The sequence below is a fragment of the Ruegeria sp. AD6 genome (genome assembly GCF_056542325.1).
Window position 1 is genome coordinate 230,686 of the sequence record NZ_JBQFZQ010000004.1, and the last position, 57,671, is coordinate 288,356.

General features: G+C 58.4%; 45 protein-coding genes and 1 tRNA gene (2 of these 46 only partly in view). 19 read left to right on the plus strand and 27 right to left on the minus strand.

Annotated features, from left to right (window positions below; genetic code table 11):
* The 6 genes from ACR0KJ_RS11305 to ACR0KJ_RS11330 all read left to right on the plus strand — a co-directional run.
* Positions 1 to 288: the 3' portion of a DegT/DnrJ/EryC1/StrS family aminotransferase gene (locus ACR0KJ_RS11305; protein ID WP_170453766.1), read on the plus strand. 921 nt of this gene lie to the left of the window's left edge; only the last 288 of its 1,209 coding nucleotides appear in the window; its start codon lies off the left edge, out of view; the stop codon is at positions 286 to 288.
* Entirely contained in the window at positions 285 to 1,403 is a 1,119-nt protein-coding gene (locus tag ACR0KJ_RS11310; RefSeq protein WP_480626713.1) for an acyltransferase family protein, read from the plus strand. Before ACR0KJ_RS11305 ends, ACR0KJ_RS11310 begins: the two co-directional genes overlap by 4 nt.
* A gap of 239 nt (positions 1,404 to 1,642) precedes the next feature.
* Positions 1,643 to 2,881, plus strand: coding sequence for a class I SAM-dependent methyltransferase (locus tag ACR0KJ_RS11315; protein ID WP_480626714.1), 1,239 nt, complete (start codon positions 1,643 to 1,645; stop codon positions 2,879 to 2,881).
* A 10-nt stretch (positions 2,882 to 2,891) separates the two neighbouring features.
* Positions 2,892 to 3,854: an NAD-dependent epimerase/dehydratase family protein gene (locus tag ACR0KJ_RS11320; protein ID WP_170453763.1), complete on the plus strand. Its 963-nt coding sequence runs from the start codon at positions 2,892 to 2,894 to the stop codon at positions 3,852 to 3,854.
* Positions 3,851 to 4,873, plus strand: coding sequence for a glycosyltransferase family 2 protein (locus tag ACR0KJ_RS11325; RefSeq protein WP_170522875.1), 1,023 nt, complete (start codon positions 3,851 to 3,853; stop codon positions 4,871 to 4,873). Before ACR0KJ_RS11320 ends, ACR0KJ_RS11325 begins: the two co-directional genes overlap by 4 nt.
* Before the next feature lie 6 nt (positions 4,874 to 4,879).
* A complete protein-coding gene (locus tag ACR0KJ_RS11330; protein WP_480626715.1) occupies positions 4,880 to 5,992 on the plus strand; it encodes a glycosyltransferase family 4 protein in 1,113 nt (370 codons plus the stop codon).
* Here the strand turns inward: ACR0KJ_RS11330 and ACR0KJ_RS11335 are convergent.
* The 14 genes from ACR0KJ_RS11335 to ACR0KJ_RS11400 form a co-directional block, all read right to left on the minus strand.
* Positions 5,962 to 6,618 carry an HAD family hydrolase gene (locus ACR0KJ_RS11335; protein WP_170453760.1) on the minus strand — a complete coding sequence of 219 codons (657 nt, stop codon included), beginning with the start codon at positions 6,616 to 6,618 and terminating at the stop codon, positions 5,962 to 5,964. The two genes, ACR0KJ_RS11330 and ACR0KJ_RS11335, sit on opposite strands and share 31 nt — an antisense overlap.
* Positions 6,618 to 7,589: an ATP-grasp domain-containing protein gene (locus ACR0KJ_RS11340; protein ID WP_170453759.1), complete on the minus strand. Its 972-nt coding sequence runs from the start codon at positions 7,587 to 7,589 to the stop codon at positions 6,618 to 6,620. Before ACR0KJ_RS11340 ends, ACR0KJ_RS11335 begins: the two co-directional genes overlap by 1 nt.
* Positions 7,590 to 8,184: 595 nt before the next feature.
* On the minus strand, positions 8,185 to 9,291 hold the full coding sequence (locus ACR0KJ_RS11345) for a transporter substrate-binding domain-containing protein (protein WP_170453758.1): 1,107 nt from the start codon (positions 9,289 to 9,291) through the stop codon (positions 8,185 to 8,187).
* A gap of 44 nt (positions 9,292 to 9,335) precedes the next feature.
* Complete coding sequence (locus tag ACR0KJ_RS11350; protein WP_480626716.1) at positions 9,336 to 10,598, minus strand: type 2 periplasmic-binding domain-containing protein; 1,263 nt, start codon at positions 10,596 to 10,598, stop codon at positions 9,336 to 9,338.
* A 20-nt stretch (positions 10,599 to 10,618) separates the two neighbouring features.
* Positions 10,619 to 11,404: a protein phosphatase 2C domain-containing protein gene (locus ACR0KJ_RS11355; RefSeq protein WP_170453756.1), complete on the minus strand. Its 786-nt coding sequence runs from the start codon at positions 11,402 to 11,404 to the stop codon at positions 10,619 to 10,621.
* A gap of 3 nt (positions 11,405 to 11,407) precedes the next feature.
* Positions 11,408 to 12,448: an FHA domain-containing protein gene (locus tag ACR0KJ_RS11360; RefSeq protein ID WP_170453755.1), complete on the minus strand. Its 1,041-nt coding sequence runs from the start codon at positions 12,446 to 12,448 to the stop codon at positions 11,408 to 11,410.
* 208 nt (positions 12,449 to 12,656) lie between these two features.
* Entirely contained in the window at positions 12,657 to 14,810 is a 2,154-nt protein-coding gene (locus ACR0KJ_RS11365; RefSeq protein WP_480626717.1) for a serine/threonine-protein kinase, read from the minus strand.
* Between the two features lie 339 nt (positions 14,811 to 15,149).
* Complete coding sequence (locus ACR0KJ_RS11370; RefSeq protein ID WP_480626718.1) at positions 15,150 to 16,436, minus strand: dynamin family protein; 1,287 nt, start codon at positions 16,434 to 16,436, stop codon at positions 15,150 to 15,152.
* Positions 16,433 to 18,472: a dynamin family protein gene (locus ACR0KJ_RS11375; RefSeq protein ID WP_480626719.1), complete on the minus strand. Its 2,040-nt coding sequence runs from the start codon at positions 18,470 to 18,472 to the stop codon at positions 16,433 to 16,435. The genes ACR0KJ_RS11370 and ACR0KJ_RS11375 overlap by 4 nt, the downstream gene beginning before the upstream one ends.
* Before the next feature lie 64 nt (positions 18,473 to 18,536).
* Positions 18,537 to 19,397, minus strand: a complete 861-nt coding sequence (locus ACR0KJ_RS11380; protein ID WP_480626720.1) for a hypothetical protein — start codon at positions 19,395 to 19,397, stop codon at positions 18,537 to 18,539.
* 23 nt (positions 19,398 to 19,420) lie between these two features.
* A complete protein-coding gene (locus ACR0KJ_RS11385; RefSeq protein ID WP_480626721.1) occupies positions 19,421 to 19,822 on the minus strand; it encodes a hypothetical protein in 402 nt (133 codons plus the stop codon).
* Positions 19,823 to 19,874: 52 nt separating this feature from the next.
* Positions 19,875 to 21,581 carry a dynamin family protein gene (locus ACR0KJ_RS11390; RefSeq protein WP_480626722.1) on the minus strand — a complete coding sequence of 569 codons (1,707 nt, stop codon included), beginning with the start codon at positions 21,579 to 21,581 and terminating at the stop codon, positions 19,875 to 19,877.
* 8 nt (positions 21,582 to 21,589) lie between these two features.
* Complete coding sequence (locus tag ACR0KJ_RS11395; RefSeq protein ID WP_480626723.1) at positions 21,590 to 23,599, minus strand: dynamin family protein; 2,010 nt, start codon at positions 23,597 to 23,599, stop codon at positions 21,590 to 21,592.
* Positions 23,600 to 23,602: 3 nt separating this feature from the next.
* A complete protein-coding gene (locus ACR0KJ_RS11400; RefSeq protein ID WP_170453747.1) occupies positions 23,603 to 24,025 on the minus strand; it encodes a hypothetical protein in 423 nt (140 codons plus the stop codon).
* A gap of 752 nt (positions 24,026 to 24,777) precedes the next feature.
* Between ACR0KJ_RS11400 and ACR0KJ_RS11405 the strand changes: the two genes are divergently transcribed.
* Positions 24,778 to 24,862: transfer RNA gene (locus ACR0KJ_RS11405), tRNA-Leu, on the plus strand.
* Positions 24,863 to 24,957: 95 nt separating this feature from the next.
* Here the strand turns inward: ACR0KJ_RS11405 and ACR0KJ_RS11410 are convergent.
* Both ACR0KJ_RS11410 and ACR0KJ_RS11415 read right to left on the minus strand, forming a co-directional pair.
* Entirely contained in the window at positions 24,958 to 26,136 is a 1,179-nt protein-coding gene (locus ACR0KJ_RS11410) for a glycosyltransferase family 4 protein (RefSeq protein ID WP_480626724.1), read from the minus strand.
* Between the two features lie 88 nt (positions 26,137 to 26,224).
* Positions 26,225 to 27,169: a polysaccharide deacetylase family protein gene (locus tag ACR0KJ_RS11415; protein WP_480626725.1), complete on the minus strand. Its 945-nt coding sequence runs from the start codon at positions 27,167 to 27,169 to the stop codon at positions 26,225 to 26,227.
* Between the two features lie 221 nt (positions 27,170 to 27,390).
* On the opposite strand from ACR0KJ_RS11415, the gene ACR0KJ_RS11420 reads away from it, so the two are divergent.
* Complete coding sequence (locus tag ACR0KJ_RS11420) at positions 27,391 to 28,845, plus strand: FAD-dependent oxidoreductase (RefSeq protein ID WP_480626726.1); 1,455 nt, start codon at positions 27,391 to 27,393, stop codon at positions 28,843 to 28,845.
* Positions 28,846 to 28,944: 99 nt separating this feature from the next.
* On the opposite strand, the gene ACR0KJ_RS11425 is transcribed toward ACR0KJ_RS11420, so the two are convergent.
* On the minus strand, positions 28,945 to 30,993 hold the full coding sequence (locus tag ACR0KJ_RS11425) for a dockerin type I domain-containing protein (protein ID WP_480626727.1): 2,049 nt from the start codon (positions 30,991 to 30,993) through the stop codon (positions 28,945 to 28,947).
* 225 nt (positions 30,994 to 31,218) lie between these two features.
* Here ACR0KJ_RS11425 and ACR0KJ_RS11430 point away from each other — a divergent pair, with 225 nt between their 5' ends.
* The 5 genes from ACR0KJ_RS11430 (at position 31,219) to ACR0KJ_RS11450 (ending at position 40,711) form a co-directional block, all read left to right on the plus strand.
* Complete coding sequence (locus tag ACR0KJ_RS11430; RefSeq protein WP_480626728.1) at positions 31,219 to 35,049, plus strand: beta strand repeat-containing protein; 3,831 nt, start codon at positions 31,219 to 31,221, stop codon at positions 35,047 to 35,049.
* Positions 35,050 to 35,112: 63 nt separating this feature from the next.
* Complete coding sequence (locus ACR0KJ_RS11435) at positions 35,113 to 35,943, plus strand: SapC family protein (protein WP_480626729.1); 831 nt, start codon at positions 35,113 to 35,115, stop codon at positions 35,941 to 35,943.
* On the plus strand, positions 35,936 to 37,270 hold the full coding sequence (locus tag ACR0KJ_RS11440) for a TolC family protein (RefSeq protein WP_480626730.1): 1,335 nt from the start codon (positions 35,936 to 35,938) through the stop codon (positions 37,268 to 37,270). The genes ACR0KJ_RS11435 and ACR0KJ_RS11440 overlap by 8 nt, the downstream gene beginning before the upstream one ends.
* A complete protein-coding gene (locus tag ACR0KJ_RS11445) occupies positions 37,267 to 39,417 on the plus strand; it encodes a type I secretion system permease/ATPase (protein ID WP_480626731.1) in 2,151 nt (716 codons plus the stop codon). Before ACR0KJ_RS11440 ends, ACR0KJ_RS11445 begins: the two co-directional genes overlap by 4 nt.
* Complete coding sequence (locus ACR0KJ_RS11450) at positions 39,401 to 40,711, plus strand: HlyD family type I secretion periplasmic adaptor subunit (protein ID WP_170453740.1); 1,311 nt, start codon at positions 39,401 to 39,403, stop codon at positions 40,709 to 40,711. The genes ACR0KJ_RS11445 and ACR0KJ_RS11450 overlap by 17 nt, the downstream gene beginning before the upstream one ends.
* Before the next feature lie 58 nt (positions 40,712 to 40,769).
* On the opposite strand, the gene ACR0KJ_RS11455 is transcribed toward ACR0KJ_RS11450, so the two are convergent.
* The 8 genes from ACR0KJ_RS11455 to ACR0KJ_RS11490 all read right to left on the minus strand — a co-directional run bounded on the left by ACR0KJ_RS11455 (position 40,770) and on the right by ACR0KJ_RS11490 (position 50,957).
* Entirely contained in the window at positions 40,770 to 41,471 is a 702-nt protein-coding gene (locus ACR0KJ_RS11455; RefSeq protein WP_170453739.1) for a response regulator transcription factor, read from the minus strand.
* Positions 41,471 to 43,366 (minus strand): PAS-domain containing protein, encoded by a 1,896-nt coding sequence (locus ACR0KJ_RS11460; RefSeq protein ID WP_170453738.1) that lies wholly within the window; start codon positions 43,364 to 43,366, stop codon positions 41,471 to 41,473. The genes ACR0KJ_RS11455 and ACR0KJ_RS11460 overlap by 1 nt, the downstream gene beginning before the upstream one ends.
* A gap of 61 nt (positions 43,367 to 43,427) precedes the next feature.
* Positions 43,428 to 45,044 carry a bifunctional aspartate transaminase/aspartate 4-decarboxylase gene (locus ACR0KJ_RS11465; RefSeq protein ID WP_170622124.1) on the minus strand — a complete coding sequence of 539 codons (1,617 nt, stop codon included), beginning with the start codon at positions 45,042 to 45,044 and terminating at the stop codon, positions 43,428 to 43,430.
* Positions 45,045 to 45,062: 18 nt separating this feature from the next.
* Positions 45,063 to 46,748: an aspartate-alanine antiporter gene (aspT, locus tag ACR0KJ_RS11470; RefSeq protein ID WP_170453736.1), complete on the minus strand. Its 1,686-nt coding sequence runs from the start codon at positions 46,746 to 46,748 to the stop codon at positions 45,063 to 45,065.
* Between the two features lie 192 nt (positions 46,749 to 46,940).
* On the minus strand, positions 46,941 to 48,473 hold the full coding sequence (locus tag ACR0KJ_RS11475; RefSeq protein WP_480626732.1) for an alkaline phosphatase family protein: 1,533 nt from the start codon (positions 48,471 to 48,473) through the stop codon (positions 46,941 to 46,943).
* A 72-nt stretch (positions 48,474 to 48,545) separates the two neighbouring features.
* Positions 48,546 to 50,381 carry a carbamoyltransferase family protein gene (locus ACR0KJ_RS11480; protein WP_480626733.1) on the minus strand — a complete coding sequence of 612 codons (1,836 nt, stop codon included), beginning with the start codon at positions 50,379 to 50,381 and terminating at the stop codon, positions 48,546 to 48,548.
* A gap of 4 nt (positions 50,382 to 50,385) precedes the next feature.
* Entirely contained in the window at positions 50,386 to 50,535 is a 150-nt protein-coding gene (locus ACR0KJ_RS11485) for a DUF5989 family protein (protein ID WP_480626734.1), read from the minus strand.
* 17 nt (positions 50,536 to 50,552) lie between these two features.
* Positions 50,553 to 50,957 carry an SxtJ family membrane protein gene (locus ACR0KJ_RS11490; protein ID WP_170522958.1) on the minus strand — a complete coding sequence of 135 codons (405 nt, stop codon included), beginning with the start codon at positions 50,955 to 50,957 and terminating at the stop codon, positions 50,553 to 50,555.
* Positions 50,958 to 51,164: 207 nt separating this feature from the next.
* Between ACR0KJ_RS11490 and ACR0KJ_RS11495 the strand changes: the two genes are divergently transcribed.
* The 4 genes from ACR0KJ_RS11495 to ACR0KJ_RS11510 are packed head-to-tail and all read left to right on the plus strand — an operon-like array spanning position 51,165 to position 55,081.
* Entirely contained in the window at positions 51,165 to 52,289 is a 1,125-nt protein-coding gene (locus tag ACR0KJ_RS11495) for an ABC transporter permease (RefSeq protein WP_480584543.1), read from the plus strand.
* A gap of 1 nt (position 52,290) precedes the next feature.
* A complete protein-coding gene (locus ACR0KJ_RS11500; RefSeq protein WP_480626735.1) occupies positions 52,291 to 53,106 on the plus strand; it encodes an ABC transporter ATP-binding protein in 816 nt (271 codons plus the stop codon).
* A gap of 5 nt (positions 53,107 to 53,111) precedes the next feature.
* Positions 53,112 to 54,428, plus strand: a complete 1,317-nt coding sequence (locus tag ACR0KJ_RS11505; protein WP_170522967.1) for an MlaD family protein — start codon at positions 53,112 to 53,114, stop codon at positions 54,426 to 54,428.
* Positions 54,425 to 55,081: an ABC-type transport auxiliary lipoprotein family protein gene (locus tag ACR0KJ_RS11510; RefSeq protein ID WP_170453728.1), complete on the plus strand. Its 657-nt coding sequence runs from the start codon at positions 54,425 to 54,427 to the stop codon at positions 55,079 to 55,081. Before ACR0KJ_RS11505 ends, ACR0KJ_RS11510 begins: the two co-directional genes overlap by 4 nt.
* A 5-nt stretch (positions 55,082 to 55,086) precedes the next feature.
* Here ACR0KJ_RS11510 and ACR0KJ_RS11515 read toward each other — a convergent pair whose 3' ends face one another.
* Positions 55,087 to 56,667 (minus strand): FMN-binding glutamate synthase family protein, encoded by a 1,581-nt coding sequence (locus tag ACR0KJ_RS11515; protein WP_480626736.1) that lies wholly within the window; start codon positions 56,665 to 56,667, stop codon positions 55,087 to 55,089.
* A 220-nt stretch (positions 56,668 to 56,887) separates the two neighbouring features.
* Between ACR0KJ_RS11515 and ACR0KJ_RS11520 the strand changes: the two genes are divergently transcribed.
* A complete protein-coding gene (locus ACR0KJ_RS11520; protein WP_480626737.1) occupies positions 56,888 to 57,301 on the plus strand; it encodes a fluoride efflux transporter FluC in 414 nt (137 codons plus the stop codon).
* Entirely contained in the window at positions 57,298 to 57,660 is a 363-nt protein-coding gene (locus tag ACR0KJ_RS11525) for a FluC/FEX family fluoride channel (RefSeq protein WP_170453726.1), read from the plus strand. The genes ACR0KJ_RS11520 and ACR0KJ_RS11525 overlap by 4 nt, the downstream gene beginning before the upstream one ends.
* On the opposite strand, the gene ACR0KJ_RS11530 is transcribed toward ACR0KJ_RS11525, so the two are convergent.
* A protein-coding gene (locus ACR0KJ_RS11530; protein ID WP_480626738.1) for a DHA2 family efflux MFS transporter permease subunit crosses the window boundary here: on the minus strand, positions 57,657 to 57,671 show its 3' end. 1,509 nt of this gene lie beyond the right edge of the window; 15 of the gene's 1,524 nt are visible here — the last part of the coding sequence; the start codon falls outside the window, past its right edge; its stop codon occupies positions 57,657 to 57,659. The genes ACR0KJ_RS11525 and ACR0KJ_RS11530 overlap by 4 nt on opposite strands.

A 57,671-nucleotide genomic window follows, 5' to 3' on the forward strand; every position in this document is an offset into this window, starting at 1 on the left:
ACCCTGCGCGAAGGCGCGCCGTTCACGCGCCGCGAATTGCAGATTTATCTTGAGAAGTCGGACATCCAGACCCGCCCCGTCTTTACCGGCAACATCCTGCGACAACCGGCCATGAAGAATGTCACGTGCCAAACCAGCCCCGACGGCTATCCCGCCGCCGATGCGGTGATGCGTGGCGGTATCCTTCTGGCGTGCCACCACGGTCTGGACGACGCGCAGATTGCCTATATGCATGAAACCTTTAACAAATTCGCCGAAACGCATGGCGCAAGGAAGGTCCCTGCATGACCGACGTCAGAGAGACCCAGGTTTCTCCGGAGATCGCCGCGCCTGCTGAGGGTTCAGCAAAGGCGCAGGCGGCACCGAAAGGGCATGCCGCGTCGTTCAATATGACGGTGCATGCCTTTCGGGGCGTAACCTCGCTGATGGTGTTCATTGCCCATCTGGCCGGGGGGACCGCACTGAACGCTTATGCAGATGATCCTTCTGTTTTCGCGGGTCTCGAACACTATTGGAACTTCGGAACCAATGTAGTGTTTTTCTTCTTTATCATCAGCGGCTTCGTTATCCTTCCCAGCTCGATCAAATATTCGCCGGGCGGGTTCGCTGCACGTCGTCTGATCCGGATCTATCCACTGTTCTTTGCCATGACGATGTTGTTCATCGTGTTGAACGCGGTCACCAACACGGCGCCGGAACTGAAGGACCCGTGGAAGATCTTTCTGGCCTTAACGTTCTTGACCAATTTCACCAATACCGGGCAACTGACCCCCAACGCCTGGAGCATTGTCTATGAGATGTGGTTCTATCTTCTGACTGGGCTGGTCATGGCATTTGCCATCCATCGTCCATCGAAGATCGGTCTGGCGCTGTCTGTACTGGCTGCGGTGGCCTTCACGCTCTATTTCCCGGCGACGCTGTTCTTCCTTGGTGGCGTGATGATCCGGCTGCTTGCAGATCGTGGCATGCTTCCAACCGGCAAGCTGGTTCCGGTTGGCGAGATACTGGCCTTTGGTGGCGCGGTCTATTTCCTGCAACTTGGCAAGGTTCTCTATATCCCGTCAGATTTTGTCGATCCGAATGTGACACTGACCATCGTGTTCTCGGTCTTGTATTTCATGCTGGCCATATCACCGGGCAGCATCAGTGGCCGCGTTTTCTCCAGCAAATGGATCTTCTATCTGGGTACGATCAGCTACAGCATGTTCCTGACACATCCCTATGTGTACCTGCCAATGCGCATGGTCTTCGAAAAGATGGGGTGGTTTGGTTCGAACTTTCCGCTGTCGGTTTCGATTTTCATCGCGGTGACAATTCCGCTGGGCGTACTGGTCGCGCATCTGGCGCACATAACGGTCGAAACCTGGCTGTATCAGAAGGTGTTCAAGCAAAAGGTGTTTTGATCCGAAATCATCGGGTCGCATTCGCCGAAAAGGAGGAAAGGAAAAAGACACAAGCACAGATTGGTAGTACGCCGCGAAGGCAACGCTGTGTTTGAACCATCTGCTAAGCAATTCTGTGACGCAGAACTTCCTGAGATACCGATTGCCGGACACATAACCGCAAACGGTACGCAACCTAAAACAGATAGCTGTCGCGCTTTTTGCGCATATTGAATTGAAATGAAGGTAGTGTGATGAATATGCAGAGTGTACGTCCAACATCCCGCACAACGTGCCGGGCCTGTAAATCAGAAAATCTGATGCTGGTATTGCCGATGGGCAATCACCCTCCGGCCAATATGTTCGCCAAAACGCAGGACTTGTCGGAACCGCAACCCGCATTTCCGCTGAACACGCAGGCCTGTCTGGACTGTGGCCTGATACAGGTCGCCGACCAGGTTCCGGCTGATTTCTTCACCGATTACCTCTACGTGCCGTCTGGCGCGGCTACGATGCATACCCATTTCGCGGGGCTCGCCCAGGTGGCGGTTGATCGCGCGCAAGGCGGTATGATCGTGGATATCGGCTGTAACGACGGGCTTATGCTGTCCCACGCAAACGGGCTGGGCGGCAAATGTCTTGGGATCGATCCGGCGGCGAACCTTGCCAAAATCGCGAATGAGCGTGGCGTGCGGGTCCATGTTGATTTCTTTAACCCGGAAACCGCCAAGACTGTGCGCGAACAGGAAGGCCCTGCAAGCGTCATCACGACAACAAATACCTTTAACCATATCGACGACCTGCACGGTTTCACCGCCGGTGTCCTTGATCTTTTGACCGACGATGGTGTGTTCATCATCGAGGTGCCTTGGGGCAAGGCCATTCTGGAAACCAATGAATTCGACAACGTGTATCACGAGCACGTCTCGGAACTGAGCTTGTTGTCCATCGTCAAGCTTGGGGAAGCGGTGGGTCTGGACGTTGTCGACGTGACCAAACTGCCGGTCCACGGCGGTTCGATGCGGGTGTTCATGCAGCGCGCGACTTTGAACAAAACGCCTGCGCCCATCGTGGCCGAAATGCTGGCCGACGAAGCGGCGGCAGGTATGACCGACCGCGCCAGTTACGAAGAGTTCGCCGACCGCGTGCACGAGCTGCGCGACAGCCTGCTGAAAATTCTGGCGGACCTGAAAGCCGACGGCAAGACAGTCGCAGGCTACGGCGCACCGGCCAAAGGCAACACACTGTTGAACTATTTCGACATCGGGGTTGAGACGCTTGATTTCCTGGTCGATCGCAACCCGCTGAAGCAGGGGCTGTATTCGCCCGGCAAGCTGATCCCGGTACTGCCGCCCGAAGCGGTTTTTGAGCGCAAGCCCGATTACCTGCTGGTGCTGGCCTGGAACTTCTTTGACGAGATCCGCGAACAAATGGCCGAGTTCGAAGCCCAGGGCGGAAAATTCATCGTCCCGCTGCCAATGCCGGTTATCCTTCCCTGAGGATCCGGCGATGGCACGTGTCCTCATAACAGGCGCATCAGGGTTCATCGGATCGCACCTCACTCGGGCCTGTCTGGACCGGGGGGATGAGGTTGCGATCCTGACACGGTCGGGATCATCGCTCGGCCGTCTCGGGACTGCTGTGTCAGACGTTGCGACGTATCGCTGCGCCTATTCTGACGAGCACGCGCTGCGCGACTGCTTTCAGGATTTTGCTCCGGACACGGTGTTTCACACAGCGGCGCGAACCCGGTTTTCGAACGCGCCAGACCTTTCGGACCTGGATCAGAGCATCGACGAAAACCTCAAGAGTTTGACCCGTCTGATCAAGGCGGCCGCGACCTGCGCGTCGCCGCCTCGGGCCTTTGTCCGAACCGGTACCATTGCAGAATACGGTGATGTTCCCCTGCCATTTGTAGAAACAGAGCGGGAACATCCCATAAACGCTTACGGAACATCTCTTTTAGCGGGCACAAAATACCTTGAGATGGCGGCACCCAGATTGCCCTTTGTCGCCGTGACCGCACGTCTGGCGTTGACCTACGGGCCGGGACAATCCGAAGAATTCCTGATCCCTCAGGTTATTGAAAACCTGCTCAGCAACAGACCCGTTCACCTTCGGCGCCCCCATGACCGCCGGGACCTGATCCATGTGGATGACGTCGTTCAGGGCCTGATGGAAATCGCAGACGCCCCTGAAAAGGCGGGCCCGGTCATCAACCTGTGCACGGGCCATGCGCCCGAAATGTCAGAGGTGGTTCAGCATCTAAGATGTTTGGCCGGAGCCGGTGAAAGCATGCTAAAATGCGATGCACCGGTTGATGAGCCAAATGTCCTGTTGCCCGACGCAAGCCAGATGAAGGCGCGATATGGTTGGCAACCCGCGATTTCACTGTTGGACGGCCTGACACGCACTTTTCAATGGGCAAAGCAGTTTAAAGCATCATCAGCGACGGCGGGAGCGCGCGCATGACACTGGTATCCATTCTAATTCCGGCCTTGAATGAGGAAGACAACGTCAAAACGGCCTATGACCGGGTTGTCAACGTCTTCGACAATCTGCCCGATTACGAGCCCGAGATCATCTTCACCGACAACCATTCGACGGACCGCACCTTTGACATTCTGTCCGAGATCGCAGCCGAGGATCACCGGGTCCGTGTAATCCGCTTTGCCCGAAACATGGGTTATCAATCGTCGGTTCTGACTGCGTATCGGTCTGCCAACGGCGCATGTTCGATTCAGCTGGATTGCGACATGCAGGACCCGCCCGAATTGATCCCGATGATGTTGGACTTGTGGCGGCAGGGCAATCACGTCGTCTATGGCATTCGCCGCAGCCTGCCCGACGGTCCGATTGTGGCCGCGGCCCGGCGGGGTTTCTATGCGTTGATCGACATGATCAGCAATGACGATCTACCCAGAAACGCGGGTGAGTTCCGCCTGACGGATCGCCGCATTCTGGACGAGCTGCGCCTTGTAGACGACCGCTCGCCCTATGTGCGCGGATTGATCAGCGGCATGGGATTTCAGCAGGTCGGGTTCGAATATGATCGCGATGCCCGGACCGCAGGCGAGTCAAAATTTCCGTTCAAGGCAATGCTGTCGCTGGCCATTGACGGGTTGATCAACCATTCGCTGCTGCCGTTGCGACTGGCCTCGATGATCAGCCTGACCGTGGGCCTGATGACCTTTTTGCTGATGATGGGCTACATCATCGGAAAACTGTTCTTTGGGCAGGATTGGCCCGGCGGTTTTGCGACGACAACGATCCTGTTGCTGCTGTCGATGACCCTGAACGCCATGTTCCTTGGTATCCTGGGCGAATATATCGGCCGGATCTTCCTTCAATCCAAGGACCTGAACCGTCCGTTGATCGAGAAAGAGGTGAACGCGCCCCATCCGTTGCACACCATCCCGGACACCCAATCGCAACACGCAGATTTGCCAGATAGCGGAATAAGTGGCCGTCTGCACAACGCGGCTGAGTAATCCATCATGAAGTTGTTAATGGTTCAAGGCGGTTTTGGTGCAGGTGGGGCGGAAAAAAACATCGCGATGATCGCCGAGCATCGGTTGAGCCTTGGGGATGAGGTGCATATCGTCGGGATGGCAACCCCCGACAACAGTTCGTATTTCGACTACCCCGAGGCGACGAACCTGCATGTCATTCACCCCGGCGACGGATTCTCAAAGCTGGTGCAATTTCGGCGGTTGCTTCATATCCGGCAGACCGTGCGGCAGGTGCAACCTGATCTGATTATGTCGTTCCTGACCAAGATCAACGTGCTGACCCTGTTGGCAAACACGGGTTTGAACGTCCCCGTTTTGGTGTCAGAGCGTAACAATCCGCAAGCGCAGCACGCCCATCCGATCTGGTTGAAAGGGTTCAACACGCTGGCCCGCTCGGCCACGGCCATCGTGATGCAAACCGAACGCGCCCGTCAGGATTTGCCTGACGCTTTGGCGAACCACACACATGTCATTCCCAATCCATGCGCGCCTTTTTCTGATGTCACGTTGGGGGAGGGGGCCGCAAACATGGTCGCCGTGGGCCGGTTGGAATGGCAAAAGGGGTTTGACCTGTTGCTGGATGCCATGCCCGAAATCATCAGCCGGGCGCCTGACGCCAAATTGACGATTTTTGGTGATGGCCCAAAACGCGATGAGCTTGAGCGTCAGGTTCAACGAATGGGTCTGACCGACCGTGTTCAATTGCCCGGATCAAGCGCGCGACCCGGCGCTTGGATGCAGGACGCAGATGTGCTGGTGTTCCCGTCGCGGTTCGAAGGGTTTCCCAATGTGGTTGCCGAGGCAACCGTTTCCGGCTTGCCGGTTGTGGCCTTTGATTGCGCCTACGGCCCGCGAGAGATTGTCCGGGACGGAGAGAACGGCATCCTCGTTGCTCCGGAGGACACCCCGGCGTTGGCGAACGCAGTGGCAGGGCTGCTGACGGACAAAGACAGCCTTGCGAAAATGAGGCAATCTGCGGTGGAAAACCGGTACTGGCTGCAACCCTCTCGGGTGCTGAGTGACTGGGATCAGGTCATCGATCAAATTGTTCCAAGCCACTCGATGTTTCAGGAAAACTCGATCACGTCCGGCAACTGATCGAAGTCAATGATCCTTACCTGCGCGGCATGCGCCTGATCCGGTGGGTTGGGATCGTGAACGGCTCCGGCCCGCAAAACCTGCACCGTTTGCCATCCCATCGCATTTGGCGTCACGAAGTCTTTGGCCGGATTATCCGCGACATAGACCATTTTCGACCCGCCGGGGGCCAGGCTTTCCATTTCTTCAAATGCGCGGGGATGCGGCTTTCCAAACCCCTCGGGCCAAGCGCCGGTGGGGCGAATATGCGCGATGTGCTTTTCCAACCCCAGCGCGGCGATCTTGTTGCGCTGCATCCGTTCCGGCCCATCGGTGATCAACCCCATCGGATGGCTTGCGGCATTCAGAAACCGTTCCGCGTCCGGGCTAAGCTGAATTTTTGGAACGTGCAGCCGGTATTCCTGCACCAGTCGATCAATGAAGTCCGGACTATCCGGCAGCCCGAGCAAAGCGCAGGCGGTATTGAAGATTTTCCGCCTGTCTCCGGTTATAAAGATATTCTGACAGGCAGGTCCAAATCCTGAAACGCCGTAATGTTCTGCGACCCAACGTTCGAGATGCGCAAACCCGCTGAACGCAAAATCGCGTTCAAGATACAGGGTATCGTCCAGATCAAAAACCAGCATCAATCGATATACACGGCGCTGTCATACCGCATCATGCGCACCCCGTCGCGCCAATCGTTATGGGGGGACGATGGCAATCCGCCCACCTCTTCCAGCAGCCATTGCGCAAACGGCGCGCCTGCATGGTCTGCCAGCGGGTATCCACCCCCAAAACGCGCGTTTATTTCGATGACGCATGGCCCCAGTTTCGGGTCGTCAATGATCTGAAAGCACGCCACCCCTCGCAGGTCGGGCAGCGCGTGCACAATCCCCTCGGCAATTTTGTGCAGGTCAGCGCGGCGTTCCGTGCGGCCCTTTTCGACCTCGCCCGCCCTGATCTGGATCCGTTTGTGCGGTATCACCGTTTGCAGGCGGCCTTCCTGATCGACAAACATGTTAATCGTGTATTCCGGTCCGCTCAGATTGTCCTGAAAGATCATGGGTTCGGGGAAAACGGCGGGAACTTCGTCTATCGAATTGAAAACCTGAAGCCCGCGGCTGGCGCTGCCACCGCTTGGTTTCGCGAATGCTGGCCAGGACACACCGTCTGGATTTTCAAGAACTCCCGCGTGATCCAATGTGCGCGGAACGGGCACTCCGGCCGCTGCCAGAACGGCAGAGGTTTGATGCTTGTCCCGAACAACCTCGATCACATTCGGGGGCGAGACATGGACATGCGCGCCTGCGGCGGCGAATTCGTCCAGCGCCACGGACAGGGGCAACAGTTCGGGATCGATCGTGGGGACCACCAAATCCACACCATGATCGCGCACGATCTGTAAAACAGCAGGGATGTAACCGGGATCGTCGGTTCTTGGCACTGCAAACGCCTGATCAGCCAAAGCGCAGGCGGCGCTTTCATCCGGGTTCAAATCACATGCAAGAATTTCGAGATCACATTCAAGGCGTTCGGCGGCCGCACGAAAGCAGTTAAGCAATCCAACGCGACGACCAGCGGAACAAAGAAGAAGTTTCAAGGCGCGACGAGCCATGTTTACCTATAAAATATCAAACAACTACGCAGACCTACAGTTACATGGTTAAGGTAATTCTGTGAACGCTCATCGCGCCGTTGAGGCGAATTATTTTGCCCCCGTGCGGTTGTGATCAACCGTCGAAACATCCCGCCACCCCGCCGGCATGTACCAAACCGGCCAATAGGCTTGGATAACCGTGAAACATAGTGCAGATCGGCCAAAGAACCGACTTAAATGCGCACATAAACAAGCACTTGACTAGAATTTTACCGTTTCTACGGGATTCCCCTAATTCTCGTGCAGGGTTTATCTGTGTAATTTGAAGACAACAAAGTTTTACAACCGGTGAGGCCGCAAGGCTAAATCACTCACTCGTTGAATGGCCAGCATTTGGGGTGCTGGCCATTTGCCTTTCCGGCACCAAAAACACGCATTTCTGGCTTTTGTACACTTGCCTGCGCAGGACGGCACGCAAGATCGCTGGGCATTGGCTGTGACCATCCACTTGCACGATCCGAATGGCCTGGAATTCGGCGGGCACGATCGGGATTCCAAAACAAAAAAGGGCCGGTCACAGGACCGGCCCAGTGAGTTCAGCTGAACCGAGGGATCAGTTCGAAGCTGCGTTCAGTTTTTCGTTCTGCTCGCGCAGCGAGTCCGAAATGATCGCGTACCATTCGCCGGACTCGCGCATTTCGTTCAGACCCTTGTTCATCATCGCAATGTATTCGCGCGCGAACGGGTTGGTGCGGTGCGCCAGGAAGCTCATCGACGACAGGGTCGAAACATATGGGTTTTCAATGATGTCAGCCGAGGTCAGGCCCATGTCGTTCATGGTAGATGCAAACAGATCAACTTCGAACGCCGCCACATCCGCGGTGCCGGTCAGAACTGCATCCAGACATTCACGCGCAGAGCTGGGCTGAACGACGGTTGTGTTCTCACGGTTCAAGCCAACTTCTTCCAGAACAACCATGCTCCAACCCGCCATCCGGCAAATGGTGGACCCTTCAAGATCACTGAAATCCGTCGCGCTTGCATACTGGCTTTCGGGCAGAGTGAAGAAGCCGCCGACGACGTCGTAGACCGGAACAGACGCAACAAACTGGGTGCAGCGCGCCGTTGTTTCAGCCGACCATTCGTATGTGCGGTTTGTGCAATCCGGAACGGTCCAGGCGATCGAGATATCAAATGCCCCAAGCGGCAACAGGGTCTCCAGGTGCGAGCTCCAGTCGTCTACGAAGCTGACCGAATAATCGCGGCTGTTGCCAGCCCGCTGCAGGCTGGTGGTTGCCAGACGGGTCATGATGCCGCCGCCGCTCAGCGCCTCGGTTGTGAACGGCTCCCAGCCGTTACCGGCAACCATCTTAATCGGCGGGGCGTAGACGTTCGAACGCTTGACGCTGGCCGCGCGCTGTTCTTCCGCTGCGATGATTTCCTGCGCCGATTGGCCGTTTGGCAGGCTGCCATCTTCACAGGGCAGAGCAAGGACCAGGCCGGGCTCAAGCGCGTTGGGGTTGTTGATGATGTTGCGGTTCGCGTTGAAGATCGGCTGATAGTTCGAGGTGCCATAGGCGGCAATCGCGATGGTCGCCATCGTGTCGCCGTCTGCAACGGTGTAGTTGGTGCAGGCCTCTTGTGCTGCGGCAGCACCGGCGCTGAGCGCGGTAACGGCGCCGGCCGACATTACAACTTTCTTCAGATTAAATTCAAACATGTCCACTTCCTCCAGACTATTCGTTTGTCAGGCCATTTGGGGCCTTAGCCATTTTCCATTTGATGCCGCAGTGCAGACGACACGATGTCGCGCCATTCGCCGGATTGCTGCATGATTGTCAGACCCTGATTCAGCGTCTCAAGGATCGCTTCCCCATCAGGATTATCTTTGTGGGTCATGACGTTAAGCGACTTGATCGCCGCAAGGTTGGGGTTTTCGATGATGCGATGCTCGTAGCCCAGCCGCGAGATTGCCTCGACCGCCAGATGGGCTTCGATTGCGACGATATCCGCGCGCCCTTCGATGACCGCGTGAAAACAGTCATCCGGCGAAACGGGACGCATCAGGCTGATGACCGGCTCGTACAGGCTGACGGCATCCATATGCGATAGCGACCAGCCTTCGGGGCGGCAGATGGTCGTGCCCGCGAAATCGGAATAGGTCAGCGTTTGTTCGTAGCCCGATCCTTCAAGGGCAAAGAACGTATCCACAACTTCGTAGAACGGGTTCGAGAAATTGTAGGTTTCACAGCGTTCACGGTCGCTTTCAGACAGGGCTGCCGCCTCTTCGCAATTGGGGCGCGACCATGGGAAGGTTCCGTCAAAGGCCAGCGTTGGCATCAGCAGGTCCAGATGCGAGGACCAGTCGTTGACGAACTGAATTTTATACGCCTGCTCGGGCGCGGCGCGCAGCATCGCAGTTTCGACCAGACGGGTATAAAGCCCACGGTTCGGCAATTCCTCGTCGGTGAACGGCGCGTAGTTACCACCTGTGATCAGCAGAATCTGCCTGTCGCGGATCTCGGGGCGGTCGTCCGACCGGGCCTCTCGGATCAACGCGGCACCTTCGGCGCGGGCCGCTTCAATCTCTTCCACCGCCGACGCTTTGGCCGCCGAAACGGCGTCTTCGCTGGCTTTCTTGGCTTCGGCCTGGGCCGCTGCAACGCGGGCTTCGGCATCGGCAATCGCCTTCGCCGCACGCTCTTCTGCGGCTTTCACCAATTCCGATGCCATTTCGGCGGCCAGACGTTCCGCCTCGGTTTCTGGCGGCGCAACCGCACGGCCGACTTCTTCGAGACAGGGCAGGGTCAGAACGTCACCGACACGGATGATGTTGGGGTTGGACCCGATGACATCGCGGTTTGCATCGTAAATGATGCGAAAATCCTCGGTCGAATAGACCTGGATCGTCAGTTCTCGCAGGCTGTCGCCGCGCTGAATCTCGTAGGTCGAACATGCCTCTTGCGCCGAGGCCGCGCCGGTGGCGGCGGCAAGGGCAAGGCTTGATATGATTAGGTGCTTTCTCATGGGTCCTGTTGCTTTGCCTGTTAGGGTCGTGTCGGTTTCGCGATTGCGATTGTCAGGTTGTCCTGATCTGGATTGGCCTTGGCCAGAACGGCCCGCAGCAACGCGTCCGCGATTTCCTGTGCCAATGCGGTTTTGTGTTCGCGCAGAACAGCCTCGATTTCGCTGTCCGAGAGGGTCTGCAAACCATCGCTGCCAAGGATCACAACATCACCCGAGCTCAGCGTCAGCGGCGTTTCAGGGCAGTCAACCTTGGGGATCGCACCACCCATGACAACCGAGGTCAGCTGATTGCGATCCGGATGGGACTGCGCCTGCGCCTCGGTCAGCTTGCCTTCGGCCACTTGCGCATCGATCACGGGGGCCATCGAATGGTCTTCGTTGACCTGTGTCAGAACACCATCCCGAAACAGATAAAGCGGGCTGTCACCGATTGAAATCCAGTACATCCGCTGGTCAAGGAAAAGCGCGCCCAGCAGCGTTGACCCCATATTGAAGCCGCCGCCTTCTTCTTCGTTGTGGTTCGCAATCGCCGTGTTGGCCAGCATCGCAGCCAGGGGCAAGGCATCAACCGCTGCGGGTTCGACCAGGGTGTCACCGCTCAGCTCCGCATCCAGCGACTCGCGCCAGGATGCGATTACCAGCTCCGAGGCGACCTCGCCCGCTTCATGACCGCCCATGCCGTCAGCGATCACGATGTAACCCGCGTCGATCGCATCGAACATCCGTGCAGCCACGGCATCTTCCTGCGTGTCTCGCTGACCCTGGTTCAGGATCAGCGCAATATCATATGCCGGAGTCGCCAGCATCTATTACGAATCCCGCCAGTCAAAGCCGTCGTCGCAGAAGGCTGCAAACCGGATCGAGGTTTCGCTGATGCGGATCAGGTCGCCGCTGGACAGCGCCACAGTGCTCAGCACCGGCTTGCCGTTCAGGCGCACAAGATTGGCCTTGCCGCCATGGCCCAGATAGCATTTGCGATCTTCCGGATCATAAGCAATCACCGCGTGGTTCGAGCGGGAAATCCCCGTATCGCCAAAGTCCAGCTGGATTGCCTGATCGTCGTTGCGGCCAATCTGCATCAGACCTTCTGTCAGGGTGATGCTGGCCCCACGTCCGGGCCCCGAGGTGACAACCAGCCACCCGACAGGGAAGGTCTCTTGCACGGCCTCGGTTTTAGCGACCGGCTCAGCGGTTTCCATCAGGTCCTGAACATGCGTGTCGGCACGCTCGAACCCAAGGAACGTGGTCTTGACGCGCGAACGGCGGTCCTGCGCGGGGGCGGGCTGTGGCGCTGCCTCAACTTCCTGCGTCACTTCAGGCGCGGCTTCAGCCACCGGGGCGGGGGTTTCAACGACCTCTGCCACTGGTTCTTCCGCGACCGGTTCCTCAACGGGGGTCTGCACCGGTTCCTCAGCAATCGCTTCCGGCTCAGAGGGTGTTTCTTCGATTGGCTCAACCGCGTCTTCGGTGGTCAGGCGCAGGGTCACGATCTGCTCATCCGCGACCGGTGCGGGCGTTTCTTCCTCTGCACCCATGTCAGCTGTTTCGGCCTCGTCTTCCACGAAGATCGACTGCTCAACCGGCTCCTCAACCTCTGCGGCATCTTCCTCAGAAAAGTCCGGCATCTTTTCTTCCGGCATCAATTCATCCGTTTCCTCATAGGATTCGGATGACATATTCCCGCCTGCCAGCGCCGCGCGCAGGGCGTTGAAATCAGCGATGGGCTGTTCCTGCTTTTCCTCGATGGGATCTTCGCTGGCCGCTGCCGACGTGGTTTCCGTGGCTTCGTCTTCTTTGGCTTTGCCGGCGCCTTCGAGAAGCCGGCTAAGAGGGCTTTTGTATTTGAACATGGCGTCGACACCTTCAATCTCTTGGCACGCAACATGTGTGCCGGGGGCTGCAACATACCTCTGCGCAAGACAGCACAGCGGCGTTCATCATATTGAAAAACCTGGAAAACTCTTACCTTCTGCGGCGGGCCGGTCCCCGTCAGGATGGCCTGAAAGGCGGCCATCCTCAGCAAATACACACTGGCAAATCACATTCGAACCGGTCAGATCACTCCTGCGATAGCGGCATCACAGCGGCCGTTTCACTTCCGTTCCGTGTCACTGTGAAACGGGCCTGGGATTTTTCTTCGGCAACAAGCGCGGCCAGCAACTCGTCCAGGCTCTCTGCGCCGTTGAGTGCGACACCACCCTGCGCCTCGCTCAGCAGAACATCGCCTTTCTGCAGGTCGCCCGCAGTCTCGGCTGGAACGTCTGACACAACGGTCTGCCAACTCTCGTCACCCGTGCTGCGGATTGTGAACATATAACCGTTCTCCAATCCGACCGAGCGGATGGCGGGCAGGGCCAACAAACCGTTCTGCGCCCGTGTTTCACCCAAGGGGCGATACCGGGCCGCAACACGGATATAGCCGTCCGGGTCAACATTGAGGTTGTCGAGAACATGCGTTGCAAAGGACGCATCACCCCGAACCGGGCTGCCATTGAGCGTAAAGATCGTCGAACCGCGCTGAACCCAATCACCGATGACCGACATGTCCTGATTCTGATCAACGCCGGTTATCGAAAACGTATGCCCGGTCGACGCGCGGCGGCGCGAGATCGAGAAAGGAATATCCACATCCCAATGCGAGAATGCGATCTGGTTCTCGGCCAGATCCACCGGACCAGCCGGTTCCGCAACAGCGGTCTCGGCGGGGGCCGGATCATTGACCGCCGCGTCCGGTTCTGCGGCGGCTGCTTCTGTGGCAGCCGCTTCCGCAGCGTCGGAACTTGCCTGCTCGACAGGCGGCTCTGAAATTTCTTCTGGTGCAGGTGTGGCCACCGTTTCGGAGGCGGCTTCGGGTGTTTCTACAACCGTTTCCTCGGCGGGTTCAGACTCAACCACTGCTGGCTGTGCATCTGTGGCAACCACCGACGCAGTTTGCGTGTCATCCGCTTTGTCGCCACCCGACAAGACAAAGAAGCCACCCGCGGCAACTGCCAATGCAACCACAGCCACACCGGCCAACAGCTTGCCGCTGCCGCCAGACCCGCTCTGAACCACGGTGTCCACCGCGACCGGAGTGTCTTCTTTTGCAGCGAACTTGGCCCGTTCATCGTCTTTTTTGTCTTCGTTCCCCAGCGCAATATCGGCGTTTCCAGCCAGCAGCGCCGTCACGACCGCTTCGGCATTTTCGGTCTCGGCCTTGATCCGGGCTTTTTCCGCCTCTTTATCCGTGCGATCCATCCCGACGATGACCGAAACCGGGCGGTAGGCAAACGTATCGAACATCACGCCGGGGCCACGGAACATCCGCAACCAGTCCAGCGCGCTTTGCAGGCGGTCGGTAGCGTGAACCTCCATCGCCTTGTCGATGGCCTCAAGGAACCCTTCGGGGTAGCCGTCAAACCGACCGGCCAGCGGCGTGTAGGGATCATCCTGCCCATTGTTGAAGGCGTTCAGGCGGGATTGGCCATCAATCGGGCGCTCTCCGCTGATCGCGTGATACAAGGTCGCGGCCAGAACATAGAGGTCACTGCTGGGGCCTTGTTCGGCCCCGCGTACGTAGAACTCGTGCGGAGAGTATCCGTCCTTGATCACCCGCAAGGTCAGCAGCGCCGCGGACTTGTTGGCCGCCTGTTCCCGTGCGGCGCCAAAGTCGATCAGAACCGGGTCGCCATTTTCATCAATCAGAATGTTGTCCGGCGAAATATCCCGGTGCAGCATCCCGCTTTGGTGAATGAACGACACCGCCGAAAGCATCTTTTCAGTCACCTGAACGATAAAGTCCGGGCCGCTTTCGTTTTCGGGGTTCTCGACGTAATCCAGCAGGTCACACCCCCGGATCAGGTCCATCGCGATATAGGCGGTGTCGTTGTCTTCGAACACCTGATGCACATCGACGATATTGGGGTGCACAAGCCGCGCGTGGTTGCGGGCTTCCTGAATGAACAGGTCAATGATGGCGCGCAGGTCGTCTTTGTATGCCGGATCGTTCGGTGCCACCAGATCACCGTTACGGCGGCACAGGGCGCCGGGAAAACACTCTTTGATCACCACGTCACGCTCCAGGCTGTCGCGCGCCAGATAGGTGATCCCAAATCCACCATTGCTGAGATATTTCAGGATTTCATACTGCCCGCGCAAAAGCTTTGCGCCGGGTTGAAGTCCTTCGATCTGAGGTTCGTCGTGCGATGCACCGACCGCCTGGTTGTGGCTCATTTCATTCCGCCCGTTCTACTCGTTTTGCGGTACAATAACCGGGCAAATCGCCCACGAACTCACAACCAAAAACAACCGCAGGACACTTGAGAACGGTTAGACGTTTCAAATTTGACTTTATTGGGGCCGCCTGATGGCTTCACTATGGATCGTTTTTGCGCGACATCTATATTTAGATGCCATACTATCTCCTGTCACAATATGTTGTCTTTACGGCTAAGAAACATGAAAACTGACGCCCCGATTTGAGACGCTTGGTCTACGATTTCGAAACAATTAAGAATCGGTTTTCGCTGTTTTCGAATCGCCGCAATGCAGCTCAATCTATGCGAGAACGGCTCAGGTTCCGGTTTTTGGCTGCGCCGCAGCAACCGTGCTACCAGCCCAGGCGAGGTTATCGCCCAGCTGCACCAGAATGCTGATCGCATCTTTCAACGGCGCATCGCCGCTTTCGAATTGCAGCAACAGCAGCAGGTCCGTGGCCTTTTCGAACTCGGCCGGAATCCAGTCAGCCTCGGGGTCGATTTCACCGCCTTGCTCCAACCGTTCGGCGAAATCTTCGACGATTTCCTGACAGCTTTGCAGAAAGGCCGCAGGTTCGATTGATGAGGACTCGCGCAGGTCCTCATAGATACTGGCAATTGCCGCCAGCCAATCTTCCAGAATCGGATTGTTCAAGGGCGGCAGGGCAGAGCCCAGCGTCGCTTGCATCGAAGGCGCGTCAGACTGTTCAGGCTCGGCATCAGGGCCTTGCAGGGCTTCGAGATAAGGCAGGAAGTCCCGTTTCAGATCTTCGCGCGCAGCGTTCAGGTCGTGTTTGCGTCGGTCCGAGGCAGCCTCGAGAACCTGTTCGGCCAGATTCTGACCACCACAGGTTTCCCACAGGTCAAAGTCCGGCTCGGGCTCCTGCGCCATGGCGCGGACCGCGACCGGGGTGCCAATCGGAACAACCGCGCGGAACAGGCCGTCCTTGTCCTTGTTCAACCGCGCCAAAACCCGGTCCAGCGCGTCGCGCACGGGCGGCAGGTCGGCATGGGTCACGGCAAGCAGGCTGTTGTCGCGCAGCTCGGCGGGAACCTGTGCCCACAAATGGCGCTCGGTCTCGCGCCATGCGTTGGTTCCGTTGGTGCACCAGATCGCGCAGTCCACGAATTTCAGCAATTCGAGCGTCTGCTTGTACGTATCATCCAACGCACCCGATCCGGGCAGATCAAACAGCGAGATTTCCTTTAGGGCAGGGGTGTTCAGCCCAACCGAGATGAAATCAGGCTCATCCGCCGCCGCCTTTTCCAGCGCGATACCGGAGTAGGTTTTGCGCTGCCTGTCCCACCATCCAACGGTTGTCTCGGGCGCGTCGGCATAGGCAACGATCACCAGTGGCAACTTCAGGTGCTGCGGACCCGTGGGCAGGATATCTGCCCCGGCCAGCATATTGGCAAGGCTGGATTTACCGGCCCCGAACTCTCCCGCGAAACCGATATTGACCGCGTTCGACAGACGTTCTGCATGGGCCAGGGCGCGCGCGCGCATATCTTCCAGCGCGGCATCGGGCTCCATGTTTTCTGTCGCGGTCAGAAAGCGCCCAAGCTGGCGCACTTCCTGTTCGGTTCCGGGAAAGTCGATCATTCCGCAGCCTCTGCCTGTCTTTCTTCCGCATGGCCGGGTCCAAAGATGGTCTCCAGCTCACCCCTGATGCGCCGCGCCCGGTCAAAAGCCGATTGCGCCTCGGCAACGGCATTGGTTTCGCCTGCGCCGCTTCTGTGTTCAAGATGCCCGGCCAACAAGGCCAGGTAGTGATCCAGAACGGTGTTCAGCCGTTCCAGCAAATCATCCCGCGTGGTGTCGATCAGATCGTCGCCGATCAGCTCGAATTCCTGCACAATCATCCGCTCGGCCCGTGACACCACGCTGTTGCGCGAGATCAGGCGCGACAGCCAGTTTACACGCAACTCTACCGTGATGCCACGGGTCAGCGCGGTCGTGTCCGGGCGGAACCAACGCACGGCACTGGTGTTCATGCGATTGTCGACCGGTTCCTGCCAACCGGGCAGGGCGCGCAGCGCCGCATTGCACCGCATGTCGATGGCATAAAGCTCGCTGAGCATCCGTTGACGCACCACTTGCGAGGCCCCCTGAACCAGTTCCCGCATCCGGTCGCGCAGGGGCGTAAAGTTCAGCTCGGTATCGCCTTTGGCCAGCAAGGGTGACTTCCCCTCGGGACCACGCACAACGACCGAGACCGCCTCGGCCACGGTGTCATCCATCACGCCGCGCAAGTTCGACAGGATGTCGTCCATGTCGCGGGTAATGTCTTGTGTTTTTTCTGCGATGAGGCCGCGCAGTTCGCCAAGAGTTTTGTCGTTTTCATCCGCGCTGGCCGTCGCTTCGCCGGTTTCGTCCTCAAGCGCGCGCAGATGCGCCTGCGAACGTTCAAACTCACCCTGCGCAAAGCTGTTCAGGTGCTGCCACGCCATGCGCAATTGCTCATCCCGCGGCCCGTCAATCAACGCCTGCGTCACGTGACGGCGCAGGTCCGGCAGGCCCGATGCGATCATGGCCGCAAAGCGCAAGACAGCCTCGCGGCTGATCGGGCCGGGGCCTTGCTTGATCTCTTCTACCCCGTCCAGATACTGCCGCATCTGCTCGGGGTGCGCGCGCAGCCAGGCCAGAACGTCATCATGGTTGACGCCGGTTTCATCGCCCGTCAGCGCGTAGTGTGCCCATTGTGCGCTGCCCATCAGCACATCGATATTCGAATTTCCAAGCGCCTGTTCCAACCCGTCCAGAACGTCGGCACGGACCTTGGTGGCATCCCCGGCACCCCCACTCAGTTCATCCACGCGGTTGATAAAGACCACGATCTGCCCAAGCTCCAAGGCCTGCATCAGGCGGAACAGTTTCAGATCGGCACGCGACAGGGCCTGATGCGCCGACAGAACCACCACAAAGAAATCGGATTCCTTGAGGTACTGGCGCGAGATTTCTTCGCGGATCAACAGCGGGTCGTTGACCCCCGGCGTGTCCGTCACCGTGAGTGGGAAAGGAAAGTGACCGATATCAAAATAAACCTCGGCCTTGCGGGTGATGTCGCTGTAAAGACCCCGGTCGCTGCCGGGATCCAACGGGCCATCCTCGGTCGGGTCATCTCCGGCGCAGACATAGCGCGCCAGATCGTCCGAGGTCAGCTCTTCCAGATCGTGATGCTGGCCCAAAAGCTGTTCGTAGCTGTCGCCAAGACGCCGCTGCGCGCGGGTTTTCATCGCCTCGACCTGCTCTTCGATCATCTCGCGCTTATAGCTGTCCTCGTCATCGGGGAACATGTTGCGCAATTCTTCACCCTCGGCGATCAGCGACTGCCACTGGTGATTGTCGAAGAAATGAAACTCGGCCCCTTCGGTCCGGCCCGAGGGGTGGCCAAAGTGCATATCCGTGATCACCGTGGTCCACGGGTTCACATCCGAGGGCAGGTATTCGGCCTGCCCGGTGAACCCGTTGATCAAACGGGATTTGCCCGCCTTGATCTGCCCGACAAAGGCAATCGACGGTTTCAGATTGGACAGATCGCCGACAATGCGCGAGATGAACTGACGGGTCTCGTCATGGCTCGTCTCATTCATGTCCTCGGCTATGCGGATTAACTCGCGACGATTGGATTCACTCATACTCGTTACCCTGATAAAACTACACGACTTGAATTATTAGAAAATTTGAATGTTTTGGAGGCGATCATCCGTTCGCCTCCTGCAACGCAGTCCAAAGATTGACAACCGCCCCGAGTTTTCGGGCTTCATGCACGGCGATTGCGATCTGCTGACCGTCATTCACAACGGCCAAACCAGCACCCTTGCCGCCGGACGGGCGCATGACGATCAGTTGGGGATGATCCAGCGCGGGCTGAGTGTCCTTGTCCCAACCGGCCAAATCGGCCGCAAACTGCGCCAGCAGCGCCTGATCCGGAGACAACGGCCCGCCGGGGGCGCACTCTTCGGCCATGTGAGAGATATCGCCGTCCTGCGCCGAGGCCAGAACGGACCCAAACGCAAAGCGTTCTGCGCCCGCAAAAAACGTCTGGGCAAGTGTGCCGGTTGATTGCGGCTCGGGCAGTTCGGCAACAGGTTCTGCGTCATCGGGTACCACCGAAACAATCGGTTCCGCCGGAAGATCGATCTTGGCACAGGCGTTTTCGATTTCCCGCAGTGTGACGCCGACATCGTCAGCCTCCAGCGCCCTGTCGGGTTGCAGAGACAACAACTCCAGCGGGGCAGGGGCAGATGCAATATCCGTCACCAGCCGCGCCATGTTTTCAATCAATTCGTCACGCGCCGCTGTATCAAAATGGGGCACAGGGCCCGAGACAACGCGGAATACATCGGTCACGCGCGAGCTGTTCACCTCGATTGCCAGACAGTCGCCATTGGCGGCCGTGAACTCCAGACGGCGTGGCAGAATCGTGCCACGGATCACCCGCAAGACCTCGGCCCGGCGCGCAGCAGCCGTGTCCCCCGCGATCACCACCGCCGGGGACAATCGGGCAACAGACGACCGCCCGATATCTTCGAGCATGTCGAGTATGTCCGTGTCCATCATGCCGTGACCCCCTCTGGTCCCGTTCATACTGCGGCCGCAACCGGCCCCAGGCTTAGATGCGATTTCGTCAACGCCAGCCCGACATTCGCGCTGTTGCGACAGATGTAGCAGACCACATGATCGGGATATTCCCGGGTCCGCAGAAAGATGTTCAGCCGGGCTTTCGAGAACACCGCGATTTCCCCAAATCCCGGATTGTCCTCGTCTTCTGTTCCGGCCTGACGCAAAAGCGCCTCAAAACCTGCCACCCCGCGCCCCTGAAACAGGTTCGCCACGGCGATTGCCAGCGAATCCAGATCAACCGCGCCGTCCGGATCGGGCGTGCTGGTGCCCAGCAGCATCCCCGTTTCCATGTCGATATACCCGGCTGCAATGCAGTCGGGTATGGTTTCGATCGCGGTGTTCAAGGCAGCCTGAATTGACATTTAACTAACTGTTTTACCTCACTAATAGGCGGTTATCCCAATCCGATTTCGATTACAAGACATGCCATTCCGCCCCGCTGTTTTCGCTGGTTTTCGGGATCGAGCGCAGCGTTTCCCTGGCTTGCTTAGCGGTATGCTCGACGGCGATCTGATCGAACTCGGACAGAAAGGACTGAAAGACCTTGATCAAGGCTTCTGCGTCCGTGGGCAGATCCTCGTTTTTGGTCACTTCCTCCCACATGGCTGCGGCGCTCAAGGGCGCGCCAACCGCCACTTCGGTCAGATCATTCAGATCGACCACATGGGCTTCGGGACCATTGACCAAATCGGCTGATGCCTTGATCTCGACCAGACCGCTGGTTTCGGGCTCGGGCTCGTATTCCTCTGCGCCCTGGTCCTGCTGTTCGGCCATCAGTGCCGTGATCGAGGATACCGAGACCTCGATGCTGCGCTCATCAGGTTGCGCCTGATCTTGCGCAGGGCCTGCAATCGCTTCGGGTGTTTCCTTCAACGTATTCGTCAGTGATGACAGCAGATCCTCGGACTCATCCGCTGACCCATCCGATGCGTCGTCTGCCAGGATGTTTTCAACTTCATCATCCAGTTCCGCGTCATCCAGAAGATCATAGTCTTCCAAATCGGCCTCGGGATCGGGAACAGCTTCGATGTCCAGCGGATCATTGGCCGTGTCCCGGAAATAGGCGCGCAGCTCGTCCTCATTGCTTTCGTCAATCTCGGGCGTCGACTCGGGCACCATTTCGGCGCGCAAACGCTCGGCCTCGGCTGCGTCGATACGTGTGCGATCCGCATCTTCGGGGCGACGTTCCACCCGCGCGGGACGAACCGGAAAGCTGGTCACGACCGAGGCATCTTCGCCCGCATCCGTCAACGGGTTCACAAGTTTGAGCGGGGCCGAAGCATCGGGCGCTGCCGTTTCGGTGGTCTTCGACGGGCGCAGCGGCTGCACCTTGGGCGCGTCGGACAGGCTTTTGTCGATCTGATAGCGCGCCAGTTGATCGGCGCGGTTGTCCATGATCTGCTCGGTGATCTCCAGAAAGCTGTCGATCATCTTGCCGCCGCCGCTGCGCGACCACATCTCGGCATCCCCCGTCTTGTCGCGCGCTTCAATCGCATCACGTGCGGAAAACAGAATCGAGCGGTTGAACAGATGCCCGGCCTCGCGGTTCACGCGGCGCAGAACCTTTTGCCGGTCCTTCGCGCTCAGCGCATCTGCCCGTGTCACCAGCAGCAGCGAGTTATGTTGCAACCGTTCAGGCAAGGACACCCAGGTCGCCCGCTCGGTCTCGCGCCAGGCCTGCGTGGCATGGGTGCACCACAAAACCCCATTGGCCTGACCCACCGCACGTTGCCATACATCGGTCGAGATCTTGGGGTCTGATATACCCGGCGTGTCGATCAGATCGACCGCCTCAAGAATGTCCGCCTCAAGAAAGATGCGAATGAACTGCGCATCGTTGACGCCGACGGTTTCAAGCTGATCCAGTTCGATCTGCTCGGTGCTGCCATCATGCCGTTTGACATAGGCCGGACGATTGCCCCAGCTAAACCACACCGGAGGCAACTGCGTTGCCGTCACCTGCGTCGGCAGGGTGTGCGTGCGCAGCAAAAAGTTCATCAGGGTGGATTTCCCGGCGCTGAATTCGCCCATTAAGGCGAAAACCGGCTTCCGGCGCGACCAATGCTCGATACGCTCCCATGCCTTGGGGGAAACGAAACGGTTATGTGTGTCTTTTGCCATTTTTCTACTTATGCCGCTTCGTTGCTAAGGTCTTTCAGGATGTCGCCCAGAATCTCGTCCCGCGATTTCTGCAATTGCAGATTCGCCATCAGAGCCGGAGTCTGCCCGCCTTTTTCAGCCGAGGCCGAGATATTCAGCAGAGTCTCTTTCTGCTCGCGCATGAAATCAGCCAGCCCGGCGCGGACGTTTTCCAGAACCGCTGCGATCTGGTTTTCCTCGATATCCTTGGTGATCGAGTTCGCCTCGGACGCGATCAGACGGGTATAGTCGGCGGCATAGGCCTCGAACCCTTTTCGGCGTTGCCACCACCTGCGCCACCAGGTGCTTTGCAAGTCCAGCGCGATGGTGCGCCCGATGCCCAATGGGGGCGGCACGCGGGGTACGATGGGCGCTTCGATACTGAACTCGCCCAGATGGTTGCCCAGCAGCTTGTGATACAGCGACTCGACATCCGCTGTGGCCGCGGAATAAAGCGCCCCGGCCTCTTTCTTCATGGACCGGGCAAAGCTGAAATAGGCCGCCTTTTGCAGCGTTCGCAGACCCGCCGGATCGTACTGCCAGGTGCCTTGTTCGCCATTCTCCTCAAGATGCGCAATCAACGAGTCGGTGGCGCGTTTGACAAAATTGGCCTCAGCCGCGTTCAGACGTTCCAGCACCTTGTCGCGCAACGAGGCGGTCAGGTCGGCGACTTTCTTTTCATATTCCGAGGCAACAGTGGCAATGGCGTCCTCGGGCGAGGCCCCGTCCAAATCGCGAACAACGCCTTCGCCGCCCGACAGGGTCTTGGCAACAGCCGTTGCGCGGATCTGGCTGGCGATGTTGCGCGCGCGGTGGCGTACCCGGTCCAGCAAACGCGCACCTGCGCCTTCGGCGATGCGTTCATTCATCGCCAGCAGCAGGTCGGGCAAGCCAGACAGCGCCCAGATCTTGTCCAGCGAGGGAGCCTGATCGCCAAACCCAGCAGCCAGATAGAACGTGTTCAGCGTCTGCCGGGATTCTTCGGTCAGAATGTCCGGGTTGCCGGTCAAAGCAGCCTCGGCCCACAGGGCGCTGCCGAACACAACGCTGGTATTGGCGTCGATGCTGTTCTGTTTCAGCGTGTCCTGAATGCGATCCCGGATTTCAGGAACCTGACTGACCGGGTCCGACAGTTCATCAATGCGGTTGACGAACAGAATGATCTGACGGTTCTCGAACTGCGCGATGATCCGCATCAACGCCATATCCATTGTGGTCAGCGCCTGACTGGCGGCCAGAACCACAACACAGACCTCGGACCCGCGCAGGCTGCGCAGCGTGATCTGTTCGCGCACCATGAAGGTATCGTTCACACCGGGCGTGTCGCACAGCTTCAGCGAGATCGGATATTGCGGGATATCCATGAAAAGCTCGGCCGATTTTGTCACATCGGCAAAACGACCCGTTTTCGGGTCAATATCCGGATCGTCCTCGTCGCCCAGACAGACATAGCGCTGGATCAGTTCTTCGTCGAAATAGTCGTATTGGTGGCTTTGACCCAGAATCAGGTCGAAATGCTTGCCCAGACGATCTTCGGACTTGGCCTTCATCTCGGCGATCTGACGGCGGATATCGTCCATCTCGTCATCGGCACCGGCCCGGTTCGCCAGCTCGCCCAGACGGCCACCACCGACCATCAGATTGTCCCATTCCTCCTGCTCGAAGAACGTGAACTTGGATTTCGTATCACCGGGGGGGCGCGTGTTGATATTCAGCGTCGTCACCACCGAGGTCCACGGGTTCACGTCCGAAGGCAACAGCGCAGGGCGGCCTGCCAGAATATTCACGATCGAGGACTTACCCGCCTTGACCTGCCCAACCATGGTGATGCTGGCGGTGAAATTCTCCATCCGCGTCTTGAGCGTGGCCAGCCGGGCCGAAGACCGCGCATCGGCCACCTCTGTCAATTGGTCGATCTGTGCCGTCAAAGACGACATTGCCGAGGTCATCGGCGCAAGGGCTTCGTTTCCGACAGACAAAAGGTGGTCATTGCGCGCCATGGGTCAGCCTCCGGTTCCGGTGGCAGCAATCTGCGGCTCATGCGACATGCGGCCTGCAGGAAGGCTGGTCAGGGTGTCGATACGGGCGATCAAGTCCAGCGCGTTCCCCAGAATCTCGGCCTCGGCGCGAGGGGAAATTGTTTCATAAGCCACGGAATCGGCCAGAACTTCGATGGAGCTAAAGCGGTCGCCATTTTCCAGACAGGCCACGCGCCGGCCCGTCGGGAACCCGTCGGACTTGGCAGCGGGCAGGGGCATACGCGCGTTGGCCAGCAGGTAATGCTCGCCCGAATGGGTGCGCAGGGAAATGCCAAAGCCTGTATCGGGATGATCGCGGTTCAGGGTCTTGAGTTCACCCAAAAAACTTTCACGAGCAAAAAAGATCGCATCTTGCTCGGCGGCAGCGGAGTTGTTCAGATTGGTCACGGCAAAGAACCTTGTACTGGAGTTGAGCGGAAAACTCGTACGGTGCCAAGGCGGCGAAAAAGACTCATTAACTCCTGCGCTCAACAAGCCCGGCCAAGGCGGTGTTAATTTGACGCGAATAAGATTTTTTGGTGCTTGAAATGTGGCGCAAATGTGATGCGGCTTGCGCAGGAATGCCTCAACCTTTGAGTGTATTACGGGGTTCCGAAGATTTTTTCGGCCGAGTAGAACGCTGCTTTCAAACCTGACGCAAGGTGAGGTGGAAAAGATGCGATTGGAGTTTCAACCACCTTAAAATATTGTTTTGCTTATATTATTTTCCGCCATGTCGAATTTTCTTCGCCCAAAACCCTGACAGGCAACACCGCTCTGGGCTGAAGGCTGTCCGCGACTTAGGGTGAAAAGACGTTCCGTTTTGCACCCTAAGTGTTGACCGACACAACGTAAACGCGTTTTCCCAAGGCGAACACTGACGAGCCATTGTATCGCCGATCAGAACAATTGTGGCACCCGAATTCCGTCGGCTCATCGACATCAAGATACGTTCCAACTCGTGGACTTTCTGCCAGAGTAACTTACTCAACCGTCGCTGGGATCGAACGCCAAGCAGTGTCTTTCGCGGCAAAAACCCCTGCCGATTAACGGGGTTTAGTCCGCTCGTGACAAACTTGCCATCGGATCAAATTTACCCCTCGCACTCGGCCACAAGCTTTGTTATGCAGCGCCTCAGTCCGGCACGCAGGTGCCCGGTTGCGGGTGTGGCGAAATTGGTAGACGCACCAGATTTAGGTTCTGGCGCCGCAAGGCGTGGGGGTTCAAGTCCCTCCACCCGCACCATCAAAAACCGAAACAACAATCCGATACGGCCGTCCTGAATTGCCTTCGTGCATGCAATCGCCGGGTCATCACGGGATCTGCAAGACGCCGCAGCCCTAGCGCAGGGCAATCTCGGACAACCCAAGCTTGCCCAGCAGAATTTTGACGATACCGACCACGTCGTATTTGTCTTCAACGCGGACCCGCGATGCAGCGCCCATCTCGGGGACAAGGCTTTCATCTTCGACAAACCGAAGCATCGCCTGCGCCAGATCATCCGGGGAACGTACCGGAGTGACAAATCCCGTGACGCCTTCGACAACCGGATCGGGGCATCCCGGCGCGTCAGAGGTTACGATGGCTCGCCCGGTAGCCATGGCTTCCAGCACCGTCCGGGACAATCCTTCGCGGTAGGAGGGCAGCACAAATACTGAGCAAGCAGCCAGATACGGGCTCACATCGTTTGTTTCACCAAGGTATTCCACGATGCCTTCCGACCGCCACATCTCAAGATCCTGCGGCTGAACCGAGGCGGGGTTCGCATCAAGGGGTCCCAGCAATTGACACCGGATTTCCGGATGGATGGCGCGCAGCTGTCTGGCGGCCTCGACATAGTCGAAAACGCCTTTGTCGCGAAGCAACCTTGCGACCATCAGAAATACAGGAGGTCCTTTCGGCGGAGGTGAGCTGGGAAAGTTTGAAAGGTTGACGCCGGATCCGTGAACAATGGTCACTTTGGTCTCAGGCCCAACCAAGCGTTTGGATCTGAACTCGGCCGCGTCATCCTGGTTGTAAACAAGAACCTCTGGCACGCGTTTCAGCGCATGTCGGTACAGACGCACGGCCCCGGCTTTCAGAACCCGCTTGTGCAGCTTGTGTTCCAGATCCACAAACACATAGCCCAACCCCGTACACATCGGCAGAAACTGTTTCACGCCCGCCATGCGCGCGGCCAAACCACCGTAGATGATCGGCTTCATTGTATAGGCAAACACAGTGTCCGGAGAATACGAGCGCATCGCCCGCACCAATCCAAGCAATGTCTGCACATCTTTTGCGGGGCTTGTGCCCGTTCGATCCATCGGAACGCGCAGAAACTCGACCCCAATCTCGGAAAGGCGGGCCCGAGTTTCTGGATCATCATCAGGCGCGCAGGCCAGAACGTCCGCACGCTTGGCCATTTCCTTCAAAAGATCAAAGCGGAAATTGACCAGTGAAGATGTCAGGCTGGCAATCACCATCACTTTGGGCAGCCTTCCGCTGCGGCACTGGCTCTGACCGTTGGACGGATCCATCAGATCCGAAACCGCGACCCCGGACTGCTGGGATATCGCAGATGATTGATTTATTTTCCGTGTCAAATCCGGCATTCCTGTCGCCCCATCAACCCGCAACCGGTTCTGTTCTCCGGGCAAGATTGGCCGCGTCCGCCATCGTCAAAGATGGCCAGTCATACTCGGATTTCAGTACTTCATATTCGCTCAGAATACGACTGAGCATTAAGATGTTGTCTTCGGTGTTCACACCAAAATTGTGGGGGTGAAACCAAAGATGGAACAGTTGCCCACCCTTGGCCGCGCTGCGCATTTCGCGCCGGATTGCGCTGGTTTGCAGCCGCGCGGCACTGGGAAATCTGTTTGAATAGGGTCTTAAAAACCGGCTGGCCGGAACGTTGCACAAACCAGCCTCGCGCTTTGCATCGACCGAGGTTGTGTGCGGTCTGGGGACATAGCTGTTGGCCAACCTTGATGCGCGGCGCATCAAACCTTCGTCGCGTCGCGCGCTTGGTGTATCAAAGCCAAACGGGCCCGGACCGCGAAACACATCGATGCCTCGGTCACGACAGACGTCCAGCGCCTTGTCACAAACCTGGTTTCTGGGAAACACGATGCTTCTTGGGCGGCTCTGCACCCGGGCCGAGGCTGCAATCGACGCATCTAGATCGGCCTTGAACGCAGCCTGATCCAGCGGCTCTTCCAGACAGAAGTAATGCGAAAATGTGTGCGTGCCAATTTCCTGACCCGGGCAACCAACGACCTGCCGGACCAGCGACAGGCCAAAATGATAGGGGTCCTTTTTTTCGTTTTCGCCCAGCTGTTCGAGAAAGGAATATGTTGTGTTTCTCTTGTCGCGAAATTTCGGCTTGCGCTCGGGCAGGGCGGCCAAAAGCTCATCCCGGTCGTCAAAAAACAGGAACCCGACGGTTGCCCAGGTGGCCTTGATCCCGAAGCTGGAAAACAAGTCCAACAGTTGCGGGACAACGTTTCGAACGCCAAGGACGTTGGCGCCGTAGCTTTCCACTGTTTGCGAAGGATAGACGCCCCACATCAACTCAAAGTCGAGTGAAAGAACAAAACCCCCGTTGGATTGTGACCCCGATAACACCAGCTTTTTACCCGTTTAACTTTTACTAAAATACAAAATCGTTCTGATAACCGTCGGTTGTTAGACGCGACACAAGAACGCCTAACACGATTAATTGCTAACACGGCCCGGAAAAACTTGCTATACATTCCGAAAATGAATTTTAACCATTGCAATAGTTAAGAATGTCCAATTCACACAGCGACAGCACAAACATCCCCGATACGATTATCATTGGCGCGGGCCCGTCGGGCCTGAGCGCGGCGTTGGAACTTCAGGCAGCCGGGCAATCATCGATCATTCTCGAACAAGGCACCGAGGTTGGCGGCCTGATGCGGTCCCCGCGCTGGGGGGACTTCATTCTCGATTTGGGGCGCAAAGAGCTATACGCCCGCTTTCCCGAGATTGATGATCTTTGGAGCCAAATGCTTGGCGATGACTACAGGGATTACCCCCACCGCGTTGGCAGCCTGTACCAGGGCAGGATCGTTGAGATGTCTGGCGGGTATCGGGGCGCAACGCGCGGCATGCCTGTAACATGGCTGGCAACGGGCGGGGCTGCGATGCTGAAGGGTTGGATCAAGGGAATGGTCAAACAACCCGAGACATATCAGGACTTTTGGTATTCCCGCGTTGGCAGCAAATTCGCAAAATTGCTGGCCCAAGGGTATTGGGAAAAGTTCCGCGGTGCCCGATGGGCTGACATGCCGCCACCCGAGGCGGATCCGACCGGGAACGGCACCAAATCCGGGCGTTTGGCCTCTGTCAAACAGGCTTTTACGATGGCGCGACGTGGGGGCGTTTCAAAACAGCTTGCCTGGCGACACCCGTATTTCGGCACTGGTCAACTTTTTGAAAAGCTTGCAGCCACCTATGACGACAAAGGCGGCCAGATACAGTTCGGAGCCACGGTCACCGATCTGAAACCGATCAATGGCGAGCAGGTGCTTGTCCGTTGGATCCAAGATGAGGTCGAGCACGAAGCGACCGTTCGCAACGTTGTGTCCAGCATGACGATCGAAAACCTGTGGGGCATGCTGAAAAAGCATGCCGACAGTGACGTCCAGACCCCACAGCCCAAGCCCGAGGCGGATCGGTCAGTGCTACTGGTCTACCTGTTCCTGAAGGCACCTCACAGTTTTCCGCACGCGTGGCTCGAAGTGAACGATCCCAATCTGGATTGCGGGCGCATAACCAATTTTGGGGCCTTTGGTGGCGGGATGGTTCCCGAAGGGCAGGGCGTTTACTGCGTTGAGTATTTCTGTGCCGCGAACGCGCCCATCCTGCAGCTCAGCGAGGAAGATCAGGTCAAAAAAGCGATCTCGGAACTCGAAGGCGCAGGCCTTGTGAAATCCAGCGACATGCTGGGCTCAAAAGTGATTCATTTCCCGCGTACCAATGCGGCTGCCAGTTGGCGTGAACAACAGACGAACTACCGAACCGCCGTGTTTCAGGAAGTTAAGAAGTTTTCTTCAATCTACCATGTGAACCGTCCCGGAGCCGATTGGGCCAGCCTGACCGGCATACAAGCCGCCCGCGCGATTTCCTCGCAAGATCGCAACGGGTTTGATTTGATCGCTGACCCGACCATTCGGCAAAAGGACAACATACCGACCGAGGCCACATCTTCACGTGTTTAGGGTGTTCTGGCTGCAATCTGTCTGATTTTGTTACGGCAACGACGTTGATTTTGTCAGATCCAAGCAAATGAAATTAACATAATCATAGTTATAAGTCTTTTAGACCACCTCAAGATTACCCAACAGAATTGACGTCATGTCCGCCTCGATCACCCCATCAATGGCGACCACATCCACACCTGTTTCATAGTCGACATTGGACGCGGTAATGCCGGAAAGATCCGCGTCGGCATCCAGGAAGACCCATTTCGCGTCATGTGCTGACGGTTGCCCAACAGCCACTTGCAGAATCGCCAGCGCGTCCAGCGCGTTGATCGCACCGTCCTGTGTAATATCAGCAGCGATCAGGTTTTCCGGCGCGGCGGGCCCGAATGTCGGTTCAAGCCCGACCGCAATCCGCAACACCTGAAGCGCATCCAGCGCTGTGATTTCGGCGCTGGCGGTCGAATACCCTTTGGTGATGTCCAACTCGCCAGTGTAGGTCCCTGTAGGCAGGCCCAAGTCGAACCTGCCATCCTCATCCGCTGTGGTGCTGATCGTGCTGTTGCCGTCGGGAGTGAAATGAATTTCGGCATCTCCCAGCCCCGGATTGGCCCCCTCGGAATCAATCGAAACGCTGCCCTGAATGCCATCAGAACTCGGCGGATCGGTCACTCCAAGATCGCTGAAATCGACGGGGATATGGTCCGGCCCGCCAAAACCGGCACCAAAGATTTCATTGCTCGTCAAAGGACCGCCCGAGGCTGATGTGAGTTGAACAACCTCGTCGCGATAGGTGATCTCGGCCCCGTCGGCGGTTGAGGTGACGGTCAGCTGCGCGGGGGATCGCAGCAACAGATAATCAAACAGGTCCAACCGATCCACGCCTGCCTGAAAGTCGGTGATCGTTGTCGGGCCGCTGCCCGATTGCATGACAAAGATGTCGGCCCCTGCCCCGCCCGTCATGGTGGTCGCCCCTGCCCCGGCGATCAGAATGTCATCGCCCGCACCGCCCGACAGGTCAGTGTTCAGTACGCCACCGCTCAGCATATCATCCAGCGCAGTGCCGGTTACGGTACCAAAGCCTTCGCTCACCACACCCGGATCAGCGACGGACACCGTAAAAAGGTTCACACCCGCGTCGATCTGGCTGGTTGCAAGAATCTGCAACTCGTCCCCGACATGCGCAACGCTCAGGCTTTCGACATTCTGCAGCCCGCTGTCCAAAGTGTCTGCATAGCTGTCCAGATGCACCAACTGCCCGTTCGGGGTCATGGTGAACAATGTGATGCCATCATCGCCGCCACCGGCGACCACAAAAACCCGCCCGTCCACCTCGATCACCGACAGATCCTGTACCGAGGCGAACCGGGTATCCAGCGAATCCAGCACATGGTCGGTCGGGATCAGACTGCCATCGCTGTGCAGCTTCATGACGCTTAGCGAGTTGCTGCCCGACCCGGCAACAATCACCCAGGATTCGCCAAAGGCTTCGACAACCTCGACCGCCGTTGGGGTCGCGATGCCCAACGTTCCCGTGGTCGCGCTGTTGTCGACCGCGCTCAGCGTACCGGTCCCTGCGACCGTGTATGTTGTGATGCTGTTGCTGGCGGCGTCGGTGGCGATCACGATCTGCTCTGCCCCAACCTGAATCGCCAGCATCGAATCGGCAGACCCTGTGGTGAGACCGGCAAGGCTCAGCGTGCCGTCGCCATTGATGACATAGGTCGCGATCTGGCCGGTATCTTCATGCGCCATCGCCAAAAGGTCGGTCGCGCCAACGGATAATTGCACCAAAGCGGACAGATCCCCTCCGCCGCTCAGGGTACCTGTTTCCTGCAGATCACCGATGGTGCCATCCGGGTTCAAATCATAGCCCACAAGCCCCGTGGCGGTATCTATATCCAACGCCAATTGGTCGGTTCCAGCCAAGGAAACAGGCGTTCCCGAGCGCCCCACCTGAAACGTGATTGTGCCGCTGTAATACTCGGTGTCGACCAGCTGAGGGATGGACCCATCCACCAGGTGCCAAACCGCGATCCCCCCTGCCGGGCCCGTCACGGTGTAGAGATACGTGTCCCCGTTAAACGTTTTTAAAGCCGTATCGCCGATACCTGAATCGAGCGCCGTGCTCCCCGTTGCGACCAAAGTTTCGAATTGCAGCATCATTGCCATCACCCCACCGCCACCCCTGGCGTTGCGAACAGGATCAACTGATGCCCGGACCGAAACCAAAGCAGGAATGTGGTGAAAACGAGGAGTTCGGCTTCAGTTTAGTTCAATTTTTTCGGGTTCGATCGCCGCAGAAACCAAAGGGAAAGACAGATGAGCAAAAGCCTAAACGGGGCGCACTGTCCCCCTTCCGAAATCGCGGAATACACATGTGAGGGTAAGATGACCAAAGCACCTGAGTCCCAATCTCATCCGGGCGCAGATCGCAAACAGCACATTCGTCAGTGGATCGACGGCAAGATGAAACGCTGGGCCGGGCGCGGTCTGGCGGGCGGTCTGGGTTCCACGCTGATGGCGCTGCCCGCCCTGTCTCAGGCCACGATTGAAGAGCTGTACGCCTTTCAGTTTGCCGAAACCATCCCCGGTGTTCAGTCGGCCAAGCTGTTGAAAAACGGCGACGTCCTGCTGAAAATGGCGGATGGCCGCAGCTTGATTGTCGCCGCTGAAAACGTTCAGATTCTGGACAGCGGCGCCATCATGATTGCCGAGGCAACGGTTGCCGAAATCGCTCAGTTCAGCATTGCCGAGGCTGGCGGTGCTGCCGCAGGCGGCATCAGCGGCGCAGGGGCGGCCTTGGGTGGTCTTGGCCTTGCCGGAGCCGCCGCCGCAGCGGGCGGTGGAGGCGGCGGCGGTGGCGACGACACCGAACCTGCGCCAACCGCCCCAACTCCTACGCCGCCGCCTGCACCCAGCTACCCAAGTCTGAATCTTGCCGATTTGCAGGGTACGGCGCTCAACAGCGCCAGCACCGAAGTCACCGCGCCCGATGGGACCAGCACGGTCGAGGTGACAATCGGATCACTGGTGACAACAGCGACACCCAACGCCGATGGCAGTTGGAGCATTTCCCTGACCCCATCTGAGGTCAGCGGCCTGCCGCAGGGGGTCTCAGAGATCACAATCCGCAACCTGGATAGCACGGGTGAGGAATTGTCGACTGAGACCGTCACATTCGACATCGATACCGTGCCGCCCACCGTGTCGGTGACAGGCTTCTCGGACGGCGCTGTCCTGAACAGCGCCGAGCAGGCAACGGATTTGACAATCACTGGTACAACCGATGCAGAAAACGGACAAACCGTTACGGTTTCCCTGAATGGGCAAACCTACACCGGCACAGTCTCTGGCGGCACCTGGAGTGTCACGGTCCCTGCGGTGGACCTCGCGTCGCTTCCAGACGGTGCGACGATTTCGGTCACAGCAGATGTCTCGGATCAGGCCGGAAACCCCGCGCCCCAGGCCAGCAGCAGCTTTGATACTGATTTCAGCGCGCCAACTTTGACGCTGGATCCGGTCGCCGGGGGGTCGATTGATCTGGTCGACACAACTGGTGATCTAACCCTGACGGGCGCCACCACAGCCGAAGATGGCCAGACCGTTACCGTCACGCTGGACGGACAGACCTACACCGGCACAGCGACCGGCGGCGGCTGGAGCGTGACGGTCCCTAACGCTGACCTGTCCAGCCTGACCACAGGCGTTCCCGCCGACATCAGCGTGACGGTTGACGATACAGCGGGCAACCCTTCTGTCCCCGTCACGGTCTCGGTACCGGTCGATCTGACAGGTCCATCAATCAATATCTCACCTCTTGCCGTCGGGTCCGTTCTGAACGCAGTTGAGGTCGGGTCGGATCTGACGATTTCCGGCACAACCGGGAATGTCGGCGACGGCCAGACAGTTACGGTCACATTGGACGGGCAAACCTATACCGGCACAGTCTCTGGCGACACCTGGAGCGTCACTGTCCCAACCGCAGATTTGACGGCACTGGCGGACGGGGGCGACTTCACGATCACGGCTGATGTTTCGGACGCAGACGGACTGGCCGCCCCGCAAGCGGATGTAAACCTCTCGAAGGATGTCACCGCGCCGACGCTGAGCATCGACAATTTCTCGGACGGGGCAGTCATGAGCGCTGCGGAACAAGCCACAGACCTGACCATCTTAGGGTCCACATCGGCTGAGGATGGGCAAGTCGTTTCGGTCACTCTGAACGATGTGACATATACCGGAACCGCCTCTGGCGGAGGGTGGAGCGTCACAGTTCCCGCAGCCGATCTGGCAATCCTGTCGGACGCTGCGACAATTTCCGTCATAGCTGACGTGTCCGATGTTGCGGGCAATCCGGCGGTTCAGGCCAGCAGCAGTTTCGACACGGATTTTACTGCTCCCACGATTGCAATATCCACCCTCTCTGACGGGGCCGTTATGAACGCCTCCGAACAGGGAACCGATCTGAGCGTCTCGGGAACATCAGATGCGGCGAATGGAACCGTCATAACCGTAGAGATCGCCCGCCCCGACGGCACCGTGGACGTAAGCGGCACCGCAACCGTGTCTGGGGGGAGCTGGACCTTCACTGCCCCGGCCTCCGATCTAGGTGGGCTGCAAGACGCTGTGACCTATGACGTCACTGCGTCGGTCGAAGACGCGGCTGGAAACGGCAACCAAGCAACCACAACCTTTGCCACCGATTTCTCGGCACCGTCCATCACGATGGATGCTCTGCCGGTCGGCGCAACGCTGGACGTGATCGAGCGCGACAGTGACCTTACCATCTCGGGTACCACAACGGCTGAGAACGGCCAGACCGTTTCGGTCACGCTGGGCACTGAGACATACACTGCAACCGTGACCGGGGGCACCTGGACCACAACCGTCCCGGCCTCGGACCTGGCTGCCATGTCGGATGCGGGGACTTTCCCAATTGCGGCAACTGTGTCGGATGATGCCGGGAATGCCTCAGCCCCGGCCACAACCTCCATCACCACGGATTTCCGACCGCTTTTGAACCTGAATTCACTTGGCACCAACGGCTCTGTTTCGCTGGCCGACGCGCAAACATCCGGCCTTGTTGTCAGCGGCACATCGGTTGGGCTTAGCGCGGGTCAATCGGTTGACGTCTTGCTCGGAAGCAGCTCTGTCGGAACGGCAACAGTCGCGGCCGACGGGACCTGGTCTCTGACGGTTCCAGCCGCTGAGTTTTCGGGCACCGAGGCCGGTGATGACCTGAGTTTCACCGCTCAGGCAACTGTCTCCGGCGGGCCTGATCCTGTGCCGGCAACCGGTGAAACAACGGCGCATGTTCCTGCGGCGTATGTCATCTCGGAAATCGGGCAGTCCGGATCAGTAGTGACCTTTGCGATTTACGCCGACAGTGATCGCGATATCTCAAGCGGTCTGGCGATGACTGCGGATCTTGAGTTTGACTCGTCCGTTGTCACATACGACACCGGATCGGATACCGAGAATGGTGAGTTCGATCTGTTCCTGGCCAGCCCGGGAACCGGCGACGTCATTCGATTTGGCGGCGCAGCAACCACGTTCACGGACCTGTCGCAACCGCTGGTCACCTTTACGATGACGGTGCAAGACCCGACCCAACCCATTGAACTGACGATCACCACCCCGGATGGAGGACCGACGTTTTTTCAACTGGGAACAGACGGCGCCGATACCCTGACAGCCCCAGGCATCGACACAATCGTGCGCGGTGGCGACGGCGACGACATGATCGACCTCAGCGATGCGGGTCGCGATGTCGTCGTGTTCGAGGCTGATCCGGCAGAAAACGGGGTTGATACGATCACCGGGTTCTCGCTTGGCTCAGACGCCGACGTCTCGGACGCTTTGATGTTCAATGGTCTGGATGTGCTGACGTTGCGCGGCAACGGCACAAATTTCGAAACCCTTGCGACAGGCGATGCTTTGGGCGCGGATACCGGGTTTGTCGGCCTGACAACAGTTCTGACAGATCTCACTGCTGGTTCCATCGAAGCCGCAGTCGAAAGCTTTTCGGGCGCGCTGGCGGGGGATGAGCTTTATGTGCTTGCAACCGACGGCACCGACAGCGCCTTGGTCAAAGTGGACTTTTCGGCACCGGATACAGCCTCGGTCGAAACCGTTGCGATCTTTGACGGGCTGGACGATCTGAGCGGGCTGACTGCTGACAACATCCTGCACACAGACCCCACAGGGGCGACCGCATAGGTCGTCCCCAAGGGCGCAAATCTCGGCAAGAGGCTGGAAACCAAACAGAACGAGGGGGCAGTTATGGTGCAGAACGGCTTAACTCCGGTCACGCGTCTCAACCACGGGCATCGGTATTGGCGGCGATTCACATCCTTTGAATTTGTCCGGCATCTTCCTGAATGCCCGGTGGTTGAGCCGGAAATTCTGCAGGCTGCGGCCGCTTTTCCAATCGCGTTTCGCGTCATCTCGGGTGAAGCCGAAGCCGTTGCCTTGCTGTCTGTGCACGCCGAGGGGTCAACGCCATTTGTGTCGGACGAAGGAACCTGGTTGGCGCAATATTTGCCGTCGGCACTCCGCTGCCCGCCGTTTCAAGTGGACCTGACAGACGCGCAGTCCGAACCCCAACCGGCGGGTTGCCTGATGGTCGATGAAACCCTTGGACTTGTCACTGACGACCTGCGCGACGAGTGTTTTTTTGACGCGGACGGCAAGCTGACACCCGAGTTGGTAAAGGTTCAGCGTTTTCTTTGCCAACGCGCCGCCGCTAAGCAGAACACACTGACTTTGTGCCGGGTCATTCAGGGTATGCATCTGTTTAGCCCCCTGGATCAGCTTACCAGTGTCGAGTGCCCGGATGGTTTGCTGGGCGTCAGCTTGCAGGCCGTGAACTCACTGCCCCAAAGCCACAAATCGCTTCTGACCAATAGTGGTGCCTTGCGGCTGATCCATGCTCATCTGGTGTCGCTGTCTCACGTCGCCTGGCTGACGCAAGCACAGCGTCAGATGGCGCATCGCGCGAGTGGGCGCGTCTCATCCGAGATATCCGGATTCTTGGACGCTGTTGTCGGTGCGCAAGCCAAAGAACACGCTTTTGGCCTTAATCAACCGGAAGGTGTCCAAGCACATGTTTAGAATTATTGTTCAAATCACTGGCTGCATTCTTATCGCGCTCAATGTCTCCGGCTGCACGCAGCCCCCCGATTTGTCGGGCGTTGAACTTTCGTTCTCCGGTGGCACCGCAGGTGCCGGGGCGACCAAACCCTCTGCCCCGCTGACGCAAAGCGCATTCGGCCAAAGGATTCGAAACGCTGTCGAAACAAGCCCGACGCTGGCGCAAAGCGAAACACGCATGGAAGTTGCAGCCGCCAATCAGGATGCGGCAAGGGGGGCGTTTCTGCCTCAGGTCTCATTGGGTGTGAACGCGCGGTCCGAGCGGATCGACTCGGACATTGCGGATGTATCGCCTTATCTGCGCGTATCGCAACTGGTGTATGACGGTGGCGCAGCAAGGGGTGATCTGACCGCCGCCAAGGCTCGGGTTTATGAAAGCCATGGCGATCAGTTGCAGACGGCGGCAACCACCGCGCTTGCCGCCATCGAAGCCTATGTGGTGGTGCTGGACCGGCGCGAAATTCGCGACGTCAATTCGCAGAATGTCACCGCGCACGAAGATCTTGTCCGCCAGATTTCTGAACGCGCGGCCAGTGGTGCCGGGTCTAACGCGGATGTGTTGACGGCCCGTTCGCGCATGGCAGATGCCCGCACCCGCCTAGCCGATGCGATCGCCCAAGTTGCCCGGGCCGAGGCCCGGTTCCGCGAGGTGTTTGGAACCCCGGCCGGGCCGTTGCCGCAGCCCATTCCGGCGCCCGATCTGAACCGGACCGATGCGCAGATCGTGATGAACAGCCCGCAGGTCCGCCGGGCAGACGCAAGCCTGTTGGCTGCCAAGGCAGAATGGACTGCCGCGCAGGCGCGTCGGCAGCCTGACATTCGGGTCGCTGCTTTTGCCAATCAGGACACGGATCGCGACGCAAATTTCGGTGTGGATCTGTCCTTCAACTATGAGCTCGACAGCACCGGTCAAAGGCGGGCCGCTATCACAGCCGCACAAGCTCGGGTCAAAGACGCAGAATTCGCGCGCGAAGCGCTGATCCGGGAAATCACGCGCGAGCTCGGGTTCATCCGCTCGGACCAGAAAGCAGGGGCCGAACGATTGCGCGCGGCCAGAATCGCGGTCGAGGCAAATGCCGAAAGCGTTCAGGCGGCGAGGGCGCAATTCACTATAGGCCGTCGCAGCCTGATTGAAATTCTGGATGCGCAAAGGGATTACGTGAACGCTCAGGAACGTCTGATCCTGGCTGAACAAAGCTTTTTCCTGACCAACTATGCCGCGCTTGGCCTGACAGGCGACATACTCGACCTGCTGGGGCTGTCCTTCAACACTTGGGGCACACCATGATGGGTCAAAGCGACATGCCATCGACCCAAGAGCAGGTTTCGGCAATTGAAGCTTGCATGCTGAACATCGCCGAAACGTTAGAGCGGCCCATCACTCTGGCCGCACTTCATTCGGCGCAATCCGGACAGAATGGCGATTTGAGCGTGCGAGACATTCTCAGCGTTGCCCGACGGGCCGGGCTGCAAGCGGGATACGGTGCCCAGAACCTCAAAGCCTTTGACGACACCCTTGTCCCCGCGATGCTGTTACTGGATGGGGGCAAGGCCGTCACCTACCATGGACGCGCGCCCGGTGGGGCCTTGCTGATCTTCGATCCCGAAATCGGTACAGGCCTGTGCGAAGTGGCCGAACAGGTTCTTGCAAAAGCCTATACCGGATACGCGATCCTGTTCCGGCGCGATCACAAGGCGGAGTTGATCGCAAAAGCCCCCGGCCATGCCGGCCACTGGTTCTGGTCCGCTCTGGCCGCCAACCGGTGGTCTTATATTCAGGTCGCCCTTGCCGCAGCGCTGGCCAATCTGCTGGGCCTTTCGACTTCTATTTTTATCATGGTGGTCTATGACCGCGTTCTTCCCAACGAAGCAACCGAGTCCCTGATCGCGTTAACCATCGGCGTGGGCTTGGCCTTGCTGTTTGACTTCATTCTCAAGTTGTTGCGGGCGGGTTTCATTGATCGGGCAGGCCAGAATGCCGACTTGTTCATGGGGCGGCGCGTTTTTGATCACCTTCTCAACATCCAGATGAAATCGCGCACCGGTTCGACCGGCGCAATGACCAGCACGGTGCGCGAGTTTGAAACGTTGCGCGAGTTTTTCACCTCGGCCACGTTGGTCGCTGTGGTCGACCTGCCGTTCATCGGCCTGTTCGTCTTTGTCATTTATCTGGTGGGTGGCGATCTAGCGCTGATCCCCGCGCTTGCCGTCCCTGTTGTGTTGCTGACCGGGCTGGCCGTGCAACCGATCCTGTCTCGCATGGCCGAAAAGAGCCTTAAGGATGGACAATCAAAGCAATCCGTATTGGTCGAAGCCGTAACGGGTTTGGAAACCATCAAAACCACGGCCGCCGGACGGCAGATGCGCAATCGATGGGAACAGGCGATTGAACGGCAATCGGCGCATGGTGCAAAAAGCCGGGCGGTGACTCAACTCGCTTTGAACCTGACAGGGTTCACGCAGCAGGCAGCTCAGGTTCTGATCGTGTTTTATGGTGTTTTCCTGATCACAGAAGGTCAGGCCAGCATGGGCGCCTTGGTTGCATCCGTCATGCTGACGGGCCGCGCGCTGGCTCCTTTGGGTCAACTGGCCCAGACGCTGACTCGGGTGAATCAAGCGCGCAGCGCCTATCGCCACCTGAACGCATTGATGCAGGCCGAAAGCGAGCGGCCCGAAGGCCGTAGTTGGATATCCCGAACCGGCGTCAAGGGTGCCATTTCCTTCAGCAATGTTCACTTTGCCTATCCCGATCAGAGTGAAGACATCCTGAACGGCGTATCTTTCACCGTGAACCAAGGTGAAAAGGTCGCCATTCTGGGGCAAATCGGCTCGGGCAAAAGCACAATCGCGCGGCTGATTTTGGGGCTCTACACGCCCCGAGTGGGCTCGGTCATGCTGGATGGTCTGGACATCCGCCAGATTGATCCCGGCGACCTGCGCCGCAATGTCGGTTCGGTTTTGCAGGATGTGTGGCTGTTCTCAGGCTCCATTCGGGACAACATTGTCAGCGGAGCGATCCGGCCCAGCGACGCGGACCTGATCGAGGCCGGGCGTGTTGCCGGGGTAGAGGATTTCGTCGCGCGCCACCCCGAAGGATATGATCAACAACTGGCAGAACGGGGCGAGGGTTTGTCGGGCGGGCAAAAACAGGCCATAGCTCTGGCGCGCGCGTTGATCGGCAAACCGCCCGTATTGCTGCTGGACGAACCAACCAGCGCGATGGATGTAAAGACCGAGGCGCAGGTGATCCAGCGTCTGAAAGAGGCAACCAAGGACACGACTATGATCATTGTCACCCATCGGACCAGTTTGCTGGAACTGGTCGACAGGGTGATTGTGATTGAGGGTGGCAAGATCGGCGCGGACGGACCCAAAAGCCTGCTGGCGCAGCACGCGCGTCGGGTGGGGAGGCATCTGAATGTCGCAGCATCCTGACCTGGCCCAACTCGCGCGTGAAATGCGCGGGCGCTCGCCGTTGCGCGGATCTTTGTTGCTGATCGTGATCCTGGCCTGCCTGCTTGCGGCGGGGACATGGGCCTATCTGACAGAGCTCGACGACGTCACGCGGGTGGACGGGCGCATTGTGCCTTCAGGCGACCTGCAAATGATCGAAGCGACCGAGCCCGGAGTGCTGCAGGCGCTTCACGTGCGCGAAGGTGAGGTTGTCGAAACAGGCACGTTGCTTATGGAACTCGACACCACGCAGATCGAAAGCCAGTTGAGTCAGGAACAGCAGCGTGCCTATGGTCTCATGGCGCGCGTGCAACGTTTGCAGGCTGAAATCGAAGGAACAGATCTTCGTTTTGACGCAAAGCTGATCACTGGTGCACCAAATGTCGTGAAGTCGGAAACCGCCTTGTATCAGGGTCGCCAAGCCGAACTAAGCGCGGAAGTCGCGATCCTCGAACGTCAAAGACAACAGAAACATCAGGAATACGAAGAAGGGCTGGTCGATCAGGTAACCGCCGACGCAACGCTGAAAGTGTTGGCCGAAGAGCGGGCAATCATGGCCCCTTTGGTCGAACAACGGATGGAGCCTGCCACCACCCTGCTGACCTTGCGCCGCAGCGAGGCGGAATGGCAGGGTCGCAAGGTTCGGGCCGAGGCGGCGACAAGCCGGTTGAAAACAGGGCTGGACGAAATCGACGACCGTATCAAAGCCACGCGCAGCCGGTTTCGAACCGCGGCCCTGACCGATCTGGCGCTGGCCACAGCCGAGCTTGCGGCGCTGGAGCCTGCCCTTCCCGCCCTGCGCGACCGGGCATCGCGGGCGCAGGTACGCTCACCCGTTCGGGGGATCGTAAACCGTATCCATCGCACCACGATTGGCGGTCTGGCCAGAAGCGGCGAGGATCTGATCGAGATTGTTCCGCTGGATGACTCGTTACTGGTCGAAGCCTATGTTCGACCCGAGGACATTGCCTTTCTGCACGCAGGCCAGCCGGTAAAAGTGAAGATCACGGCCTATGATTTTGCGCGTTATGGCGGCCTGGATGGGGAAATTCTTCGCATAGGCGCAGATACAATCACCCGGTCCGAGCGCAACGACGAAGAGGTATTTGTTGTTGAGATCAGAACCAGCAGCACCATGCTGGACGCGCAGGGTATTGCGGTCGAGATCATCCCCGGCATGATCGCCGAAGTGGACATCCTGTCCGGCAAGAAATCTGTTCTGGACTACATTCTGCAGCCCGTTGTGAAGATCAAAGATCAGGCGCTGCGAGAGTAACCCGGGTTTCGTTAAGAACGATGGTCGATTGCGCCATTCCCCTTCGGGGAAATGGAAGTTATTTCCAGGTTACGTCACCCACAAAAATATATCCCGCGCCGTAGATAGTTTTGATCAATCGCGGGTTCTTGGGGTCCTCTCCCAGCTTGGTCCGCAGCCGAGAGATACGAACATCCATCGCGCGGTCAAAACTGTCACCGGCCCCACCGCCCAGTGACTCCTGCATCTGGGCGCGGCTGATCAAACGTTTGGGGCTTTCCAGAAACAGGCGCAGAACCTCGCCCTCGGCATGGCTGAACGGTGTCTCGACGCCTGAGCCATCCTCAAGAACATAACGATCGAAATACGCCGTCCATCCGTTGAACGTCGCGACGTCGGAATTCGGCGCCTGCCCGCGCGGAGACCGCAGCCGGGCGCGGATGCGCGCCACAACTTCGGTCGGGTCGAATGGCTTGGTGATGTAGTCATCTGCCCCAAGTTCCAGCCCCGTGACCCGGTCCTGTACCTGAGCCCGGCCCGAAATGATGATCACCGCCGCCCCTTGTTCAAGCGCCAGCCTGTGGACCAGTGCCAACCCGTCCGTATCCGGCAGAGACAAGTCCACCAGACAGACATCCGGTGTGACGCGTTTCAACGCAGCCTCGAACTCGCGCGCGCGGGAAAAACTTTGGGTGCGGAATCCGGCCTCTTCCAGCGCATCTGTCAGGATGCGACGGATTTCGGGCTCATCATCCAGAATGGTCACCAACGGCTGGGTCATCAAGCGGCCTCGGTTCGGATCAGCGCGGACAATTGCGCCTGCGAGAAGGGTTTACTCAGCACGGGCGCTTTGGCAAGGGCCTGCCGATGCAGCGGGTCGGAATAAGGCAAAGAAGTCATGAGGATACAGGGCAATTCCGTTGGAAGCTGCGCCAGCATGTCCAAACCCGTAGCGGGCCCTTCAAGCCGAATGTCGGACAGCACCATGACAATCCCTTCCACATTTGCAGTCAACGCAAGCGCCTCATCGGCCGAGGTCGCCTCGATCACCGAATGGCCAAGATCGATCAGCATATCCCGGAACTGTCCGCGCAGGTCATCGCTGTCTTCGACCAAAAGCACCAGACCATCCTGTTCAGGGGGGGCAGGCCGGTAGGGCAGCCGCAGCACGACCGATGCGCCAGAGGGCGTATTGCGCAGGTTCAGATCACCGCCTGCCAGCTTAACCGTGTCGTAAACCATCGGCAGACCAAGGCCCGAGCCATCGCTGCCTTTGGTGGTGAAGAACGGGTTCAGCGCTTTGTCCAGCGCTTCTGACGAAAAGCCGGGACCTGTGTCTGACACCGTGATCTCGACCCAGATATTGCCGACCGTGTGGGCGCTGATCGTGACCTGACCAGACGTGCCGCAAGCATCCCGCGCGTTCAGCACAAGGTTCAGCAACGCGTCCTGCAACATACCCGGATCCAGCATAAGGGCCTGATCCGGCAAGGTATTGACAACCGACAGGCCAACACCGCGCGGCAAAGACGGGGTGGCGACAATCCGCAAATCCTCGAGCAGACGGCGCATATCGGTGGCTTTGGGCTGCGGCGTGCGATTGCCCGTCATATCGGCGATCCGGTTCAGCAACTGACCACCCCGCCGCGCCGTTTTCTGGGTTGCGGCGACCAGAGCGCGGGCGTCCTCGGGCAGGTCCATCTTGGTTAGCTGGGACTGCATCCCAAGGATGATCGTCAGCAGGTTGGAAAAGTCATGCGCCAGCCCGTTGGTCATCTGCGCGGCCATCTCGCGGCGGCGGGTTTGTTGCAGGGCAACGCGGGCTTGCGTTTCTTCGGTTATATCCACCGACATGACGTAAACACCCCCTGCCCCGTCCGGCGTGAACGAGACTCGGATACGGCGGGAATCCTGATCTTCGGTGAATTCAAAAACAGACGTATTGCCGTCATAGGCCCTTTGCAAATGGCTTTCGACGCGGCCAAAGGCGCTGGCCCCCAACGCCTGCGAGATATGCAGGCCCAGAATATCCGACGGACGACCGGGCATGACCGAACTCAGACGCCGGTTCGAATAATCGTACCGCCCTTCGGTGTTCAGATGGGCGATATGGGCGGGCATCATTTCGGTCGTCATCCGCGTGCGGGCTTCAATCTCGGTCAGCTCGCGCTTGGCCTCTTCCAGCGCTGTGATCGTCGCCGCCAACTGGCGGTTGGTGGCCGACAGTTCCTCGGCATGGGTCAGCAATTGGCCGGACAATTCCTCGGACCGGGCGCGCAGCAGGTTTTCGGCGCGTTTTGCTCCGGTAATGTCCGTGTAAACGGCAACCCAACCACCTTGCGGCAATGGCGCACCTTCAATCGAGATCACCTGACCATTTGGACGCACGCGCTCCATATAGTGCGGTTCGAAGGCCAGAGCCTGATTGACCCGCACCTTGACCATTTCCTCGACGCTGTCCTCGTCGCCGTATTCCCCTCGGCTGGCCAGACAATAGATCGTGTCGCGGAACAATGCGCCCGGTTGCACCAGCTCGTCGGGAAGGTCGAACATCTCTTGAAACCGGCGATTGCTGAGGACCAGCCGCAATTGGCTGTCATAGATCGACAGGGCCTGACCAATCAGGTTCAGCCCGGCGGTTGTCATCGCCTTGATGCGTTGTTCCGAAATGTCCAAAATCACCCTCCCCCGCAGGTTATCCGTAGCACCAGACAGCCCGCAGGTGTAGGGGGCTGATTTACCCGTGCAGGGGTTTGTTATTGGCGGCTCTGTAGGCTTCGACATATCCACGCGCGACAGCCCGGACGGCGCGGCCAATCTGGGAATAGGCCTCGTCCGGAAGGTTGGCAAAGGACACGCGCGCCGACCAGCCCGGGGCGTCGAACCCGCTGCCGTTCAGCAGGACGATGCCGTGATCTTCGGCCAGTTTGAACGCGATATCCAGCGGGTGGACGTTCTGCTTGATCCAGTCCACGACCTCTTCGCCGACATATTTTCGCAGCCAGAATTCGAAGTCGATGATCCCATAATAGGCGTCATAGTTCTCGCCTGCATCGACATCGATGCCCAAAGCCTCGGTCAGCATTTTGAAGCGACGATGGACCAGTTCCATGCAGGCGGCCTGATAGTCCTTTTTGGTATCCACCAGCTCGACCAGCGAAAACAGGGTCATCATCACCTGCTGCGGCAGGGACAGTCCCGCCGTATGGTTCAGTGCCACATCCCGGCTGTCCGCAACCAGACGGTCGATGAACCGAATGTCGCGCGGCGTCAGGCTGAGCGTGCCATAGCGTTTGTCCAAACTCTCTTTGATCTCATCGGGGTGTTCGGCCAGTTTCAAGTCAAAGATATTGTCCTGCGCAACCGCGATCACGCCCAGACGCCAGCCGGTGCAGCCAAAATATTTCGAGTAGGAATACACTCCAATCGTATTGCGCGGCACGAATCCCATGACCGAGGTGAAATCGTGCACGAAGGTGCCGTAAACATCATCGGTCAGCATGATCAGATCGGGTCGGTCATTTTCGACCAGATCCGCCAGTTTTTGCAGCGAGGCCTTGTTCAATGCAACCGATGACGGATTGCCCGGATTGACCAGAAAGAAGGCTTTGACCTTCGGGTCCTTCAGCTTTTCCACCGCTGCATCGGTCAGTTGAAAACCGTCCTCTTCATCGGTTTCGACATGCACGGATTCGAGGCTGTAATCCTCAAGCTCGGGCATCTCCAGATATGGCGTGAAGATCGGTGTGCACAGGGCGATGGTGTCCCCGGGGTTGAGCAACCGATTTGCCTTGAGCGTTTTGAAAATGTAGCACATGGCCGCCGTGCCGCCTTCAACCGCAAACAGATCGAATTTCGCATCCGGTTGATGGCCGGAACACATGGCCCACATCAGGTATTCATGCGCGATGATCGCGTTGTGTTTCAGGATGCGATCCGGCACCGGGTAGTTGTCGCCGATGATCGAATCCGTCAGTTCATGCACAAACGCGTCCGCGTTAAAGTCGAAGGCGAAGATCGCGTGTTTGATCACCTCAAGCAGCGTATCGACGCCCGGCGTTTCGGCGTGGGTCTCGGCCCATTTCAACAGACGCTCATGGCATCCGTTCTGCGCGGGCATCCCGCCCAGACCCGCTGGGTGGTTCATGACGCGTTTGGCTTCGGTCACAGCGAACTGACCCAGTGCAAAAAACGCCTCGCGCGGGCGGGTGGCGATCCAGTTGGGGTTGCCACGGCCTGCGTTCAGAAAGGCCGAGTTCGACTTGTGCGCCTCGTCCGAGGCGAGTTTGATCAGCTCATCCTTGATCTGAAAGGGGCTGAGCGCTTCGTAGTCATGCAGTTTCAGTCTGTCCATGAATCCAACCTTTCCAAATCAGCTGAGGATCAAAACAACGACCATGCCAAAGATGGTCAGCAGCGTGTTTCCGATGGCATAGGGCATCCCGTATCCCAGCGCGGGAATTCGGCTTTGGGCCGCTTCCTGTATCATCCCCAGCGCCGCCGTGGTGGTACGCGCACCGGCGCAGGCCCCGAACAGGATGGCCGGGTGAAACTTGAAGACATAGTGTCCCACATAGACCGAGAAGATCATCGGCAAGGACGTCGCCACGATCCCCCACAGCAGCAAGGCAATACCCGCCTGTTGCAGCCCGGCGATAAAGCCCGGCCCGGCGGTGATTCCGATCACGGCAATAAAGACATTCAGGCCGAGTGTATTCATCAACCACAATGACGGGCCGGGAATGCGCCCAAATGTGGGATGCACCGTACGCAACCAACCCAGCAAGAGACCTGACAGCAATGCGCCGCCCGTGGTCGACAGGCTGATCGGAAACCCGCCCATCGTGATGGCCAGCGTCCCGACCAACCCACCGAGGAAAATGCCCCAGCCGACAAAGGCCAGATCAGTTGTATCTACGGGCCGGTCAGCATAGCCGATTTCGGCTATCACAGCCTCGACATGACGTTTGCTGCCCAGCACCGTCAGAATGTCACCGCGATGCAGCACGGTGCCCGGTAACAGAGGCAATTCAACCATGTTGCGCATCAGCTTCGAGACATAGACGCCGCGCGCCATGGACAGCTTGCCCAACTCCTCCAGCGTTTTTCCGTGCACCTCTTTGTTGGTGATCAGAACATCCAGCTTTTCGGACGGGATACTCAGCAGTTCCGGCGCGTCAGCCTCTTTCAGCTTGGCTTCGAGCAATCCCACAAGGTCAGCCCGCCGGCCCGAGAACATGACCGTGTCTCCGGCCTGCAGGATCGTATCATCTTCGACCTCGACGATCTGGTCGCCACGTTTGATCCGCTCGGCATAGATGCGGACGCCGGGCATAAGGTCTTTGACGGGTTGCCCCAGAAGATCGCTGCCCTCGGGGATCACGAAGGCGCGGGATTCGATGGCGCGATAGCCTGAAACGATCCCCTCGCCTGTGTCCACTGCCGCACCACCACCCAGCTTGGCCTCGTACTCCTTGCAGGCGGCGACCAGATCAACGCCGATCAGACGCGGCCCGATCTTGGCCAGAATGATGGCCGAGCCGATGGTGCCGTAGATATAGGTGACCGCATAGGCAATGGGGATCTGGTTGGCATAGGTTTGCGCCTGTTCAGACGACAGACCCAGTTGATTGATCTGATCCGTCGCCACCCCAATCGCAGCCGAGATTGTCTGGGAACCGGCATAGAGACCGGCGGCAAAACCCAGTTCCAGCCCTGCGATCTTGGCCGCCACAACCGGGACGATCAGGCACAGGGCCAGCACGCTGAGCGCAAACAGAACCTCGCGCGCGCCATCGGCCTTGAGCCCTCGGATGAACTGCGGCCCGACGCCGTATCCGACGGCAAAGATAAACATGATGAAGAAAGTGGATTTGACGGCCGAGTCGACCTCGATATGCACCTGCCCGATCACGACGGCTGCAAGCAGAGTTGCGGTTACGGTGCCCAGACTGAACCCGAACAGCTTCCATGGACCAACCAGAAACCCGATGCCGATGGACAGAAACACCGCCAGTTCGGGGTAGCTGCGCAACACATTCACAAACCAGTCGATCATCGCCCATCTCCTGTAACCACGTCACCCCAGAGGCCGGGATACCGTTCATATGAGAAGCCGCAGGCCTTCACACAGGACAATCAACCAATCAAACCGTCACGCTGCCTGGCGGAAAAGAAATCAAATGCATCAAGTCAAGGCGACGATATCGTAAGATATGAATTTGTCTAGGATTTTTCCGAACTCCGAGGCTTAGTACCTATTACGGGACCTTGCGCCCTCATGCGTGATGGAATGCAGCGAAAGGGTGTGATCCATGTTCCGCATCCGATGCCGCAGCATCTGCCGACACAACCGGGCAAGATCATCTGCATAGGCCGTGTCACCGGCGACGTTCTCGAACTCACCCTTGCCGTGATGGTCGAACAGGATCGGCGGCAGGTCGGCTGCAAACTCAATCAACGTGAAGCGATCATCGCGCAGGATGCCCAGACATGAATCGCTGTTGCCCGTCCCCAAGCGCTGTTGCCAAAGGGTCGGGTTCTCTGGCTCGGAAAAATCAAGCTCGCTGAAGGAATAGTTTCGCCAATCGTCGGGCACATTGCCCTGCAATAAGGGTATCAGGGACCGACCGTCCATCTCATTCGGGGCGGATTGCCCGACCCATTGCAGAATGGTCGGCGTGATGTCGATGGATTCAGTGGGAACCGTCACCTCAGCCCCCGCCCGCGCCTGATTTCCGGGCGTCCGGATCATCAGCGGTGTGTGATAGGCCGCGTCGTAGACCGTCATTTTGCCCCAGCTGTGCCGGTCGCCCAGCATCTCGCCATGATCCGCAGTTAGTACGATCAGAGTGTCGTCATATTGTCCGCTATCTTTGAGGTACTGGACCACGCGGCCAATGTGGTGATCCACCTCGGTCGCCAGTCCGAAATAGATCGACCGCAGGGTGCGGATGTTCTTATCCGTGGGCTCGACTGTATCAAAACCGTGCACGAACTCTTTTTCGGTGTAGACCTCCAGCTTGGGGCCGAAGAACGGGTGCTGGGCTTTCTCGTCTTCGGGCGTGGCCAGCCGGTCAGGCAAAGGCACGCTGTCCGGGTCATACATGGTGTTGTACGGCGCTGGGGCCACCAGCGGAGGATGCGGGCGGATATAGGTCAGATGGGCAAACCAGTTCTGATCGTGATGCGACGCGATACCTTCAAGAAACGCGTCGGTCAGAAAGGCCGTGTCACTGTCCTCGGCCCGATACATCGCCGGGTCATTTAGTTTGGGCGGCCCACCCGACAGCGAAACCGGCTTGTAGACGTCCATATAGCTGTCGAACGCATAGCCCTTTTTCATCAGATGCGCGCGCCAGGGATAGGATTCCTCCAACCGCATCTCGACAACTTCAAGGAAGCCTTCCATCGACTGTTCATAGGTCCGCAGGATCGGATCATTCGGGTCGTAGGCACGCGGGTCTGCCGGGGTGTCGGTATAGCCGAACAGCATCGGCAAATAGCCAGCCTTGCGCATTTCGGTCGCGATATTGGGAATATCGTGGCGCAGCGGCGTACCGTTACGGACCGAGCGGTGGTTCATCGCATATTGCCCGGTCAACAGCGATGCGCGTGACGGGCCACAGGGGTTGGTCACCGAATAGTGCCGTTTGAACGTCACCGCCTCGGCCATGAAGGATCGCAGATTTGGCAGGTTTACGTGATCCGCCAACGCTCCGAACAGGCAATCTGCCCGAAGCTGGTCGATGATGATGAACAGAACTTTCCCAGCCTGACCCATGTCGCGCACCTCGATTCCGCACCCGAGTTTCTGGTGCGGACTGTGTCCCGGAACGGCTGACCTCGCAAGAACTTAGTCGAGCTCGTACTTGGTCTCGTAATTTTCCCTCAGCGCCGGGTCCTGATCTTCCTTGCGCAACAGGCAGTTGCCGATCGACAGAACCTCGATATCCGTACCCATGAAGCAACGGAACGCATCGGTCGGGGTGCAGACAATCGGCTCGCCCCGCACGTTGAACGAGGTGTTTACGACCAAAGAGCACCCGGTCAGGTCTTTGAACTTGGAAATCAGCGCGTGATAGGCCGGGTTCGTGTCCTGATGCACGGTCTGAATGCGGGCAGAGTAATCCACATGGGTCACGGCCGGAATCTCGGATCGTTTGACGTTCAGCTTGTCGATGCCAAACAGATCGTTTTCCTCATCCGTCATCTGGCGGCGGATTTTTTCCTGAACATCAGCCACGATCAGCATATAGGGGCTGTCGCCGTCCAGCTCGAACCAATCCGCGACGTCCTCGCGCAGAACAGACGGCGCGAAGGGGCGGAAGCTTTCGCGGTATTTGACCTTCAGGTTCAGGGTTTTCTGCATCGACTCGGATCGTGGATCCCCCAGGATCGAGCGTGCGCCCAAGGCGCGTGGCCCGAACTCCATCCGCCCCTGAAACCATCCGACCGCTTTTCCGTCCGCCAGTGCCTGCGCAGTCTGGTCAACCAGTTCACCGTTTTCGTGGATGGTGAATTTGGCCCCGGCACGGGTCAGTTCTTCGGCAATCTCATCATCTTCGAAACGTGGGCCCAGATAGGCCCCCTGCATCTGATCGCCCGAGGTGACCTGTCGTGGGTTCCCCAATTCCTGATGCCACGCAGCACAGGCGGCCCCTAGTGCCCCGCCTGCGTCCCCGGCGGCAGGCTGAACCCAGACGTTGTCAAACGCGCCGTCCCGCAAAATCTTGCCGTTTGCCACGCAGTTCAGAGCCACACCGCCCGCCATGCACAGATTTCGGATGCCGTGTTCGCGCGCCAGATCGCGGGTGATACGCAGCATGATCTCTTCGGTCACGGCCTGCACGGATGCCGCGATATCCATATGGAACTGCGTCAATTGATCGGTTTCGGGCTTGCGCACCGGCTGGCCAAACAAATCCTCAAGCGCCTTGCTGGTCATGGTCAAACCAGCCGTGTAATTGAAATACATCTGGTTGAGCCGGAACGAGCCGTCCTCTTTCAAATCAACCAGATGTTCGAGGATCAGATCCTTGTATTTCGGCACTCCGTACGGGGCCAGACCCATGACCTTGTATTCGCCTGAATTGACCTTGAACCCGGTGTAATAGGTAAACGCGGAATAAAGCAGACCCAGCGAATGCGGGAAATGCAGTTCCTTGACCATCGTCAGCTCATTGCCACGCCCGATACCAACCGTGGTCGTGGCCCACTCACCCACACCATCCACCGTCAGCACAATCGCCTCTTCAAAGGGTGAGGGGTAAAACGCGCTGGCGGCGTGGCTGACATGATGTTCCGAGAACAGGATCTTATCGACGGTAAAACCGGGATCGATTTTGCGAAGCTGTTTGTTCAGCAAATCCTTCAGAAAAAGCTTTTCGCGCAACCAGACCGGCATGGCCATTCGGAACGAATTGAACCCGCGCGGCGCGACCGCAATGTAAGTTTCGATCAAACGTTCGAATTTCAGAAACGGTTTATCGTAGAACACGACATTGTCCACGTCCACCAATGTGATGCCTGATTCGGCCAGCACGTATTGGATCGCCTTTTCCGGAAATCCGGGGTCGTGTTTTTTGCGGGTAAACCGCTCTTCCTGTGCGGCGGCCACGATCTGGCCGTCGCGCAACAATGCTGCGGCGCTGTCGTGATACAGCGCGGAAATGCCCAAAATGTACGTCATAAGATCAGAACAGCGTGTAGACGAACGGCGCAAGGGCCGAACCTTGGCTAAGGACGATCAGCCCACCGAATACAGCCAGCATCACAAAGATGGGCAGCAGCCAAAACTTCTTTCTGACCCTCAAAAACGACCAGAGCTCGGAAACGAATGTCACGTCTGGTACTCCCTTCTTTAAAACTGTTGTTTCATGCTGCCAGGCTGGTCCTTGCGGACAACCCAATAGCTTTCTGCACTGCTGTCTAGCCTTTCGGACAAAAGGTCTTTGCCCAACAAACGCGCCACAAGGCCAAACGGCACAAAGGTGGTGATGAAGACCAGAAACATCACGACGGGCGCGACAATGGCTCCCAACAGCATACCAAACTTGAACCAAAGCCGGTTCGGTTTGGCCAAAACCTGCGGGGCAAGAAAGGTCAGCGCAAGGATGATCGCTGCAATCGCAAGCAATATCCAACGCGGGGACCCGCCGCCAAATACAGGCCACAGGGCAATGATCAGAAAAACCGCTGTGAAGACAAATCCGAACCCGCGCTCGGACCCGATTTCGACATCAACATTCGCGTGATGGTCAGACATGACACACAACCAAACAACTAAAACTCAACCACATGTAATAAGGTAGCATTACCTTCGGTTGAAACAAGTGAATTGGGTCACAATGCGACCGGGAATCTGCCCTCTGACGCCAAGCAGTGTCACACCCAGGCCATTCTGATCCCCCAAATCCCCGCGAAAGCGCACAAAGCCGTTGCAGCCCGTGGGCGTTTTCCGTCACATGTCCTCATGACGCCGCCCAAGATCACCTCTGAGCGCGAAAGCACCGGCACACATGTGCGCATTTCGGGCGCGCTGTTGACGCAGTCCTTGGAAACGGTCGAACGCGACTTCGCCGCGGTTCAGCCAGTTGGCGGCGACGTGACCGTGGACCTGTCGGAAATCGAGGCGTTGGATACCGGCGGGGCGTGGTTGGTGGCGGACCTGTCGCGGCGGTTCACGGCCAATGGTGCGCAGCTTCAGTTTCTGGGGTTGAAACCGGCACATGCCGCTTTGATCGATACCGTATCGCACAACATCCCCGACAAGCCGGGGCGGCTGGCCAAACCCAGGACCTTCGCCGATTGGGTCGAGAGCGTTGGTCGCAGCACCTTCGGGGCATGGAAGGATACGCTGTCGATCCTCGGGTTTCTGGGTCTGACCCTGCACCGGCTGGCCCGCACGATTGCAATGCCATGGCGGTTGCGGCGGGCGGCCCTGTTCACGCATATGGAAGAAACCGGGTTCAAGGCCCTGCCCATCGTGGCGCTGATGGGGTTTCTGATCGGCGTTGTTCTGGCCTTTCAGGGGGCCACGCAGCTGAAACAGTTCGGGGCCGAGATTTTTGTGGTCGAACTGATCTCAATCTCGGTTCTGCGCGAGTTGGGGATTTTGCTGACCGCGATCATTGTCGCGGGCCGGTCAGGCTCGGCCTTTACCGCCTCAATCGGGTCGATGAAGGTGCAGGAGGAGATTGACGCCATGCGCACGCTGGGTCTGGACCCGATCGAGGTTCTGGTGGTGCCACGTGTTCTGGCCCTGCTGATCATGTTGCCAATTCTCGGCTTTGTCGCCGATATGGCCGGGCTGTTCGGCGGCGCGTTGATGAGTTGGATCGATCTGGGCATCAGCCCCGGCATGTTCATCACGCGCCTGAACGAAAGCACCGATGTCTGGCAACTGGCCGTTGGCTTGATCAAGGCCCCGTTCTTTGCGCTGGTCATCGGGGTCATCGCGTGCTGGCAGGCCATGCAGGTCAAGGGCTCGGCGCAAAGCGTCGGGCAACGCACCACCGCCTCGGTGGTGCAGTCGATTTTCATGGTGATCGCGATCGACGCGCTGTTTTCGATCTTCTTCTCAGAGCTGGGGATCTGACATGGACGGCACCGTGCAGCATCAGACAACCCCGGTGGACGCACAGCGCGAGGCGGTGATCCGTGTGCGTGGGCTGCGCAATCAGTTCGGGCCGCAAGTGGTACATGACGACCTGAATCTGGATGTCTGGCGGGGTGAGGTTCTGGGCATCGTCGGCGGCTCGGGCACCGGTAAATCGGTACTGTTGCGCACGATTGTTGGGCTCAACACACCTGCGGCGGGCAGTATCGAGGTTCTGGGCGTCGATGTTCTGAACGGCCCCGAAGAAGATCGCCGCCGCATTGAACGCCACTGGGGTGTCGCCTTTCAGGATGGCGCGCTGTTTTCTTCGCTGACTGTGCTGCAAAACGTCATGGCCCCGCTGCGCGAACATACCGGTATCAGCGAACGGTTGATGGAGTCGCTGGGCGCATTGAAAATCAGCCTGGTCGGACTGCCCCAGCTGAGCTGTGGCAAGTTCCCGTCGGAACTGTCGGGCGGTATGCGCAAACGGGCCGCGCTGGCGCGGGCGCTGTCGCTGGACCCCGAGATCGTGTTTCTGGACGAACCCACCGCCGGGTTGGATCCCATCGGTGCGGCTGCTTATGATGCCCTGATCCGCGAGTTGCAGCAGGCGCTGGGACTGACCGTCTTTATGGTCACGCACGATCTGGACAGCCTTTATGCCATCTGCGACCGGGTCGCCGTGCTTGCAGAAAAGCGCGTGCTGGTCGAAGGTCCGATTGAAGAGATGACCAAGGTCGATCATCCTTGGGTGCAGGAATACTTCACAGGTTCCCGCGCCCGCGCGGCGCAGGACAAAGGGCAGGACAGGTAGAGGCGATGGAAACCCGGGCGAATTACATTCTGATCGGCGCGTTCACCCTTGCGGGCATTCTGGGGGCGTTCGGCTTCTTCCTGTGGCTTGCCAAATTCGAAGTGACCCGCCAATACGCCTATTACGATGTGCTGTTCGACAATGTCTCGGGCCTGTCGGCGGCGGGCGGCGTCAGCTATAACGGTCTGCCGGTCGGGCAGGTGATTTCGTTGAATCTGGATGAAGACGATCCGTCGAAGGTTCGTGTGCGCATCGAGGTGGACGCCGATATTCCGGTCACCGAAGAAACCATTGCGCAGTTGCAATCGCTGGGGGTGACCGGGGTGGGCTATGTTGAGCTCACGGGCGGCTCCACCTCGGCAGCGCGTTTGCCGCAAGACAGCGTGATCAAAAGCAAACGCAGCACCATCCAGTCCCTGTTTGAAGGCGCGCCCAAAGTGCTGGACGAGGCCGTGACCTTGCTACAGGAGCTGAACTCGGTCGTGGATGAGAAGAACCGGAAGGCCGTATCCGACATTCTGGACAACCTCGCCTCGGCCACTGGTCGGCTGGACAAGACGCTTTCGGATTTCGAATCCGTCTCGGCCAATATCGGCAATGCGGCGCAGGATATCGGGGTCTTCACCAAAAAGCTGGACCCGTTGATCAGTTCCGCTGAATCCACCCTTGAAACCGGAACGGACACATTGAAGTCGATCAAAACCGCTTCCGACACCGCAAAAGAGGCGCTGGATGAGGCCAAGGTGACCCTGACGACGACCAACCGCGTAATCGAACAGGATATTCGCCCGTTCATCGAACGCGGCTCGGATCTGGCCGAGAACCTCACCCGGTTGTCGCAGGAGGCTGGCGCATCCCTCAGCGTGATCACCGAGACCGTTCTGAACGCCAACACGACGCTTGGATCGATCACCTCGACCATGGACTCGGCCAAGGGGGCGCTGGCCTCGGCAGAGCGGGCCTTTGACTCGGCCAATCAGGTGATCGAGACCGACGTCGCCCCGGTGGCGCAGGATATTCGCCGGGCCGCCAATCAGGTGACCGAGACCGTCGCAGGCATTACCGACAAGATCGACAAGATCTCTGACGACGTGCTCAGCGCGTCGAATTCCGCGAAAGAACTGCTGGGCACCATCGACGGGGTGGTGCAGGACAATCGGCGTCAGGTGTCTGATTTCCTGAGGGTCGGATTACCGCAGTTCATTCGGTTTATTGAAGAATCCCAGCGTCTGGTCATCAGCCTTGATCGCCTGGTCGACAAGGTCGAACGCGACCCGGCACGCTTTTTACTGGGCACCCAAGCATCGGAGTTCCGTCAATGATAAGGCCCCTTATTCTATCCCTGGTGGCTGTGATACTGGGCGGCTGCGCCGGTTTGGGCACGTTGCAGCAGGCCTCAAAACCGAACGACCTGTATCTTTTGACACCTAAAAGCACGTTTGCATCCTCGCTGCCGCGTATCCAAAAGCAGATCGTGGTTGAAGAACCCACCGCAACGGCGGCTGTGAACACCGATCAGATCGCGGTGCAACCGACCCCTTTGCAGGTTCAATACCTGCCGCGCGCGCGATGGGTGGATCGGGCCCCGCTGATCGTGCAGGCGCTGCTGGTCGAAAGCTATGAGAATTCAGGCAAGGTTGCGGCTGTTGGTCGTTCAACCGTGGGTCTTCGCGCCGATTACGTCATCGCGCCGGATCTGCGCGAATTTCAGGGCATCGTGGTGTCCGAGACCGAAAACGGCAAAACCGTCCGCATCGAAGTCCGTATGAACATCAAGATCATCGATGAATATGAAGACAAGATCATTGCCTCAAGCTCGTTTCAGGAAAACGTGGTGGCCGCCAGCGATCAGACGCCCGATCTGGTCAATGCCTTCGACGTCGCGTTGGGGCGAACCATGCGGGACGCGGTGGAATGGAGCGTGCGCCGGATCAATACGCACGCTGCCAATAACCCCCGTTCGACCGTCAACTGACGCCGTCAGAACTGCGCGGCTGACGCGCGCTTCCAATCCGCTGCATATTCGGGCGGAATCGTGTCGGACAGAAACGCGCCTTCATCGACCAGCGTGTATAGTTCGGCGTAAGAATACTCCCGCTCGTCCGCTGTACGGCGGCGGATATCAGCGAGCGTCAGTTCGGACACGGTCTGTTTCCCCATCGCGCCCAGCAACTCGCGGAAGCTTTCCAAGGTGGCATCATGATAGCGATGCACCCGCTGGCGTTTTTGCGGAACATTCACTGCGCGACCCCGGATTGGGTCCTGTGTGGCCACGCCCGAGGGGCAGCGGTTGGTGTTGCAGTGCAGCGCCTGTATGCAGCCCACCGCAAACATCATCGCGCGCGCGGCATTACACATATCCGCGCCAAGGGCGAATTTTTCGACCATGTCGTAACCGGTGGCCACTTTGCCCGAGCATATGATCCGAATCTTGTCACGCAGCCCGGCACCGCGCAGGCAGTTGTTCACGAAGATCAACGCCTCGTTCAGCGGCATTCCCAGACGGTTGGTAAATTCAACCGGCGCAGCCCCGGTTCCGCCTTCCGAGCCGTCAATGGTGATGAAATCGGGCAGAATTCCGGTTTCCAGCATGGCCTTGCAGATCGCCATGAACTCGGACGGGTTGCCGATGCACAGTTTGAAGCCGATCGGCTTGCCCCCCGACATCTCGCGCAGATGCTGTACGAATTCGATCAACCCGGTGGGGCCGTCGAAAGCGGAATGAACGGGGGGTGAGATCACATCCTGATGTTCGGGCACGCCCCGGATCTCGGCGATTTCCTTGTCGACCTTCGCGGCCGGAAGCACCCCGCCATGCGAAGGCTTTGCCCCTTGCGAGAGCTTGATTTCAATCGCTTTGACGACGTCCTTCTTGGCTTTCTCCGCGAACTTGTCCTTGTCAAACCCACCCTCGGGCGTGCGACAGCCGAAATAGCCGGTGCCGATCTGCCAGATGATATCGCCACCTTCGGCCAGATGATGCGGCGACAGCCCACCTTCGCCCGTGTTATGTGCAAACCCGCCATCCTTCGCCCCGCCGTTCAGGGCGCGGATCGCATTGGCGCTGAGCGCGCCAAAGCTCATGGCCGACACATTCAGGCGCGACGCGTCATAGGGTTTGTCGCATTGCGGCCCGCCCAGCATCACCCTTTCTTCGCTTTCATGCACATCCTTGGGCGCAAGCGAGTGGTTGGCCCGATGGTAGCCCACAGTCAGGATGTCATATTGGGTACCAAACGCCTGCGTATCGACCTGACCCTTCGCGCGAGAATAGACAAGGCTGCGAATGATCCGGTTATAGGGCCGCCCGCTTTCGTTGGTTTCCACAAAATATTGCCGGATCTCGGGGCTGACGAATTCCAGCATGTACCGAAAATGCCCCAGCACCGGATAGTTGTTCAGCACGTTATGCTTGGTGGTCAGCATGTCGTACATCCCGATCACAGCGTACGGGATCAAAATGACCAGAAGCCAATGCGCCGGGGACCAGAAAAAGCCCAAAACCGCCACCAAGGGCAGACAGACGAAACTCAGAAAATAATAGAGCCTGCGTACAACCATTCCTGATCTCCTTGGGTGGGTTGTTGGTGGGGGCGGTCTGAACCCATATGATTTAGACCGAAGGAATTGAAGCCAAAGTGAAACATCTTGGCTTTTGATTGCAAGCCCTTAGGTGTCGCGGAAACAAACCGGTCGGGAATGTGAAACCACGTTACAGGTTTGATTGATCCCGCAGTTCTCACACAGTATGCCGGTCAGGCGACAGCAATAGGCGGGACGGGTGGCGGGACCAAACGGCAAGACTGCGAAACATGGGCGTGTCCTGATGTTCCTGTCCGTATTCGTGGGCGGGGCGCTTGGGTCGCTTCTGCGCGAACTGTTTGCGCTGGAAATTCCCGGCGTGCCTATCCTGACCGCAACCTTTGGCATCAACATCTTCGCGTGTTTTGTGCTGGGCTGGCTGTACGCCATCCGGCACCGGGTCCACGCGCATGTTCTGCACCTGGGGGCCGTCGGGTTCTGCGGCGGGCTGTCGACGTTTTCCTCATTCGTGGCAGAACTTGACCGGCTGGCCCAAACCGCGCTTTGGACGGCCCCCGCTGCTGCGGCGCTTGAGATCGCGTTTGGTCTGACGGCGGCTCTTGTGGGTGAGGCATTGGGGCGGCGGTTTCATGCAATAGGTGGGCGGCAATGACTGACCTGTACCTTCATGCGATGTTCGGCTTTGGCGGCGGGCTTGGTGCGGTTCTGCGCCATTGGCTGGCACTACGGGTCACCCATGCCCTGCCCCTGTCTACGCTGATCGTGAATGTTCTGGGCAGTCTGCTGCTGGGTCTGTGGATCGGCTATCTGGGCGGTCCGGTCGAGATGGGGGAAGAACAGAAACGCTTGGTTTTCGGCTTTTGCGGCGGGTTCACGACGTTTTCCAGCTTTGCCTATCAAACGCTGGAATTGCGCCGCGAGCGCACTTTGGCACTGGCCGCAGGCAATATCATGGTCAGCCTTATTCTGTGCTGGGGTGCCTTGTGGCTGGGGTTGGTACTCACCCGCTAGTGGGCATGCAC

Coding starts and splice junctions, on each gene's coding strand:
- ACR0KJ_RS11330 (WP_480626715.1), top strand. CDS start 4,880: ATGAAGTTGTTAATGGTTCAAGGCGGTTTTGGTGCAGGTGGGGCGGAA.
- ACR0KJ_RS11370 (WP_480626718.1), bottom strand. CDS start 16,436: ATGATCGACTTTCCCGGAACCGAACAGGAAGTGCGCCAGCTTGGGCGC.
- ACR0KJ_RS11395 (WP_480626723.1), bottom strand. CDS start 23,599: ATGGCGCGCAATGACCACCTTTTGTCTGTCGGAAACGAAGCCCTTGCG.
- ACR0KJ_RS11345 (WP_170453758.1), bottom strand. CDS start 9,291: ATGTTTGAATTTAATCTGAAGAAAGTTGTAATGTCGGCCGGCGCCGTT.
- ACR0KJ_RS11340 (WP_170453759.1), bottom strand. CDS start 7,589: ATGGCTCGTCGCGCCTTGAAACTTCTTCTTTGTTCCGCTGGTCGTCGC.
- ACR0KJ_RS11425 (WP_480626727.1), bottom strand. CDS start 30,993: ATGATGCTGCAATTCGAAACTTTGGTCGCAACGGGGAGCACGGCGCTC.
- ACR0KJ_RS11320 (WP_170453763.1), top strand. CDS start 2,892: ATGGCACGTGTCCTCATAACAGGCGCATCAGGGTTCATCGGATCGCAC.
- ACR0KJ_RS11430 (WP_480626728.1), top strand. CDS start 31,219: ATGACCAAAGCACCTGAGTCCCAATCTCATCCGGGCGCAGATCGCAAA.
- ACR0KJ_RS11375 (WP_480626719.1), bottom strand. CDS start 18,472: ATGAGTGAATCCAATCGTCGCGAGTTAATCCGCATAGCCGAGGACATG.
- ACR0KJ_RS11495 (WP_480584543.1), top strand. CDS start 51,165: ATGACGCCGCCCAAGATCACCTCTGAGCGCGAAAGCACCGGCACACAT.
- ACR0KJ_RS11500 (WP_480626735.1), top strand. CDS start 52,291: ATGGACGGCACCGTGCAGCATCAGACAACCCCGGTGGACGCACAGCGC.
- ACR0KJ_RS11525 (WP_170453726.1), top strand. CDS start 57,298: ATGACTGACCTGTACCTTCATGCGATGTTCGGCTTTGGCGGCGGGCTT.
- ACR0KJ_RS11410 (WP_480626724.1), bottom strand. CDS start 26,136: ATGGATCCGTCCAACGGTCAGAGCCAGTGCCGCAGCGGAAGGCTGCCC.
- ACR0KJ_RS11440 (WP_480626730.1), top strand. CDS start 35,936: ATGTTTAGAATTATTGTTCAAATCACTGGCTGCATTCTTATCGCGCTC.
- ACR0KJ_RS11380 (WP_480626720.1), bottom strand. CDS start 19,397: ATGATGGACACGGACATACTCGACATGCTCGAAGATATCGGGCGGTCG.
- ACR0KJ_RS11445 (WP_480626731.1), top strand. CDS start 37,267: ATGATGGGTCAAAGCGACATGCCATCGACCCAAGAGCAGGTTTCGGCA.
- ACR0KJ_RS11455 (WP_170453739.1), bottom strand. CDS start 41,471: ATGACCCAGCCGTTGGTGACCATTCTGGATGATGAGCCCGAAATCCGT.
- ACR0KJ_RS11435 (WP_480626729.1), top strand. CDS start 35,113: ATGGTGCAGAACGGCTTAACTCCGGTCACGCGTCTCAACCACGGGCAT.
- ACR0KJ_RS11385 (WP_480626721.1), bottom strand. CDS start 19,822: ATGTCAATTCAGGCTGCCTTGAACACCGCGATCGAAACCATACCCGAC.
- ACR0KJ_RS11480 (WP_480626733.1), bottom strand. CDS start 50,381: ATGACGTACATTTTGGGCATTTCCGCGCTGTATCACGACAGCGCCGCA.
- ACR0KJ_RS11350 (WP_480626716.1), bottom strand. CDS start 10,598: ATGAGAAAGCACCTAATCATATCAAGCCTTGCCCTTGCCGCCGCCACC.
- ACR0KJ_RS11325 (WP_170522875.1), top strand. CDS start 3,851: ATGACACTGGTATCCATTCTAATTCCGGCCTTGAATGAGGAAGACAAC.
- ACR0KJ_RS11420 (WP_480626726.1), top strand. CDS start 27,391: ATGTCCAATTCACACAGCGACAGCACAAACATCCCCGATACGATTATC.
- ACR0KJ_RS11360 (WP_170453755.1), bottom strand. CDS start 12,448: ATGTTCAAATACAAAAGCCCTCTTAGCCGGCTTCTCGAAGGCGCCGGC.
- ACR0KJ_RS11355 (WP_170453756.1), bottom strand. CDS start 11,404: ATGCTGGCGACTCCGGCATATGATATTGCGCTGATCCTGAACCAGGGT.
- aspT (WP_170453736.1), bottom strand. CDS start 46,748: ATGATCGACTGGTTTGTGAATGTGTTGCGCAGCTACCCCGAACTGGCG.
- ACR0KJ_RS11515 (WP_480626736.1), bottom strand. CDS start 56,667: ATGGTTGTACGCAGGCTCTATTATTTTCTGAGTTTCGTCTGTCTGCCC.
- ACR0KJ_RS11415 (WP_480626725.1), bottom strand. CDS start 27,169: ATGTGGGGCGTCTATCCTTCGCAAACAGTGGAAAGCTACGGCGCCAAC.
- ACR0KJ_RS11365 (WP_480626717.1), bottom strand. CDS start 14,810: ATGAGCCACAACCAGGCGGTCGGTGCATCGCACGACGAACCTCAGATC.
- ACR0KJ_RS11465 (WP_170622124.1), bottom strand. CDS start 45,044: ATGGACAGACTGAAACTGCATGACTACGAAGCGCTCAGCCCCTTTCAG.
- ACR0KJ_RS11310 (WP_480626713.1), top strand. CDS start 285: ATGACCGACGTCAGAGAGACCCAGGTTTCTCCGGAGATCGCCGCGCCT.
- ACR0KJ_RS11335 (WP_170453760.1), bottom strand. CDS start 6,618: ATGCTGGTTTTTGATCTGGACGATACCCTGTATCTTGAACGCGATTTT.
- ACR0KJ_RS11315 (WP_480626714.1), top strand. CDS start 1,643: ATGCAGAGTGTACGTCCAACATCCCGCACAACGTGCCGGGCCTGTAAA.
- ACR0KJ_RS11390 (WP_480626722.1), bottom strand. CDS start 21,581: ATGGCAAAAGACACACATAACCGTTTCGTTTCCCCCAAGGCATGGGAG.
- ACR0KJ_RS11505 (WP_170522967.1), top strand. CDS start 53,112: ATGGAAACCCGGGCGAATTACATTCTGATCGGCGCGTTCACCCTTGCG.
- ACR0KJ_RS11475 (WP_480626732.1), bottom strand. CDS start 48,473: ATGGGTCAGGCTGGGAAAGTTCTGTTCATCATCATCGACCAGCTTCGG.
- ACR0KJ_RS11510 (WP_170453728.1), top strand. CDS start 54,425: ATGATAAGGCCCCTTATTCTATCCCTGGTGGCTGTGATACTGGGCGGC.
- ACR0KJ_RS11450 (WP_170453740.1), top strand. CDS start 39,401: ATGTCGCAGCATCCTGACCTGGCCCAACTCGCGCGTGAAATGCGCGGG.
- ACR0KJ_RS11490 (WP_170522958.1), bottom strand. CDS start 50,957: ATGTCTGACCATCACGCGAATGTTGATGTCGAAATCGGGTCCGAGCGC.